We start from the raw sequence: 57671 nt of genomic DNA, 5'->3' as shown, positions 1-57671 counted from the left end.
TCATTTTTTTCTTCGTTTATGAATTTAAGTTCTTCGAGTTTGTTTTTTATTTCCTCGTCAACTATTTTTATATCTTCAACTTTATTTTTCAAATCTTTATTCATTTGGTTTAGTTGGGTGTTAAATTCTATTGTTTTATCGAATTTTTCGTCAATTTGTTTTTCGATTTTTTGAAGAACCTCTTGCTTGTCCTTGTATTCCTGTGTTGATAAATGTTTTTTTGTACTATCAAGTTCTCCTCGTTGGAGATGAAAACCATGTTGAGATAAATACTTTGGGAGTTCATCTTGGATTTTTTTCAACTCCTCACGATTAAAAATTGATTTGGATGATAACTTTCCTTGCTTCATTGGTACAATTCCCATATGCATGTGGGGTGTGTTTTCGTCTAGGTGAACACTAGCATAGGCAATATTTTCTAAACCATAGTTTTCAGCGAAATAATTTTTAGAAGTTTCAAAAAATCTTCTTGTCTCCTCGGGAGTAAGTTTAGCAAAAAAATCTTTATCAGATGTTATAATCCATTCATCGCAGAGAACGGCATCTTTTCGAATAGCTCGTTTAGAAATTTTGTTCTCGTCTATGTAGTTTTTAATTTGCTTTTCGTACGACAGAGAGCGGTCTCTATCTGTCAATTCATAGTTTAAATGTGAGCGTTCAATATCAATATCCTTGTTACTGTGTTGCTTAAAAATACGTTCATTGTGTCTGTAAGCTCCACCTAAATTACCTGATTTGTACTTCGTCATTCTGGCTACAACGTAACTCATAATTCGTCCTTTCTCGGCTCAAAGGGTCGCCGAGCGTGTGGCTAAAAATTGCCACACATAAGCAAGCCCTTATGCGGTGTTCTTTACTGAGAACGGCACTACTTCCAAGTAAAGTATAACGCACTATACTTTGCCTCCGGAAAGTGTGCGGTCTCCGACGGTTTTGCTCTCTCGAAAGAGAGCAATCGGACTGTCGAAACAGTCCGATGAAAAGAGAAGTTCGAGCCACAAACTTCTCTTTTTGTTTCGCTCCGAAGAGCGAAAGGCATTCCGAAGAATGCCTAACGACCCCCATAATAAGCAAGTTGTTTTTCTAATACTGGTCGTTCATGTTTTAATAAATCTTTCATCAACTGCAGATAGTCAGTATCAGATGTTTGATAGGTTTCTAAAATCTTTTTATATTTGGCTCTTGTATTTCTATGTAATTTTTGCCAAACATTTTTATTGCGTGTATATGAAACTAAATATATCTGAGTTTCAACTGGCAAATTATCAAACACAAAAGGTTTAAAGATAACAGAGTCAATGACCTCAAATATTTCTTCGACAGAGCGACTACGGAGCTGAAATTCTAAGCGCCACCAATGCTGAAATTGCTTAGCAAATTCCTTGTCTTCCTCAGCCCCATTTTCTAATTGTTCAACTTTTTTGTTATAGAGTCTAATTTGTTTTTCTGACCTTGAAGCTCCTAGATATTTTGTTTCAAGTTTACCATTTTTATCTCTCCATTCTTTTGTTGCCGTAGGTCGTCCCTTCTTTTCTAAAATGAATTCACTACAATCAACTTCAAATATATCAAAAGCTAAATCGACTCGAGAGATTGCAATATCTTCAAGATATGGTATAATCGTACTAAGAATTTCGGTATCGACAGATCGGAGTTTGTTAGGATTAAACTCCATTCGGAAAGGGCGAGCATTGAAGGCTTGTCCTTTTAATTTGTCGTAGTCTAGAAGGAGTCTGACGTGACTTCCGTCCCGAGTGATTGCTTTAAACATATCAGTCATAGCAGTCTGGACGATAATGGCTGTATGATTTTCTATCAAACTTTTGAGAGCAAGGAGTTTGATAGGTTTGATATAAGCTGTAATAGTGATGTTGTCCAAGCTAACTTTTAATTCCAAATAAACCTCCTTTCTTTTAGAGGTCGCCTGTCGGCGCCTCTTTTTTGTCTGCGTAAAGACCTCCGTAAAATGACATTCTTGGGGGAGCAACCCCAAGCCGACTTCGTCGGACCATTTTCATTTTGCTACGGTCAAACTTGCCAAAAAACGGGTGTAGTAAATGCACATCAGATGTGCACATAGCGGGCTGTTAGAGGAGCCCGCGTTATAAATTTTGAGGAAGCTCAAAAATTTAGTCTCAAAATCTCATTTTCAAAATATTTTCATAGTCGTTTTCATAACTGTTTTAGGACTAGAAATTTTGTAAATCTGAAACAGATTTTTGAAAAAGGTCAACTCTTTCAATCAAAAATATCTCTAGGATTTTCTCGATGATATCTTCAGGGGGGATCTGCTTGTTTTTCTTGTATTTAAAAAATCGGTCTTTAGCTTTTTTCATTTCTCCTAAATCGTCAGACACATCAGCAAACAGTAACTCATTCAGTTCAAACCAACGTAGTTCAGACTGTTTACGGACAACCTCGAAGTTTCTCCAAAAACGGCTACCCTCATCTAGCTGTTCAAATTTCCTAAATAAATTCTCTCTTTCTACTTTACGGTATTCTTTTGGCAAGAGTGACCCAACATATTCCGGAGACATGTTCGAATAGATGGCTTCTTTTGTTACAACAATTGGGAGTTTTAAGGAACTATCAACGTCTTCCAAAATCTTTCTAACAAATTGACTAAGTGTAATTTGTGTATTCAACTTATACTTCAACATCTTAGTACTTAATAGTTCAAATATATCAGTTGACCTAAAAAGCCATTCCATAAGCGTTTTATTATCTATATCTTTACTTGAGAATACTTGATAGTCAAGCTGATAGCTATCCAATCGTGACTGGATAACTTGATTAAGTGCAGCGTCTTTTCCAAAGTAAATCTTTATCATACTTACACCTCGTTAATATAAGTCCTGTATGGTAAGTTGTGGTTATAATAGCTTACATTCCATTGTCGTTCTCGTTCAATTAAGTTGACAGATTCCAAGCGTTGTAAAACGGCTATCATAGTCGTTCTGGAGCAGGAAAATTTTTTGGCTAGATCCTCAATTCTATATGCTAGGTAAATACTTCCTTCATCATCTATCCAACCTTTCTCTATTGCCTCTTCTTGTTTGTTTCTTAGCACAGAATAGACAATAACATCAAGAGGTGTCAAATCTCTATAGAAATCGTCTTGAAATAATACTCTAGGTATTAAGTAATAATCTTTTTCATAATCAATCATATATCTCACCTCTCATATTGTTGTAACCATTTTCTGACTTGGTGTTTATCGTAGAGTGTGACCCCATCAACAACAATATGAGGCATTCCTGCCTTTTGCCATTTAACAATAGTTGTATTTGATACATCAAGCCAACGGCAGAGACCAGCCATGCGTATCATTGGTTTGTAAAGTTCTTGTTCCGTAAAAGCTTTTTCAATAGCTTCTTGAACCATACCATCGTAGCGTGCAAGTAATTGCTTTTCTGTAATCTTAGGAAGATTGATAGTGAATTGTTCTTGCATAGTTTTACCTCTTTCTTTATTTTGTAAGCTCCGACATACTCGTTTTTGAGTACATCTGTATTATATACTCTAAAACGAGTAAAGTCAAGTTGTTTTTTCTCTTATTTGAGTAAATATGTTAGAATAGTAGTGGAGGTAGAAAATGGATAACAATGATTTACTTTTTAGGAAACCACCTAACAGACTGGAAAAACTTATGGAAAATCATGGGGTTACTTTGAAAGAGGTTAGTGAAAATACGGGTATACCCATAACTACACTTTCTGGATATAAAAAAAATCAGCGTGCTCCTAAAAAAAATAATGCAGAGATACTTGCTGAGTATTTCGGTGTCTCGGTTGCTTATTTGATGGGGCTTGATGATGTTCCTAGTAGAGATAGTGACATTCTTCATAGCCCTAAAGAGGATTTAGAAGAGACAATAAAATTGATGTTTGATTTAGGGAGAGAGGAAGGATTTTCAGAAGAGTTCTTGATAGAATTGACAGACAGGGTATTTAAATCACATCCTAGCCAAAAGTGGATTGAGTATACGAAAGCCATCGAGCCAATAAAATTAGAGATAGCCGAGTGGCAAGAAAAAGAGACCGAGTTACAAGAGCAATTAGAGACGGTGCAGTCTCACATAAACAGATTGAAGAATCAAATTAGGAAGATAGAAAGACAATATTATCCAGATTTTTAATCGATTTCCCAAAAATAAGAGTAAATAGCTCTCTAATTTCTTTATTTTGTAAGCTCCGAAACCTTAAAAAATAAAGGAGAAATTAGAATGTCTATTATTAAATATAAGGCTAAAAAGTCTAAATCAGGGTATCTTTATAAGGTCAGAATCTACAGGGTGATTGATGGCAAACGTAAAGACTTCTTTAAAGGCGGTTTTAAGAGCCGTAGAGAAGCTAGACAGTATGAAGCTATGATTTACCACAAAAAAGCGTCAGGAGACCTCTCAGAACTTCTGAGAGTCTCTGAGAGACGTTTTGATGAAGTTTTTGAGGAATGGTTCAAAACTTATCAAAACACAGTAGAGAGGACGACAAGCGTCCGTACAGATGATTTGTTTAGAATTCATATCTTGCCAGTTCTTGGAAAGGTGAAAATTTCCAAAATTACTCCTTGGCAATGTCAGGACTTTATTACCGAAAAAGGTCAGACTTTTAGGAATATCAAACAGGTCAAATCTTACACTAGTCAAGTGTTTGATTTTGCTTTGAAAATGAAATTGATTACAGACAACCCAATGAAACAAGTGATACTCCCAAAAAGAGAGCGGAAGAAGTCAGATAACTTCTTTAGCGTTGAGGAGTTGCATGAGTTTTTAGACATTATTAAAGCAGAAGAGCCTTATAAAAACTATGCCTTATTTCGTTTGTTAGCTTATAGTGGCTTAAGGAAAGGGGAGCTGTATTCTTTGAGGTGGTCCGATATTGATTTTGATAATCAATTACTTTCTATCAACAAAAACTTAGGTAGAATCAAGGGGAAAGCCGTTGAGAAAAGCACCAAAAACAAGTTTTCAATACGGCAAATTCCTTTAGATACTGAGACAGTCTCGATTTTGAAAGAGTGGAAACAAAAGAGCAGAAAAGAAAAGGGGCAACTGTCAGTTACCCCATTGATTGATAGTGATTATATGTTTACGTTTGTTGGCCGAGATGGAAAGATAGAGCCTTTATATCAGGACTATATCAATAGTGTGCTAAAGCGCATTATAAGGAAACATGACTTGAAGAAGATAACTCCTCATGGCTTCAGACATACTCATGCAACCTTGATGATTGAAGTAGGGGTTGACCCTGTCAATGCGGCCAAAAGGTTAGGGCATGCAAGTAGTCAGATGACCTTGGATACTTATAGCCATTCTACAGTAGCAGGAGAGAAGAAAGCTATCACAAAATTTGTAGATTATCTGGATAGTGCAAAAGGTTAGTTTTCCAAGACGGTACCAAAAACGGTACTAAAAATAAAAAAAGCCAATTCCAATTTCTTGGAAAAGGCTTTGTATCAACGTTTTTAAGCAATAAATGCGGTTGATTATTTGAGACCGTATTTTTTGTTGAAACGATCCACGCGTCCATCTGCTTGAGTGAACTTTTGACGTCCAGTGTAGAATGGGTGTGAGTCTGATGAAATTTCCACACGGATCAATGGGTAAGTTTCGCCTTCGAACTCAACTGTTTCGTTAGAGCGTTTTGTTGAACCGCTAAGGAATTGGTAACCAGTAGTTGTGTCCATGAAGACAACTGGGCGATATTCTGGATGGATATCTTTTTTCATTTTGCAATATTTCCTTTCTGCCATGGTCTCTTTGCGAGCCATAGATTGTTACCATACTAGTCTATCAGATTCTGAAAAGTTTGGCAAGTATTTTATCAGTTTTTAAGCAAGTTTTTTAACTTTTGGTAGATGATTTCGTTTTCTTCTAAACTATAGGAATTAGCACCACTTGCTAGAGGGTGACCTCCACCATCATGTTCCTTGGCAATTTCATTGATAGGATGGATTTTACTGCGTAAGCGAACTCGGTAGTGGCCATCAGCCTGCTCCACAAAAATTCCCCAGAGACTTACACTGTCAATACGTCCAGGTGCACCGACAATGGCTGCAGTTTCAGCATCGGTGACATTGAATCGTTTTAAGATTTTCTGACTCAGGATAACGCGAGCTGCGCCATTTTCATCCACTTCCAGATGGTCGTAGATGTAGCCTTGAAGTTTTGCAATTTTGTAGCTCATAGTGTCCATTTTGCGAGTGAGAGCTGCAAAGTCAAAGTTATGTTCTCTCAAATAAGCAGCAAGGCGAAGAGTCCGTGCAGTGGTAGAAGGGTAGAGGAAGCGACCTGTATCACCAACAATTCCTGCAAAGAGCAACTCAGCAGCGCAATCTGACAAGGCCAGCTGGGTTGTTTCTGCAAATAGGGTAATCATCTCGCTAGCGCTGCTTGAACTAGTATCTACCCAAGATAAGTCGCCATATACATCATCATTTGGATGGTGGTCAATCTTAATGAGAAAATCACCTTGACTATAGCGCTTATCATCGATACGAGCGGTATTAGCCGTATCACAGACGATGACAAGTGCCCCTTGGTAGGCACTATCTTCAACAAGATCCATCTCAGCCATCCAAGTTAGAGTTGGTTCATCAAAACCAACAGCTTTGATGGTTTTTTCAGGGAAATGATATTCTAGCAAGGCTTTCAATCCCACCTGACTTCCCAAGGCATCAGGGTCTGGTTTCATATGACGGTGAATGATAATCGTGTCGTATTCTTTGATTTTTTCTAAAATTTGATGGCAAATTTCCATAAATAACCTCAATTCTTTCTCATTTCATTGTAGCACAAGAATTTTTATTTTTAAAATGAAAAAGATGTGATATAATGGAGAAAGATAAATTGAGGAGGACGATATGGCATTAGCAAAAATTGTATTTGCCAGTATGACCGGTAATACCGAAGAAATTGCAGATATTGTAGCAGACAAATTACGTGACTTGGGCTTGGATGTCGATGTTGATGAATGTACAACTGTTGACGCTTCAGACTTCTTGGAAGCAGACATCGCTATCGTTGCGACCTATACTTATGGTGATGGTGAATTGCCAGATGAGATGATGGACTTCTACGAAGACCTAGCAGATCTCAATTTGAATGGTAAAATCTACGGAGTGGTTGGTTCAGGTGACACCTTCTACGATGAATTCTGTAAGGCTGTTGATGACTTTGATCGTGTTTTTGTGTCAACAGGAGCAGAAAAAGGTTCAGAGTGTGTTAAAGTAGATCTTTCTGCTGAGGAAGAAGACATTGAACGCTTAGAACAATTCGCAGAAGAATTGGCTGCTAAAGTAGGATAAGCATAAACGTGCACTGATGGAATCAATCAGTGCATTTTTTTATCGTGAGTTGGGATTTTACTAGCCTATTTGGTGGCTTTTTGATACAATAATTCAAATAAAGGAGGAGATTGTATGGATTTAGATATTATTCGTCAAGAAATTGATCAAATCGATCAAGAGCTTGTAGCCTTGCTGGAAAAACGGATGGTTTGTGTCGGTCAGATTGTAAAATATAAGGAGCAAGAGGGACTCCCTGTGCTCGACCAGGGAAGGGAAAGAGCAGTTCTTGAAAAAGTCGGCTCTCTTGTGATGGATGAGCAGTATCGCTCGACCATTCAAGCCCAATTTCAAGATATGATGAAACACTCTAGAACTTACCAAGAGGAGGTCAGGGCGCGTGATTAGTCTATCCATCAAGGAAAAAGCAAAACAGTATATGGTACTGACAGGGATGGCCCTCTTCATCGGTCTATTGGTCGGTACCATCGATATGATTTTTGGCCAAGGCCTTCTCCTAATCGGAGATGTTCGAAGCCAGCACTGGCCCTTGATTCTTTTCCTGGCTTTAGCAGGGCTTGTCATCGTTTATCTCTATAAACGTTTTGGTGGCAAGGCATCAAAAGGGATGGGCCTAGTTTTTGATGTTGGGCACGCGCGTGAGGAGGAAATCCCCGTGGTCTTGGTGCCTTTGATCATGCTGACGACCTGGATGAGCCACCTCTTTGGTGGTTCGGTTGGTCGGGAAGGCGTAGCTGTCCAGATTGGAGCAACCCTTTCGCATCGTTTTGCCCGTCATATCAAGATAGCCGATGCTTCACGTATTTTTCTTATGACCGGGATGGCAGCAGGTTTTGCGGGGCTCTTTCAGACGCCACTAGCTGCCACCTTCTTTGCCCTTGAAGTTTTGACCGTTGGGGAATTGCAGCTGATTGCCCTCTATCCAGCTCTCATCGCCTCGATCGTGGCGAGCTTCACCTCTCATGCTCTTGGCCTGGAGAAATTTGCTGTGCCACTCAAGGAAACGTTGAGCTGGACACCAGAGACCTTGATCAAAGTTGCCCTTCTTGGCTTGGCTTTTGGCCTCGCTGGGAAGCTCTTTGCAGTTAGTCTTTCTTGGTTGAAAAAAACAGTCGCTCAAGTCTTGCCTAATCCGTATATCCGGATTGCTGTCATTGGGGCTGGTCTCAGCTTAGTCCTCTTGACTCTCCAGCTGACCAAAGTCGGCACTTATAGTGGACTTGGAACCAATCTGATTGATCTAGCCTTTCATCAGGGGACTGCGCAGTCTTATGACTGGATCCTCAAACTTCTCTTTACGGTGGTAACCATCTCTGCTGGATACCAAGGAGGAGAAGTGACACCGCTCTTTGCGATCGGAGCTACGCTTGGCGTCTTTCTCGCATCTATACTGGGTCTTCCAGTCTTGGTCGTTGCAGCTATCGGTTATGCCAGTGTCTTTGGTAGTGCGACTACGACCTTGCTCGCACCGATCTTGATCGGAGGAGAAGTCTTTGGCTATGCCAATCTTCCTTTCTTTGTGATTGCCTGTGCCATAGCCTATTGCCTGCCAAAAGAGTGGAGCATTTATTCCGGTCAAAAAGTTGCAAAAAAGTAGAGAAAAGAGCTTTACAAAACTGAAATTATCTGATATGATAGTTTTTGTGTGTAATGGACGCACAAAAATACAGTTTATCCGCTGAGGAAGTTTCCTCAAGATTGACAAAGATAGGAGAATAAAATGAATCCATTAATCCAAAGCTTGACTGAAGGTCAACTTCGTACAGATATCCCATCATTCCGTCCTGGTGACACTGTTCGTGTACACGCGAAAGTTGTCGAAGGTAACCGTGAACGTATCCAGATTTTTGAAGGTGTTGTTATCGCACGTAAAGGTGCGGGCATCTCTGAAAACTACACAGTTCGTAAAATCTCTAACGGTGTAGGTGTTGAGCGTATCTTCCCAATTCACACTCCACGTGTTGAAAAAATCGAAGTTGTACGTTACGGTAAAGTACGTCGTGCGAAATTGTACTACTTGCGTGCTCTTCAAGGTAAAGCAGCTCGTATCAAAGAAATCCGTCGTTAATTCGACTAAAAAACTCTGCTCATTTAGCAGAGTTTTTATCTAGCTCCCTTAGTTCAATGGATATAACAACTCCCTCCTAAGGAGTAGTTGCTGGTTCGATTCCGGCAGGGGGCATTTTTAGTAAATTAAGAAAAATAAAGAATATTCAAAGTGTTTATTTATAGGCAATCATCACAATTTGGTTTTTTAAAATAGGTTAGTGTTTTTTATTTGACTAATTCATAATCAAAATTTTACAAAAAATTATATTTTGATCAATGATTACAGAATAAAGTGGATCTGCATAGTAACTTTGACATCTATTAGTTTAAAAATAAGGACTTCCTTTATTGGAATGTCCTTATTTTTATTATGGAATTGACAAATGAGGTTAAGGTTCAGATCTATGAACTCAGAAAGTAAGTACAAAGCTTTAAACAGCTTTCAAAAAGATTTGGTGTGGATTTTTCGGGCTAAGGTATGTGACAAAAAGAATTGATTGTTATGAAATAGAGAGCCTAAAAAATGGGGAAAATCGTTATTGTTTCCCTGAATTTGATATGTTGTAAAAGATTATTTCTGGTCTGTTAAATATATCAATAACAAAATTTAAACATGATAGTCTAATATCTAATTCATTTAAAGTGAATACGTTTATCAATCGTTTGAGTAAGAAAATCTCAAAAGAAGAAGGGATAGGTTTTCAAAAATAACCTATCTAGTCATTGTTTATATATAATTTGTATCTTTTGTTTTGTTAATTTGTATTTAAAATTTAATCGTGTTACAATTGAAATTGAAATCAAATAGAAAAGGAAAATGCAAACGTGGGCACACTTTTAGCAACAAGATTAAAAAATAGACGAAAAGAATTAAAAATGTCTCAGCGAGAATTGGCTGAGGGGATATGTAAACAGGGACAGATTAGTCGATTAGAGAATGGAGAATTTACTCCAGGAGCAGACTTTTTATATGCTCTGTCTAAGAAGTTAAAAGTTAGTATAGATTATTTTTTTAATGAGCAAATTGAAGAGGAGATTGACGAGCTATCAGAGTTTAAGAAGTTAGCTCAGACATTTATCACAAATCGAAATTATGAGTCTTTGAAATATATATATGAACTAGAGAGTGTAAAAGTACATCGCTTGTCTCTAGTAGATAAGTTTTATATGGAGTGGATAAAATCTCTTATAGATTTTTATTTCTATGGGCAAAAAGAGGAGGCTGTGGCAAGATTGGAGAAGGTACTGTCTCAGTTAAGTGTACCTGACTTGACCTACCTTCAAGTTTCAAATACTCTATTTAATTTTTATTATGATATTGAAGATTTAGAGAGTTTTAATGAAATTCGTGAAAAGTTAGAGTATCAAGTAAATCAACTCAATTTAAACACAATTGAAGAATTAAACCTTTCTATTAAGTTTAATTACAATGTTTGTCGCTACCTATGGTTGCAGAATAATACTGAAGAAGCTATTACTAAAATAACAGATACGATAAAGCAATGTAAAACGTATAGAACAACATATCTTTTGGCTGATTTGTATTTATTGATGGGAAATGTCAGTAAGAATTTTTCTTCTAAAGTTGCAGTAAAAGAGTACTTTGAAACGGCTTATTTCCTATATAAGCTTGAGGGAAATATGTCAACGGCTCTTAAAATCGAGCATTACATTGCAGATATAACAGAATAGTAAAGACGATGTTCAATTAAGCATCGTTTTTTAAATTCAAAATAATACAAATATGTATTTAATAAAAATAAATAAAAAATATTATCAAAAATCTTGACAATATTATATTGAAGTGCTAAAATGAGTGCAAGAAAATATTAGGCTTTGTGTCTATAAAACATCACCAGAAACTTACTATAGACTGAGTGAATGTAAAGAGACTTCATCCTTTGAAGAATTGAGAGGTAAAATTAATGAATGAATTAGAAGTTAGATTTGAACTCAACGATGAGAGAGATTATAATAATGCTATTTCATATTTAGAAAAATCTTATAAATTTAAGAGTGAAAATAAGCAAGTTGATGAATATTTTAAAATAAAAGGAAGAGAATTTGAAAATGATGAGGTAGGTAGCTTTATCTACAGAATTCGTCAAGAAGCTGATAATAAAGCATGTGTTTTCACAAGAAAAGATACGATAAAACAAGGAATGTGGAGTGAAAGTGAAATAGAGTTGGAATCTGAAAAATTAGAATTTGTAAGGAATATCTTGCAAGATGGTTTTTCAAATATTTTCACAATAAGTAAATATAGAAAGACTTATCATGACGCATTAGAAAATAAAACGATTAATCTAGATAAGATTGATGGTCTTGGATTTTATCTTGAAATAGAGATTTTAGGAGATTTTTCAAAAGAAGATTATAATAATTTTTACGAGAAAATGTGCGGAGAGTTCTCATTTTTAAATTCAAAAATAGAAACAAAGGGCTATGTCCAATTAATGAGAGAAAAAAATGGACGTAATTGAAATTATCAAATAGTCTTGTTGGGATTGTTTACTCAATTGCTGGATTTGGAAGTTTGATAGCAGTAACCTTTCTTTCTACTTTTTTGAATAAGAAGGCTGCCTTTATCTTGATGAATATATCAATGGCAACCATCCCACTTGTCATTATGGCGAGTGGAATAGTAGAAAATTAGATATTTTTTGGAATTTGTTATTCAATCTTGAGTGGATTAATTACAATAGCTTCTGTTTCGATTACAACAATACAGCAACAAGAAAGTACAGTGTATAATATTGGAAAGATACTTTCTAGTTCTTTTGTAAAAGCTACCATTTTTGCACCTTTTGGAGGGATATTGGCCGCTTATTTTAATTGGCTTTTAAACCCGAGATTAAGTCTAGTTATTTTGGGATTACTAAGTAGTTTATTGGTTATTCTTATAAAGAGTTATGAAACAAAGCTAATTAAGAAAAGCACTGCAATATTTATAAAGGAAGATTAGTGGATTAATTATCATTAGAAAAAATAATATTAATTCGTAGTAAAATAAAAAATTGAAAAAGGTTTTACATAATGTACTACCTTTTTCAGATTTAATAATTATTAAGGGGATAGAACTAGAGACCAAAAATACTGAATCTTAAACTACACCCCAAAAGTAAGATTTTTTCTGTCTAACTTTTGAGGTCAGTACAGTATCTCTAACTTCTGGAGTGCTTTTTCTATATTCATATTATTTTACAGTACCCATGTACGGATGGCATGGGCAACGCCAGATTCATCATTAGATTTAGTGATGTATTTGGCGATTTTTTTGATTTCTGGATTTCCATTTTCCATGACAACAGGGTTACCAACGACTTCCAGCATTGCACGGTCATTTTCTTCGTCACCGATAGCCATGGTTTGATCTTTGGTCAATCCGAGTTTTTCAGCTAGGTGAGTGATGGCTGAACCTTTGTCCACATTCTTTTTAAGGAGTTCGAGGTAGAAAGGAGCAGATTTGTTGATGGAGTAGCGTTCGTAAAATTCTGCTGGGATTTTTTCAATCGCAGCATCGAGGATTTCTGGTTCATCGATGAACATACACTTGACGATTTCCTTGTCAGCCATTTCTTCAGGTGTGCGGTAGAAGATAGGCATGCTGACGAGGGTTGATTCGTGCACTGTATATTTTCCGATATTGCGATTGGCAGTATAGATACCGTCCTTTGTAATAGCGTGCATGTGGACATCGAGCTTGCGACTGAGGAATTCCATATCCAGATAGTCCTCATAGGTCAAGGATTTACTGATAATCTCATGGCCTGTAGCAGTCTCTTGGACAAGGGCACCGTTGAAGGTCACAACATAGTCACCCTCGTCTCTCAACTGCAAGTCGTCCAGAAGTTTGGCAACACCTGCGATAGGGCGGCCAGTTGCAATGACGACTTTGACACCAGCTTGTTTGGCATCTTGGATGGCAGAAAAGACTTCAGGTGTGATTTCTTTCTGACTGTTGACTAGTGTTCCGTCGATATCAACGGCAATTAGTTTAATACTCATAAATTTCCTCTTCTAGTTTTTATTTGGGGTAAAATGGTCGTTCTCAATCAAGTGTAAAAATTGCTGGGTGATACTTGCGAAGATGCTGTTTTGATCCAACATTTCTTTTGGGAAATAGAAACGATTATCTCCGTGGCGACTGCCAGCAAGGGATTGGACGATAGGAGACAGGCTAGAGAGTTCGGCCAGTTCTCCATTTTTCTGTAAAATCTCAATCTGTGTCCGTGGGTTTTCAGATTCGGGACGATAGATATCATAAGGGAGGTCAAAGTTCTTATGAATGGCTGTGTAGTAGTCGGGATCAAAGCCAATGTCCTCAACCAATTTTCTCATGCTAGCGAGTTGGTCTTGATCTTCTTGTGAAAAGGTAATGGATTTAAAGACCTTGCGGTTGACAAAGCGTTGCGACAGGTCTGCGAGTATCTTATCAGGACTGGTCATCCAGAGCTGGAAGTAGGTATTCATCACACCATCATCCAGAGCCAGATAATCAGACAAGGTCACATTTTTTTCAAAGAAAGGCAGGAGGTGAGGAGAAGTTCGGGCAAAGAAGTCCTTGTCCTCAGGATAGAGTTCCTTGGCGCGCTTGAGGAGATTCTGTAGGAGAACTTCCATAGCGCGTGTTGCTGGGTGGAAATAAACCTGCATGTACATCTGGTAACGACTGAGGACGTAGTCTTCGATAGCATGCATGCCATTGCGCTGAAAGGCGATACCATTTGCGACAGGACGAATGACTCGGAGGATGCGAGTCAGGTCAAATTCCCCATAGGATGCTCCTGTAAAATAGGAGTCGCGCAAGAGATAGTCCATGCGGTCTGCATCAATCTGACTAGAAATGAGCTGCACGACCTGCTTGTTAGGATAGGTATGGTCGATGACACTGGCAACTTTTTCTGGGAAATCTGGCGCCACTTGTAGTAGGACTTGGTGAATCTCTGTCTCAGGACTTTGGATAATCTCCTGAGTAATGGCTTCGTGGTCTGTATCAAAGAGATGTTCAAAAGTATGGGAGTAGGCACCATGTCCAAGGTCATGTAGGAGAGCAGCGGTCATGGTTAAGAGAGACTCAGAAGGATTCCATTCGTCTGGATATTTTTCTTCAAAAATCTCCGTGATACGTCGTGCAATCTCATAGACTCCAAGACAATGGGAGAAGCGACTGTGTTCTCCACCGTGGAAGGTATAACTGGAAGTCCCCAGTTGTTTGATACGGCGCAAGCGTTGAAATTCTTTTGTATTGATCAAGTCATAGATGATTTGATTATTGACATGGATGTAGTTGTGAACTGGGTCACGGAATACTTTTTCGTTCATATGACCATTATAGCAAAAAGCTAGAGTTTTTGGTAAAATAGTAGGACAAGAGACAAGAAAGAGGACCTGATGTGAAGATTCGGATGCGAAATACGATTCAGTTTGATGAGCAGTTGGAAGTGATTGACCAGCTTTATGATGTAGAAGTGCATGAGAAGGGCGATTATCGCTATCTGCTTTTCTACAATGAGGAAAAGGAAAAAGTAGTGATTAAATTCCATGGTCAAGAACTGGTGATGAGCCGTTTTTCCAATCCGAAAACCATTATGCGTTTTCTAAAGGATAGTGATAGTTTGGCCTATATTCCTACTCCAATGGGCATGCAGGAGTTTATCATCCAAACGAGCCGTTATGAAGTTGATGGGCAAAAGATTGAGCTAGCCTATCAACTACAAAATCAAGAGGGACATCCCTTTGCCAGCTATCAATTGGAAATTACTTGGGGCTAGGCTCATGTCTTTTTCAAATTTTTCAAATTTACCTGGCTATCTTCTCGGATTAGCCTGCTAATGTGGTAGATTAGGCTATTTTTTGGTATAATAAAAGTTATGGAAATCGAAAAAACCAATCGTATGAATGCGCTCTTTGAATTTTATGCGGCGCTTTTGACAGATAAGCAAATGAATTATATAGAGCTCTACTACGCTGATGATTACAGCCTTGCTGAGATTGCTGAAGAGTTCGGTGTCAGTCGTCAGGCTGTCTACGACAATATCAAGCGGACAGAAAAGATTCTGGAAGATTATGAGATGAAATTGCACATGTACTCTGACTACATTGTCCGTAGTCAAATTTTTGATCAGATTTTGGAGCGCTATCCCAAGGATGACTTTCTGCAGGAGCAGATAGAAATTTTAACAAGCATTGATAATAGAGAATAAGAGGAAGAAAAATGGCATTTGAAAGTTTAACAGAACGTTTGCAGAACGTCTTTAAAAATCTACGTAAAAAAGGAAAAATCTCTGAATCTGATGTCCAAGAGGCAACCAAAGAAATTCGCTTGGCCTTGCTTGAGGCCGACGTTGCCTTACCTGTTGTAAAGGACTTTATCAAGAAAGTTCGTGAGCGTGCAGTCGGGCATGAGGTCATTGATACCCTTAATCCTGCTCAACAGATTATTAAAATTGTAGATGAGGAACTGACAACCGTTTTAGGTTCTGATACAGCAGAAATTATCAAGTCACCTAAGATTCCGACGATTATCATGATGGTCGGTTTGCAGGGGGCTGGTAAAACAACCTTTGCCGGTAAATTAGCTAACAAACTTAAGAAAGAAGAAAATGCCCGTCCTTTGATGATTGCGGCGGATATTTACCGTCCTGCGGCTATTGACCAGCTGAAGACACTGGGGCAACAGATTGATGTGCCTGTCTTCGCGCTTGGGACAGAGGTTCCAGCTGTTGAGATTGTACGTCAAGGTTTGGAGCAAGCGCATGCCAACCACAACGATTATGTTTTGATTGATACGGCAGGTCGTTTGCAGATTGATGAGCTTTTGATGAATGAGCTTCGTGAGGTAAAAGCCTTGGCTCAACCAAATGAAATTTTGCTCGTCGTTGATGCCATGATTGGTCAAGAAGCGGCCAATGTTGCGCGTGAGTTTAATGCTCAGTTAGAAGTAACTGGGGTTATCCTTACCAAAATTGATGGGGACACTCGTGGTGGTGCGGCTCTATCTGTTCGTCACATTACTGGAAAACCAATCAAGTTCACTGGTACAGGTGAAAAGATTACGGATATTGAAACCTTCCACCCAGATCGCATGTCAAGTCGTATTCTTGGTATGGGGGATATGCTCACTTTGATTGAGAAAGCTTCTCAAGAATACGATGAGCAAAAAGCCCTTGAAATGGCTGAGAAGATGCGTGAAAACACCTTTGATTTTAATGATTTCATCGATCAATTGGATCAGGTACAAAACATGGGGCCAATGGAAGACTTGCTCAAGATGATTCCAGGCATGGCTAACAATCCAGCCCTTCAAAACATGAAGGTGGATGAGCGTCAGATTGCGCGCAAACGTGCTATTGTGTCTTCCATGACACCTGAAGAACGTGAAAATCCAGATTTGTTAAATCCAAGCCGTCGCCGTCGTATCGCTGCTGGTTCTGGAAATACGTTTGTCGAAGTCAATAAATTCATCAAGGACTTTAACCAGGCTAAACAGCTCATGCAGGGTGTTATGTCTGGCGACATGAACAAGATGATGAAACAAATGGGAATCAATCCAAACAACCTCCCTAAAAATATGCCAAATATGGGAGGAATGGATATGTCTGCCCTTGAAGGAATGATGGGACAAGGCGGTATGCCTGACCTGTCAGCTCTCGGAGGAGCAGGAATGCCAGATATGAGCCAGATGTTTGGTGGTGGACTCAAAGGTAAAATCGGTGAATTTGCCATGAAACAGTCTATGAAACGTATGGCTAACAAAATGAAAAAAGCGAAGAAGAAACGTAAGTAAGATAAGGGATTGATGCAAATCTCATTTGATGAGAAAATGAAGTAAAAATTTCTATGATAAAACGTATAGTATCAAGGTTTTAGAATACCTGATATTATACGTTTTTTGATTTTAACAATTTACAGATATTTGTATTATAGTGTACGAAAAAAATCCACTCAGTTGTCTGAGCGGATTTGGTGTTTAGATTCTTAGTCTTTATTTTCGTATGGCAAGATTAAGTTCAAGATGATTCCTGTCATGGCTGATAGGGCAGTTCCTGAAAGGGTAACTGGACCGAGTTTAAGGATAGCTCCTCCAAGTCCAAGGACCAACATAGCACTTGCGATGATTAGGTTACGCATTTGAGCAAAATCAACACGTTCTTTAATCAAGACTTTCAAACCGTTGCTGGCGATAACTCCATAGAGAAGGATTGACATACCACCAAGTACAGCGTTTGGAATGGTTGAAATCAAAGCAGTGAATTTACCAAGGAAGCTAAGGGCAATCGCGATGAAGGCAGCGTTACGGATAACTGAGACAGAAGCGATACGAGTCATACCGATAACCCCTGTATTTTCTCCGTAAGTTGTATTGGCTGGTCCACCAAGGAAGGCAGAAACTGAAGTTGCGATACCGTCACCAAGAAGAGTACGGTGAAGGCCTGGTTCTTTCAAGAATTGACGGCCACAGATTTGACCCAAAACAGTATGGTCTCCGATGTGTTCAGAAATTGTTACGATAGCGATTGGCAAGATGGCGATGGTTTCTGGCCCAAAGTAAAGATTGTATTCTTTAAAGGCACCACCTGTGCTAAATGGCAAGTAGAAACCAGGAATTTCAAACCAGTTAGCTTTTAGAACTGGTGTAAAGTCAACCAAACCAAGGGTTAGTGCGAAGAGGTAACCACCGATAATGGCAAAGAGGAATGGAATGATTCGTAGGAAGCCTTTTCCTTTTGTATTGATAAAGGCAGCAATCAAGAAAGTAACAACGGCTACAAGAGCATTTTTCCAATTTCCATCTGCTACAAGACCTGCATTGGTAACAGCTGAGCCTGCAAGTCCAAGACCGATAACGATGATCATAGGTCCGATGATGATTGGTGGCAAGAGTTTATCAATCCATTTTGTACCTGCAAAACGAACACCAGCAGCCACAAGGACATAGACCAAACCAGTCAAGATAACCCCTGTTTGGGCAGCAGATACATCACCACCCATTTCTTTCATAGCCAGTGACATTGCTGTGATAAAGGCAAATGAAGAACCTAGATAAACTGGAACTTTAAAACCAGTTGAAATCATGTAGATGAGTGTCCCAACACCTGAAGCAAAAAGGGCAACAGATACAGGCATTCCCAAAATCAATGGTACCAAGATGGTCGCACCAAACATGGCGAAAACGTGTTGGAAACTAAGGAGAATTCCTTTTCCAGCCGAAGGACGTTGGTCAACGTCTAGTAACAAATCAACAGTTGATTCTTGTTTCATATAAACCTCACTTTTGGGCATCAAAAAAGAGCCCATTATTTTACAGCAATAGGCCCTCAGAGTAAGACTTCTCTAAAATCTAGACTTTAAAGAGTTTCAAGTATTTCTGCGTCTTCGTCACCTCACGGGATGACATTAAAAACCTTTGCTTGTGATAGTATAGCAGAAAAAAATGATTTTGTAAATCATTTTTTCCCGAGCCTAGAAATAAAAGAGCGAGGTTGATTTTGTAAATCATTTTTTCCCGAGCCTAAAAATAAAAGAGCGAGGCTGACTTTGTAAATATTTTTTTACTAAAAAGATTAAAGCGGGCGTTTATTTGGCATGCCAGCCTTTCTTGGATATTTATTTGGCGTTTCTTTTTTCTTTTCCACCACTGTGATGTAGCGCGGATCTCCATTTGGTAGGGCGTAGTTGAGATTGTCTTCGACTTTACTGAAGAGGAGGTTGAGGGCATTCTTAGCTTCTAATAACTCCTCAGGCGCATTGCTGGCCTTGAGTGCCAATAGTTTCCCGCCAACTTTAAGGTAGGGAATAGTCAATTCAGACAAGACCTGCATACGGGCTACAGCACGAGCTGTTACAAAATCATATTGAGCACGGAAGTTTTTGTCTTGGGCCAAGTCTTCTGCACGTCCATGGTAGAAATGAACATCGTCCAAATCCAGTTCTTGAGCCAAAAGTTGGAGGAAGTTGATGCGCTTGTTGAGAGAATCAATGATGGTCACATCTAACTGAGGATAGAGGATTTTCATAGGAAGACTAGGAAATCCTGCCCCAGCTCCAATATCAAGAAGTTTGATAGTTTCATTGGGAATCAAACCTTGCAGAATAGGCGCAATCGAATCGTAAAAATGTTTGAGATAAACTTCATCCTTGTCCGTAATAGCTGTTAAATTAATCTTTTCATTCCACTCGACCAAGAGTTCAAAATAACGTTCAAATTGTTCTTTCTGCTGGTCCGAAAGTGGAAGATTTTGCTCGGCAAGCAAGTTGTAAAATGTTTCTGGTTTCATAGTTATTTCCTTCTTTAGTATCATCTTATTTTACCACAATCATTAAAAATTTGATATACTGGTACTAATCTAAAAGCAGAAAGGACTTATATAATGACTTGGATTATTCTTGGAGTTTTAGCTCTTATTGTTATTTTTGTGATTGTTAGCTATAACGGTTTGGTTAAGAATCGTATGCAAACAAAGGAGGCTTGGAGTCAGATTGATGTTCAGTTGAAACGTCGAAATGATCTCTTGCCAAACTTGATTGAGACTGTAAAAGGTTATGCCAAATATGAAGGTTCTACCCTTGAAAAGGTGGCAGAACTGCGTAACCAAGTGGCGGCAGCGACTTCACCAGCAGAAGCTATGAAAGCTAGTGATGCCCTCACTCGTCAGGTTTCAGGTATTTTTGCAGTTGCAGAAAGCTATCCAGATTTGAAAGCTAGTGCAAACTTTGTTAAATTGCAAGAGGAATTGACAAACACAGAAAATAAAATCTCTTACTCTCGTCAACTTTATAACAGTGTTGTCAGCAACTACAATGTAAAATTAGAAACTTTCCCAAGCAATATTATCGCTGGAATGTTTGGATTTAAAGCAGCAGATTTCCTTCAAACACCAGAAGAGGAAAAGGTAGTTCCTAAAGTTGATTTTAGCGGTTTAGGTGACTAAGATGTTGTTTGATCAAATTGCAAGCAATAAACGAAAAACCTGGATTTTGTTGCTGGTATTTTTCCTACTCTTAGCTCTTGTTGGTTATGCGGTTGGTTACCTCTTTATGCGATCTGGGCTTGGTGGTTTGGTTATCGCTCTGATTATCGGCTTTATCTATGCCTTGTCCATGATTTTTCAATCGACAGAGATTGTCATGTCCATGAATGGAGCGCGTGAGGTGGATGAACAAACGGCACCAGACCTCTACCATGTAGTAGAAGATATGGCTATGGTCGCTCAGATTCCTATGCCCCGTGTTTTCATCATTGATGATCCAGCCTTAAACGCCTTTGCTACAGGTTCTAACCCTCAAAACGCGGCGGTTGCTGCGACTTCAGGTCTCCTAGCTATCATGAATCGTGAGGAGCTAGAAGCTGTTATGGGTCATGAAGTCAGTCATATCCGTAACTACGATATTAGAATTTCGACTATTGCCGTTGCCCTTGCCAGTGCTATCACCATGCTTTCTAGTATGGCAGGTCGTATGATGTGGTGGGGTGGAGCAGGTCGCAGACGAAGTGACGATGACCGAGATGGAAATGGTCTTGAAATCATTATGCTAGTGGTTTCCCTACTTGCAATTGTGCTGGCACCTCTCGCTGCAACCTTGGTGCAACTAGCTATTTCTCGTCAGAGGGAATTCCTAGCTGATGCTTCCAGTGTCGAGTTGACTCGCAATCCACAAGGGATGATAAATGCTCTACGTAAGTTGGATAATAGTAAACCGATGAGTCGTCCTGTCGATGATGCCAGCAGTGCACTTTATATCAATGATCCCAAGAAAGGGGGAGGGTTCCAAAAACTCTTTTATACCCACCCACCTATCTCAGAACGGATTGAACGTTTGAAACATATGTAAAATGAAGGCTGGGAAAAAGCCTTTAAAATCTGAAAAACGCATAATATCAGGTGTGCAAATCTTGATATTATGCGTTTTATTATGGGAAGATTTACTTTCTCTTCTCCTAAAATTGTGTTTTTGCCCCACCTATCTGCTATGTTGCAAATTTATAAATCTTCTAAATTAACTAGCTCCAGACCGTGTTCTGTTAAGCGGTAGATGCTTGAACAGACCTCTTTTAAGAAACGACGGTCATGCGAAACAGTGATGATACCGCCTGGATAGGTTGCAAAGAGTTTTCTGATTTGGGGTTGAGAAGTTGGAGAAAAGTTTCGTGTGGGCTCATCCAGCAGGAGAAAGTTTGGTTTGCGCAAGACTAAATCCAAAAGCAGGAGTTTGCCTTGTTGTCCGCCAGATAAGGAGCGAATTTGATGCTGCATTTCTGGATAACTGAAATTGAGACTGGCTAAGTGAGATTGGATTTTCTGTAGTTCCTCTTTTTCCCCAGTTTTGCTGAGATAGGCTATTGGGGATAAATCCAATTGCAGTTTCTTGTGGTAATCTTGTGGCATAAAACCAAGCGAAATTTCTCTTTTGGCGCTAAGCAGTTGTTGAAACTTGGCTAACAGAGTTGATTTTCCAACACCATTTGGGCCGATGATACCGATTTTTTCTTGGCCATGGACAGTTAGTTGTAGTTTTTGAACCAAAACTCGGTCGCCAATGACCCAATTTTCCTTTTCCAGTTGGATTAAGACTTTAGAAGCAGGTAATGGCTGTATATCTGAGAAGAAAAGTCTGATTTCTTCCTCTTCAAGCGGTTTTTGGGTCATGGACTGAGCTGTCTTTTCAAAGCGTTTTTCTTGAGATAGAACATTTTTCATCTTTTTAGCCAATAGGCGACCGGCAGTACTATCTTTAGTAGCTCGAAGCGCAGTTTCTACATTTTGCTTGACTCGCCGATGTTTTTCCATGGTTTTATCATAGGCTCTTTGGTCGTTAGCAGCTTGCTGGCTTTGTCTGGCAAAATTAGCCTTTCTCTGCTCACTATAGCGATCATAGTCTAAATGCTCTACTAGCGTTTCCGCTTCTTTACGGTGCTTGACCAGTCGCAAGTGAACAATAGTATCTGCCGTTTCAGAAAGAAAGTCTTCATCATGGGAGATGAAAATAACGGTTTGTCTAATCTTACGAATTTGACCTTTTAGCCAATCAACCGTCTCAAGGTCTAGGTCATTTGAAGGTTCATCTAAAAATAGAATTTCAAAGGGTTTGGCTAACTCATGGATAAGCTGAATTTTCAAAGCTTCGCCCCCTGATAGACTGCCAATCTCTTGGTTACTAGCAAAACGATTGCTATCAAAATGCAACTCCTCAGCCAAACGATAGAGGACACTGTAGTCTAAATCAATATAATCTAAAAAGAAGTAGTCGTGTAAAGTTTTCTTTTTCAGGTTCTCAGGGATTTTTTGAGGAATGTAGGCTATTGATTGATAATCAGATTGAATGTCTCCCCTGATAGTGAAATCAGGTAAAGTTTCTCTCATTAAAGTTTTAAGTAAGGTTGATTTACCATTTCCTTCTTCGCCAATAATAGCAACCTTTTCCCAGTCTTGGATGGTCATGGTTAGATCAGAGACAAGGTCTCGTAAATCTTTGTTTTGTGTGATGGTCAGATGATTGATTTTTATCATATGATTGCCCTTTCTATAATGTCTATAGTGCATAACAAAAAGCTCTACTTTATCTAGTAGAGCCCAAAGTCACTGTCAAAACTCTATTATCCTCGTTGAAAAACTCGTCAAACTAGCTTGGAGTTGCCTAACCCAACCCAAGAGGAGCATAGCTTTCTAGTTTTTTGATTTTCAATGGGGACAAGATACTAGAAAATCTAGTATGAAAAGAGCCACAAAAAGAGACAAAAACAAGATCTACTAAATAAAGGTTCTTTATTTGATAGACTTAGTTGTTCATGTCTCCCTTACCTCCGAGTATTAGTATCTTTATCGTATAACTTTCAGGAAATTTTGTCAACAGAAAACTGGAAATTCTATGCTCTAAAATCCGTGTGGTAAGCATTAGTAATGAGTTCTTTGTCTTCCATGTGAGCATTCTCCTTGCTCTGATGTAGTATAGCACTAAAAAATAAAAACAGCATAGTAAATATGTTGAAAATCGAATTTTAATTACAAAGTTTGGTGTGCTGATTTGTAGCCTTTTCATGGTATAATCAAGAGAGTAAATCTTTATGGAGGAAGTATGAAATTAAATATTCAAGAAATTCGTAAGCAGTCTGAAGGCTTGCATTTTGAACAAACGTTAGACCTAGCCGCAGACCTGCGTGCACGTAATCAAGAAATTTTAGATGTAAAAGATATCCTTGCAGTTGGAAAAGTACAATACGAAGACCGTATGTATTTCTTAGATTATCAACTATCTTATACTATTGTTCTTGCTTCAAGTCGCAGTATGGAACCAGTTGAGCTAGTTGAATCTTATCCAGTAACGGAAGTTTTCATGGAAGGCGCAACCAACCAGCTAGATCAGGAAGTTTTAGATGATGATTTGGTCTTGCCTATCGAAAATGGAGAACTAGACCTTGCTGAGAGCGTGTCAGACAATATTCTGCTAAACATTCCTATCAAGGTTTTGACGGCTGAAGAAGAGGCTGGTCAAGGATTTGTTTCAGGAAATGACTGGCAAATCATGACAGAGGAAGAATACCAAGCTCAACAAGCAGTTAAGAAAGAAGAAAACAGTCCTTTTGCTGGCTTACAAGGACTATTTGATGGAGACGAATAATGGTTTTGTCAAAAAAACGAGCACGAAAAGTGCTGGAAGAAATCATTGCTCTGTTTCCAGATGCCAAGCCCAGTCTTGATTTTACCAATCATTTTGAACTCTTGGTTGCGGTCATGTTGTCAGCTCAGACAACGGATGCAGCAGTAAATAAAGCCACACCAGGTCTCTTTGCTGCCTTTCCAACGCCACAAGCCATGTCTGTTGCGACAGAGAGTGAGATTGCCTCACACATTTCTCGCCTGGGACTGTATCGAAATAAGGCTAAATTCCTTAAAAAATGTGCTCAACAGTTACTAGACGATTTTGATGGTCAAGTCCCTCAAACACGTGAGGAATTAGAGAGTTTGGCTGGTGTTGGTCGCAAGACAGCCAATGTTGTCATGAGTGTGGGCTTTGGGATTCCAGCTTTTGCAGTGGATACTCATGTGGAGCGTATTTGCAAACACCACGATATCGTCAAAAAATCAGCGACACCACTTGAGGTGGAAAAGCGGGTCATGGATATCTTGCCACCGGAGCAGTGGTTAGCTGCCCATCAGGCCATGATTTATTTTGGAAGAGCTATTTGTCATCCTAAAAATCCAGAGTGTGACCAGTACCCACAGTTATATGACTTTAGCAATTTATAAGATGGGGAATTAAAAGTTTTTGCTTGATTTTAAGCATGCTTTGTGCTATAGTATTTGATAACTAAATATTCCTTTAAACCTGTCCCGTGAGGCAGGCAAGGAGAACGATTAAGTAGAAGGTCGAAGTCTATACTGTTTACAGTAGGGCTCGCTTGGCTATACATTTCAAGTCTCCTTGTTTAAGGAGACTTTTCTTTTTGGAGGTTTGTCATGAAGACAAAAGAAGTTGTAGACGAATTGACCGTCAAACGAGCGATTACGCGTATTACTTATGAGATTATCGAACGCAACAAAGATTTGAATAAGATTGTCTTGGCTGGTATTAAAACTCGTGGTGTCTTTATCGCCCACCGAATCCAAGAACGTTTGGAACAGCTAGAAAATCTTTCAGTTCCTGTTGTGGAATTGGATACTAAACCTTTCCGTGATGATGTTAAAAGTGGAGAAGATACTTCTTTGGTTTCTGTCGATGTGACAGACCGTGAAGTTATCTTGGTGGATGATGTGCTCTATACAGGTCGTACCATCCGTGCTGCTATTGATAATATTGTCGGTCATGGTCGTCCTGCGCGTGTGAGTTTAGCAGTTCTAGTTGATCGTGGACATAGAGAATTGCCTATTCGTCCAGATTACGTTGGGAAAAATATCCCAACCAGTCGTTCTGAAGAAATCATCGTGGAGATGGCAGAACTTGATGGCCAAGACAGAGTTCTGATTACTGAAGAAGCTTAGAAAGCTAAAGGAGTAGCCATGTCAGAAAATCAACAAGCATTGAACCATGTGGTGTCCATGGAAGACCTCACTGTCGATCAAGTGATGAAATTGATCAAGCGAGGAATTGAGTTTAAAAACGGAGCTCAGCTTCCTTATGAAGACCATCCGATTGTTTCCAATCTCTTCTTTGAGGATTCTACACGGACGCATAAGTCCTTTGAAGTGGCAGAGATTAAATTGGGATTGGAACGACTTGACTTTGATGTGAAGACTAGTTCGGTTAATAAGGGTGAGACACTTTATGATACCATTTTGACTCTGTCTGCTTTAGGAGTGGATGTCTGTGTGATTCGCCACCCAGAGGTCGACTATTACAGAGAATTGATTGCAAGTCCCACGATTACGACTTCCATCATCAATGGTGGAGACGGTTCGGGACAACATCCTAGCCAGAGCTTGCTTGATTTGATGACCATTTATGAGGAATTTGGTCATTTTGAGGGTCTCAAGGTTGCGATTGCAGGTGACTTGGACCATTCACGCGTTGCCAAATCCAATATGCAGATTTTGAAACGCTTAGGTGCAGAACTTTATTTTGCTGGACCTGAGGAATGGAGAAGTCAAGAGTTTGCAGACTATGGACAGTTTGTAACCATTGATGAAATCATTGATCAGGTGGATGTCATGATGTTTCTCCGTGTGCAACATGAACGCCATGATAGTGGAGCTGTCTTTTCCAAAGAAGACTACCATGCCCAACATGGCTTAACACAAGAACGTTACGAGCGCTTGAAAGAAACAGCAATCCTTATGCATCCGGCCCCAGTCAACCGTGATGTAGAAATCGCAGACCACTTGGTTGAAGCACCAAAATCACGGATTGTCGAACAAATGACCAATGGTGTCTTTGTTCGAATGGCAATCTTAGAATCCGTACTGGCGAGTAGAAACGCCAACTAAAACACAAGACGTTAAAAGACGCCAGTGAGCGTCCACGAGAGGTGAGAATATGACAAAAAGACTTCTAGTATTAGAAGATGGCACAGTTTTTGAAGGTAAGGCCTTCGGAGCAGACATTGATGTAACAGGCGAAATCGTCTTTAATACAGGGATGACCGGCTACCAAGAATCCATTACAGACCAGTCTTATAATGGACAAATCTTGACCTTTACTTATCCTTTGGTGGGAAATTATGGAATTAATCGTGATGATTACGAATCCATCATTCCAACTTGTAAAGGAGTCGTTGTTTTTGAAGAAGCGCGTAGAGCTAGCAACTGGCGCAACCAAATGACCTTGGATGAATTTTTGAAAGCTAAAAAAATTCCTGGTATCTCAGGGATTGATACACGTGCTCTTACCAAGATTATTCGTAAGCATGGTACTATGCGTGCAACCTTGACCCATATTGGGGACAGCATGGACCATGTAACTGACCAGCTCCAAGCAACAGTATTGCCGACAGATAATATCAAACAGGTTTCTACTAAAACATCCTATCCAGCTCCAGGAGTTGGTTTAAGCGTGGTGCTAGTGGACTTTGGTCTCAAGCACTCAATCCTACGTGAACTTTCGAAGCGAAACTGTAATGTGACCGTGGTTCCATATACAACAACGGCTGAAGAAATACTCCATCTCAATCCTGACGGAGTGATGTTGTCAAATGGTCCTGGGAACCCAGAAGATGTTCCTGCTGCACTCGATATGATTCGTGGTGTGCAAGGAAAGATTCCAATCTTCGGTATCTGTATGGGTCACCAACTCTTTGCCATGGCTAATGGTGCAAAGACTTATAAAATGAAGTTTGGTCACCGTGGCTTTAACCATGCGGTACGTGAAATTGCAACAGGACGTGTAGACTTTACCAGTCAAAACCATGGTTATGCAGTTAGCCGTGAGGATTTGCCAGAGCATTTGATCATTACTCACGAAGAAATCAATGACAAGTCAGTTGAAGGTGTGCGTCACAGATACCAACCTGCTTTCTCTGTTCAATACCATCCAGATGCAGCCCCTGGTCCACACGACGCAAGCTACCTATTTGACGAGTTTATCGAGATGATGGAAGCTTTTAAACAATCAAACTAAGAACGAGTAAAAGCTCTTCGGAGAATTTATGTAACTGAACACTGACGGAAAGCTCGGAATTTTAGGAAACCAACTTGGATTGTCAATCCTTCCTTGGTTTCCTAAAATTCAATCGCTTTCTATTCGTCCTTTATATCTTATTTAATGTCGCCCTGTGAGGCGACGAATAGAAAGGCAGGTCGTTTCTTTTAGTCGCTGTCAGGCGAACTAAAAACTCCCTGCACTAGATTTTTTACCGAAAAGTATCGTTTCGCTAAAAAATCGTCGGAGAATTTATTTAATGTCGCTCTGTGAGGCGACGAATAGAAAGGAGAAGATACATTGTTCGCGGAAGTGAACACGCCCTAAGAACTATGTGAAAAAGATAAACATCGTCTTGACGCTGAAGGCGTCTGCACCGAGTTTCCTATTTTCACTGTGTTCTTTACGGGCTTTGTATCATAAACTATGCCTAAACGTACTGATATTCAAAAAATTATGGTGATTGGTTCTGGTCCGATTATTATTGGTCAGGCTGCTGAGTTTGACTACGCTGGGACCCAGGCTTGCTTGTCGTTGAAAGAGGAAGGTTATGAGGTTGTTTTGGTTAACTCAAATCCTGCAACTATCATGACGGATAAGGAAATTGCGGACAAGGTTTATATTGAACCGATTACACTTGAGTTTGTGACACGTATTCTTCGTAAGGAACGTCCAGATGCCTTGCTACCAACCCTTGGTGGTCAGACAGGTCTCAACATGGCCATGGAATTATCTAAAAATGGTATTCTTGATGAGCTTGGTGTTGAGCTTCTGGGAACTAAATTATCTGCCATTGACCAAGCGGAGGACCGTGACCTCTTTAAACAATTGATGGAGGAACTTGAGCAACCAATTCCTGAATCTGAAATTGTTAATACAGTTGAAGAAGCTGTTGCCTTTGCAGCAACAATTGGCTACCCAGTCATCGTTCGTCCAGCCTTTACACTTGGTGGTACTGGTGGTGGTATGTGTGCTAATGAGGAAGAATTGCGTGAAATCGCTGAAAATGGATTGAAATTGTCACCTGTTACCCAATGTTTGATTGAGCGTTCAATCGCAGGTTTCAAGGAAATTGAGTACGAAGTGATGCGTGATTCAGCTGACAATGCTTTGGTTGTTTGTAACATGGAAAACTTTGACCCAGTTGGGATTCACACAGGGGATTCCATTGTATTTGCCCCTGCCCAAACCATGTCAGACTATGAAAACCAAATGCTTCGTGACGCAAGCTTGAGCATTATTCGTGCCCTTAAGATTGAAGGTGGATGTAATGTTCAGCTGGCCCTTGACCCACACAGTTTTAAGTACTATGTTATCGAAGTAAACCCTCGTGTATCGCGTTCTTCAGCCCTGGCATCTAAGGCGACAGGGTATCCGATTGCAAAATTGGCTGCTAAGATTGCAGTAGGTTTGACCTTGGATGAGGTTATTAACCCAGTTACAGGTTCAACCTATGCCATGTTTGAGCCTGCCCTTGACTACGTGGTTGCCAAGATTCCTCGTTTCCCATTTGACAAGTTTGAAAAAGGTGAGCGCCGTCTTGGTACCCAGATGAAGGCGACTGGAGAAGTCATGGCAATCGGTCGCAACATCGAAGAGTCACTTCTTAAAGCTTGTCGTTCACTTGAAATTGGTGTTCATCACAATGAAATGCCTGAACTTGCAGCAGTTTCTGATGATTACTTGATTGAAAAAGTAGTCAAAGCCCAGGATGACCGTCTCTTCTATGTATCAGAAGCAATTCGTCGTGGCTACACACCAGAAGAAATTGCTGAATTGACTAAGATTGATATCTTCTATCTGGATAAACTCTTGCATATCTTTGAAATTGAACAGAAGTTGGGAGCTCATCCACAAGATCTAGACGTTTTGAAAACTGCCAAACTCAATGGATTTTCAGACCGTAAGATTGCTGAACTTTGGGAAACGACTGCAGACCAAGTTCGCCAGCTTCGCTTGGAAAACAAGATTGTCCCAGTCTACAAGATGGTAGATACTTGTGCGGCAGAATTTGACTCTGAAACACCATACTTCTATTCAACCTATGGTTGGGAAAATGAGTCTATCAAGTCTGATAAGGAATCCGTTCTAGTTCTAGGTTCTGGTCCAATTCGTATCGGTCAAGGGGTCGAGTTTGACTACGCAACTGTTCATTCAGTTAAGGCTATTCAGGCAGCTGGCTATGAAGCTATTATCATGAATTCAAACCCAGAGACCGTTTCAACCGACTTCTCTGTATCAGATAAACTTTACTTTGAGCCATTGACATTCGAAGATGTTATGAACGTCATTGACTTGGAGCAACCAAAAGGGGTTATTGTTCAGTTTGGTGGTCAAACAGCCATCAACCTAGCTGAACCACTGGCAAAAGCAGGTGTGACCATCCTTGGAACACAGGTTGCTGACTTGGATCGGGCTGAAGACCGTGACCTCTTTGAGCAAGCTCTCAAAGACTTAGATATTCCACAGCCACCTGGTCAAACGGCTACCAATGAAGAAGAAGCTGTGCTTGCAGCTCGCAAGATTGGTTTCCCAGTTCTCGTTCGCCCGTCTTATGTTTTAGGTGGACGTGCCATGGAAATCGTGGAAAATGAGGAAGACCTTCGGTCTTACATGCGTACCGCTGTTAAAGCTAGTCCAGATCACCCAGTTCTTGTCGATTCTTACATTGTTGGTCAGGAGTGCGAAGTTGATGCCATTTCAGACGGTGAAAATGTCCTTATCCCTGGTATCATGGAACATATCGAACGTGCCGGTGTCCACTCAGGTGACTCAATGGCCGTTTACCCACCACAAACCTTGTCGCAAAAGGTTCAGGAAACCATTGCAGACTACACAAAACGCCTAGCAATCGGTCTTAACTGCCTTGGAATGATGAACATCCAGTTTGTTATCAAGGATGAAAAAGTCTATGTTATTGAGGTCAATCCACGTGCCAGCCGTACCGTTCCATTCCTTTCTAAGGTGACCAATATTCCTATGGCTCAAGTAGCGACTAAGCTCATTCTTGGTCAAAGTTTATCAGAACTTGGCTACCAAGATGGACTTTACCCTGAAAGCACTCGCGTTCATATCAAGGCACCTGTCTTCTCCTTTACCAAACTAGCTAAGGTAGACAGCTTACTTGGTCCTGAAATGAAGTCAACAGGGGAAGTTATGGGTTCTGATACGACTTTGGAAAAAGCTCTCTATAAAGTCTTTGAAGCTTCTTACCTCCACTTGCCAACTTTTGGTAACGTTGTATTTACCATCGCTGATGATGCCAAAGAAGAAGCCTTGAACTTGGCTCGTCGTTTCCAAAATATTGGCTATGGAATCCTCGCGACAGAAGGGACAGCAGCCTTCTTTGCTAGTAATGGCCTGCAAGCTCAACCAGTTGGTAAGATAGGTGATGACGATCAGGATATCCCAAGCTTTGTTCGCAAAGGAAGAATTCAAGCTATCATTAACACAGTAGGAACCAAACGAACTGCTGACGAAGATGGTGAGCAAATCCGCCGTTCAGCCATTGAACACGGAGTGCCCCTCTTTACAGCCCTAGATACAGCCAATGCCATGCTCAAAGTGCTGGAAAGCCGTAGTTTTGTCACAGAAGCAATCTAGTTGAGAAAAATTTTTCACGGTTTTAAAGCCAGCGTCAGAAAACGCTGGCTTTTGCGATACTGATTTTGCTTGTTTTAACTATCATGCTTTCTTTAAGAATCATTTCAAAATTTGATATAATAAGAATAAATTGGAAATAGGAAATTATTTTCATTATATTTTCAAAATCCCATTAATAAACTAGGTAAAGACAAGATTAGAAAGTGAATATTCCTATGTCTTCTTACAAGAAGGTCTCTCTTTCTGAGATCAATCAATCTATTGAAACTCCGAATAACAATCATTTTGGCAAAAACTAAAAGCATTTTTGGGGTCTGGAGCTCTTGTGGCAGTTAGTTATTTTTTATTTTAAATACTTGTCCCGAGCCCATTCGTATTTATATCATAAAGTCAGCTAATAAGAAATGAAGGGCAGTAATACTCTTCGAAAATCAAATTCAAACCACGTCAGCGTCGCCTTACCGTACTCAAGTACAGCTTACGGCTAGCTTCCTAGTTTGCTTTTTGATTTTCATTGAGTATAAGTCAAGTAATCACTTTGAAGTTTCAAATCTTAATTTTAAGTTTTCTTTAAGGAAAGTATATTATTCTGAAGAACTCTAAAATTTCACAGCCATTTATTGGTAATGACTACAGAATTCCTAGTCATTACTAGAAATGGACTAGTTTCTTTGAATAAGAGAACTGCTTAACCCTCCTATTCTAGAACGGGAGGGCCGGTATTTCTTTCATGATAGGACTAGATTGTGGTATAATAGAGAGAATAAGTTTTTTTAGTAAGACAAAGGAGAAAATAGATGATTTATGCAGGAATTCTTGCTGGTGGAACTGGCACACGCATGGGAATCAGTAACTTGCCAAAACAATTTTTAGAGCTAGGTGATCGACCTATTTTGATTCATACAATTGAAAAATTTGTCTTGGAACCAAGTATTGAAAAAATTGTAGTTGGGGTTCATGGAGACTGGGTTTCTCATGCAGAAGATCTTGTAGATAAATATCTTCCTCTTCATAAGGAACGTATCATCATTACAAAGGGTGGTGCTGACCGTAATACGAGTATTGAGAAAATCATTGAAGCCATTGATGCTTATCGTCCGCTTACTCCAGAGGATATCGTTGTTACCCACGATTCTGTTCGTCCATTTATTACACTTCGCATGATTCAAGACAATATTAAACTTGCCCAAAATCATGACGCAGTGGACACAGTGGTAGAAGCGGTTGATACTATCGTTGAAAGTACCAATGGTCAATTTATTACAGATATTCCAAATCGTGCTCACCTTTATCAAGGACAAACACCTCAAACATTCCGTTGCAAGGACTTCATGGACCTTTATGGCTCTCTCTCTGCTGAAGAGAAGGAAATCTTGACAGATGCATGTAAAATCTTTGTCATTAAAGGAAAAGATGTGGCCTTGGCGAAGGGTGAATACTCAAATCTGAAGATTACAACCGTAACAGATTTGAAGATTGCAAAAAGTATGATTGAGAAAGACTAGTGATATGATTAATCAAATTTATCAACTGACAAAGCCCAAGTTTATCAATGTCAAATACCAGGAAGAGGCTATTGACCAAGAAAATCATATCCTCATCCGTCCTAATTATATGGCGGTCTGTCATGCGGATCAGCGTTACTACCAGGGAAAACGTGATCCCAAGATTTTGAATAAAAAGCTTCCAATGGCAATGATTCACGAGTCATGTGGAACCGTTATTTCTGACCCGACGGGAACCTATGAGGTTGGTCAAAAAGTTGTCATGATTCCTAATCAGCCTCCTATGCAGAGCGATGAAGAATTCTATGAAAACTACATGACAGGAACCCATTTCTTGTCTAGTGGCTTTGATGGCTTTATGAGAGAATTTGTTTCTCTTCCTAAAGATCGTGTGGTGGCTTATGATGCTATCGAAGATACGGTTGCAGCCATTACAGAGTTTGTCAGTGTCGGCATGCACGCTATGAATCGTCTATTGACTCTTGCTCATAGCAAGCGGGACCGAATCGCCGTTATCGGAGATGGAAGTTTAGCTTTTGTGGTTGCCAATATTATCAACTATACTTTGCCAGAAGCAGAGATTGTGGTTATTGGTCGTCATTGGGAAAAGTTGGAACTCTTCTCTTTTGCCAAAGAATGCTATATTACGGATAATATTCCTGAAGATTTGGCCTTTGACCATGCTTTTGAGTGTTGTGGTGGTAATGGTACTGGACCGGCTATAAATGACCTGATTCGCTACATTCGTCCTCAGGGAACGATTCTCATGATGGGCGTTAGCGAGTATAAAGTCAATCTCAATACACGCGATGCCTTAGAAAAAGGCTTGCTCTTGGTTGGTTCCTCTCGTTCTGGTCGCATTGATTTTGAAAATGCCATCCAAATGATGGAAGTCAAGAAATTCGCCAATCGTCTTAAAAATATCCTTTATCTAGAAGAACCTGTAAGAGAAATTAAAGATATTCACCGTGTCTTTGCGACCGATTTAAACACAGCCTTTAAAACTGTGTTTAAGTGGGAAGTATAAGTGCTGGAGGTTAATTGTGGAGAAAATCATTAAAGAGAAAATTTCTTCCCTACTTAGTCAAGAAGAGGAAGTCCTCAGTGTTGAACAACTGGGGGGAATGACCAATCAAAACTATTTGGTCAAAACAACAAATAAGCAATACATTGTTAAATTCTTTGGTAAAGGGACAGAAAAACTGATCAATCGTCAAGATGAAAAGTACAATCTTGAACTACTAAAGGATTTAGACTTAGATGTAAAAAATTATCTTTTTGATATTGAAGCTGGTATCAAAGTAAATGAGTATATCGAATCTGCTATCACACTTGATGCGACTTCAATTAAGACCAAATTTGATAAAATTGTTCCAATATTGCAAACTATTCATGCTTCTGGTAAGGAATTAAGAGGAGAATTTGCTCCTTTTGAAGAAATCAAAAAATACGAATCCTTGATTGAAGAAAAAATCCCTTATGCCAACTATCAAGCTGTTCGAGAAGAAGTCTTCTCTTTAGAGAAAAGACTGGCTGACTTAGGTGTTGACAGAAAATCTTGTCATATCGATTTGGTGCCTGAAAACTTTATCGAATCACCTCAAGGACGACTTTATTTGATTGACTGGGAATATTCATCAATGAATGATCCAATGTGGGATTTGGCTGCTCTCTTCTTAGAGTCCGAATTCACTCCCCAAGAGGAAGATGCTTTCTTATCTCACTATGAGAGTGAGCAAACACCTGTCTCTCGTGAAAAGATTGCCATCTATAAAATTTTGCAAGATGCTATTTGGAGTCTATGGACAGTCTACAAAGAAGAGCAAGGTGCAGACTTTGGTGACTATGGTGTGAGTCGTTACCAAAGAGCTGTTAAAGGTCTAGCTAATTATGGAGGTTCAGATGAAAAATAAAAATGGAGTTTCTTTTGGTTTACTCTCAGGTATTTTCTGGGGGTTAGGTCTAACGATTAGTGCTTATATCTTTTCGATTTTTACAGATTTGTCGCCCTTTGTGGTGGCCGCTGCTCACGATTTCTTGAGTATCTTTATCTTACTAGCTTTTCTCTTGGTAAAAGAAGGAAAAGTTCGTCTCTCAATTTTCTTAAATATTCGCAATGTTAGTGTTATCATCGGAGCCTTGCTAGCAGGCCCTATCGGTATGCAGGCCAATCTTTATGCGGTTAAGTATATCGGAAGTTCCTTAGCTTCATCTGTATCGGCTATTTACCCTGCGATTTCAGTTTTATTGGCTTTCTTCTTTTTGAAGCACAAGATTTCGAAAAATACTGTGTTTGGGATCGTCTTGATTATTGGAGGGATTATTGCTCAGACCTATAAGGTTGAACAGGTTAATTCTTTCTACATTGGGATTCTTTGTGCTTTGGTTTGTGCCATTGCATGGGGAAGTGAGAGTGTTCTTAGCTCTTTTGCTATGGAAAGTGAATTGAGTGAAATCGAAGCCCTCTTAATCCGTCAAGTAACTTCATTCTTGTCCTATCTTGTGATTGTGCTCTTCTCTCATCAGTCATTTGCAGAAGTGGCCAATGGACAATTGCTAGGTCTCATGATTGTCTTTGCTGCCTTTGATATGATTTCCTACTTGGCTTATTATATCGCTATCAATCGCTTGCAACCAGCCAAGGCTACAGGCTTGAACGTGAGTTATGTAGTTTGGACTGTCTTGTTTGCAGTTGTTTTCTTAGGTGCACCGCTAGATATGCTGACAATTATTACGTCACTTGTCGTCATTGCTGGAGTTTATATTATTATTAAAGAATAAAGGAGATTCGTGTGAAAGCCATTATTTTAGCAGCGGGATTGGGAACTCGCTTGCGTCCTATGACTGAAAATACCCCTAAAGCCTTGGTTCAAGTTAATCAAAAACCTTTGATTGAATACCAGATTGAGTTTCTCAAAGAAAAAGGGATCCATGACATCATCATCATCGTTGGTTACCTTAAAGAACAATTCGATTACTTGAAAGAAAAATACGGAGTTCGCCTCGTTTTCAATGATAAATACGCTGATTACAATAACTTTTACTCTCTCTATCTTGTAAAAGAAGAATTAGCTAACAGCTATGTTATTGATGCCGATAATTATCTCTTTAAAAATATGTTCCGCAATGATTTGACTCGTTCGACTTATTTTAGTGTTTATCGTGAAGATTGTACCAACGAATGGTTCTTAGTCTATGGAGATGACTACAAGGTTCAAGACATCATTGTTGATAGCAAGGCAGGTCGCATCCTTAGTGGTGTATCCTTCTGGGATGCTCCAACAGCAGAAAAGATTGTCAGCTTTATCGACAAGGCTTATGCGAGTGGTGAATTTGTTGATCTCTATTGGGACAATATGGTTAAGGACAATATCAAAGAGCTAGATGTCTATGTTGAAGAATTAGAAGGCAATAGCATCTATGAGATAGATAGTGTCCAAGACTATCATAAATTAGAAGAAATTCTTAAAAACGAAAATTAAAGATTCCAACATCTGGCTGAAATAGTCGGATGTTTTTTTGATTTTTTACGAATAAATAGATGAGTAGAAAAAGAAATGGAGTTATTTATGAAAATCACAAACTATGAAATCTATAAGTTAAAAAAATCAGGTTTGAGCAATCAACAGATTTTGAATGTCCTAGAATATGGTGAAAATGTCGATCAAGAACTGTTGTTAGGTGATATTGCAGATATATCAGGTTGCCGAAATCCAGCTGTTTTTATGGAACGTTATTTTCAGATAGATGATGCGCATTTGGAGAAGGAATTTCAAAAATTTCCATCTTTCTCTATTTTAGACGACTGTTATCCTTGGGATTTGAGTGAAATATACGACGCGCCTGTACTTTTATTTTACAAGGGAAATCTTGACATCTTGAAATTTCCTAAGGTAGCGGTCGTGGGCAGTCGTGCTTGTAGCAAACAGGGAGCTAAGTCAGTTGAAAAAGTCATTCAGGGCTTGGAAAATGAACTGGTTATCGTCAGTGGATTAGCCAAGGGCATTGACACAGCAGCTCATATGGCAGCTCTTCAGAATGGCGGAAAAACCATTGCAGTGATTGGAACAGGACTGGATGTGTTTTATCCTAAAGCCAATAAACGCTTGCAAGACTACATCGGCAATGATCATCTGATTCTCAGTGAGTATGGACCTGGTGAACAACCGCTGAAATTTCATTTTCCTGCCCGTAATCGCATCATCGCTGGACTTTGTCGTGGCGTGATTGTAGCAGAGGCCAAGATGCGCTCAGGTAGTCTTATTACCTGTGAGCGAGCAATGGAAGAAGGACGCGATGTCTTTGCTATACCTGGAAGTATTTTAGATGGACTATCAGACGGTTGCCATCATTTGATTCAAGAAGGAGCAAAATTAGTCACCAGCGGGCGCGATGTGCTTGCAGAATTTGAATTTTAAAAATGGCCTAAGCTAGAATTCTGAGAAAAAATCAATTTCAAGATAAAATGAAGTAAATATCCCCACAATAAAACACCTGATATTATGCGTTTTTTCTAAGTGAATAAGTAGAGTGGAGGACTTTTCCCAGAGGAAGGAAAGCAATTTAGTGTAATTGAGAAAGGAGAAATGATTGTGCTTGATGTTGGCTAGGTTATTTTCAATGATTCCTACCGTCTCAAATCTTGTCAGTAAGGAAAAATAAAGCCTTCAAAAGTAAAGATTACAAGGCTTGTTTAAGAAAGAATTCAAAGACCTTGACAGATAAAAATAAAATGGTTATTATAAAAAATGGTCTGAAATTGATGATGATACTCTTGGAAAATCTTTTTAAATCAGCTCAGCTTTGCCTTGCTGTGTTTTGAGCAAGCTACGGTGAGATTTTGAGTTTGATTTTCATTTACTAGAAATGAAGTTGATGAGAGACATCAGTAGACATTTGCGTCAGGATATGATGGAAAATGATAAAAAGACCTCATGAGATTGGCATGTCAGACTACTAAAGCATTGAGTTTGTTAGGATTTTATACTCAATGAAAATCAAAGAGCAAACTAGGAAGCTGACGTGGTTTGAAGAGATTTTAGAAGAATATTAGCGACCAGTTAGCTAGGAAAGGAAGATATTTGTGACAAATAATAAACTGTATTCGTTGGTAGAATTTAGAAATAAAATATACGAAGAATTAGAACTATCCAGAAGTGATTTAGCGATTTTGCTATGTGCCATGCTTATCGCCTCTATCGGATTAAATATGGATTCGACTCCCGTGATTATTGGAGCCATGTTAATCTCTCCTTTGATGAGCCCCATTTTGGGAGTAGGACTCTCTCTAGCTATATTTGATTTTAAATTGTTAAGAAAATCTTTTAAAATCTTATCTATTCAAATTCTTGCCAGTTTAATCGCTTCAACACTTTATTTTTATCTTTCTCCCATTTCGTATGCTAGTTCGGAGATTGTTGCTAGAACCTCTCCGACTATTTGGGATGTTCTCATTGCTTTTGTAGGAGGGGTAGCAGGTATTATTGGTGCTAGGAAAAAAGAGACCAATAATATTGTTCCTGGTGTCGCTATTGCAACTGCTTTGATGCCTCCTCTTTGTACAGTAGGTTATGCTATTGCTTCTGCTAATCTAAAATTTATCATAGGCTCCTCTTACCTATTCCTCATCAATTGTAGCTTTATTGTCATTGCGACTTATATAGGTGTCAGGTTGATGATGGTTAAGAAGCACTATTTTAGAGATAATGAAGAAGACTCTAAAATGCGCAGGATTTTGCTTCTAGTTGCTGTTTTGCTGATGATTCCGAGTTTCATCTCTGCAACGACTTTAGTCAGAGAAACGTTGAAAAAAGAGTCCCTTAATAAATTTATATCAGAGCAGTTTCAGGGGCATAATATTTTGAAAAAAACCTATTCTAAAAAGACTCATACCCTAAAGCTAACCATTTCAGGAAATTATTTGACAGAAGAAGAGCTTGATATGATTTCAAGTAAGAGGGGGGACTATGGTTTAAGTGATGTTTCTGTTCAAGTTTCACAACTGTCTGATTCAGAACAACTTAGTAAGGAAGAACTGGTAGAATATTTCTTCCAGTATATCAAGGATAAGGAAGCAAAAGAAAAGGAAAAAGCCAATAAATTTGATACAGAGTCTGAGGAACAATAATTTCTTGAGAATAGCTGGTTTTTCTCGTTAGTCTTCTATGTATATCAAAGGAAGACTGAGGTCTTAAGCATAAAACTTTTCTTCTATTATAGTAGCTAAGTCTTGACAGGGTTCAAAAAATGGTTTACACTTTATAAAGTTTATTACTTTGAAAAGGTGTGATACTGTGGCTACGGCAACAAAAAAGAAAAAATCAACAGTTAAAAAAAATCTAGTCATCGTGGAGTCGCCTGCTAAGGCGAAAACGATTGAAAAATATCTTGGCAGAAACTACAAGGTTTTAGCCAGTGTCGGCCATATCCGTGATTTGAAGAAATCCAGTATGTCCGTCGATATTGAAAATAATTATGAACCGCAATATATCAATATCCGAGGAAAAGGTCCTCTTATCAATGACTTGAAAAAAGAAGCCAAAAAAGCTAATAAAGTCTTTCTGGCGAGTGACCCGGACCGTGAAGGAGAAGCGATTTCTTGGCATTTGGCTCATATTCTCAACTTGGATGAAAATGATGCCAACCGTGTGGTCTTCAATGAAATCACCAAAGATGCAGTCAAAAATGCTTTTAAAGAACCACGCAAGATTGATATGGATTTGGTCGATGCTCAACAGGCTCGTCGTGTCCTAGACCGCTTGGTAGGCTATTCGATTTCGCCTATTTTGTGGAAGAAGGTCAAGAAGGGCTTGTCAGCAGGTCGCGTACAGTCCATTGCCCTTAAACTCATCATTGATCGTGAGAATGAAATTAACGCCTTCCAGCCTGAAGAATACTGGACAATTGATGGTATTTTTAAAAAGGGAACCAAGCAATTTCAGGCTTCCTTCTATGGAGTGGATGGTAAAAAGCTGAAACTGACTAGCAATGATGAGGTTAAGGAAGTCTTGTCTCGTCTGACCAGTAAAGATTTTTCAGTGGATCAGGTAGATAAGAAAGAGCGCAAGCGCAATGCTCCATTACCTTATACCACTTCATCTATGCAGATGGATGCGGCCAATAAAATCAATTTCCGTACTCGAAAGACCATGATGGTTGCTCAACAGCTCTATGAAGGGATCAATATCGGTTCTGGTGTTCAAGGTTTGATTACCTATATGCGTACCGATTCGACTCGTATCAGTCCTGTAGCGCAAAATGAAGCAGCAAGTTTCATTACGGACCGTTTTGGTAGCACGTATTCTAAGCACGGTAGCAAGGTAAAAAATGCTTCAGGAGCTCAGGATGCCCACGAGGCGATTCGTCCGTCTAGTGTCTTTAATACACCTGAAAGCATCGCTAAGTATTTGGATAAGGATCAGCTTAAGCTTTATACCCTTATCTGGAATCGTTTTGTGGCTAGCCAGATGACAGCTGCTGTCTTTGATACCATGGCTGTTAAATTATCTCAAAATGAGGTCCAATTTGCTGCTAATGGTAGTCAGGTTAAGTTTGATGGTTATCTTGCCATTTATAATGATTCTGATAAGAATAAGATGTTACCAGATATGGCTGTTGGAGATGTGGTTAAGCAGGTGAATAGCAAACCAGAGCAACATTTCACTCAACCGCCTGCTCGTTATTCTGAAGCGACATTGATTAAGACCTTGGAGGAAAATGGGGTTGGACGTCCGTCAACCTACGCACCGACCATTGAAACTATTCAGAAACGTTATTATGTTCGCCTTGCAGCCAAACGCTTTGAACCGACAGAGTTGGGAGAAATTGTTAACAAGCTCATCGTTGAATATTTCCCAGATATCGTAAACGTGACCTTCACAGCTGAAATGGAAGGAAAACTGGATGATGTCGAAGTCGGAAAAGAGCAGTGGCAACGTGTTATAGATGCCTTTTACAAACCATTCTCTAAAGAAGTCGCCAAGGCTGAAGAAGAAATGGAAAAAATCCAGATCAAGGATGAACCAGCTGGATTTGACTGTGAAGTGTGTGGCAGTCCAATGGTCATTAAACTTGGTCGTTTTGGTAAGTTCTACGCTTGTAGCAATTTCCCAGATTGCCGTCATACCCAAGCAATCGTGAAAGAAATCGGCGTAGAGTGTCCAAGCTGTCATCAGGGACAAATCATTGAGCGTAAAACAAAACGTAACCGCCTTTTCTATGGTTGCAATCGCTATCCAGACTGTGAATTTACCTCTTGGGATAAGCCTGTTGGTCGTGACTGTCCAAAATGTGGCAACTTCCTCATGGAGAAAAAAGTCCGTGGTGGTGGCAAGCAGGTTGTTTGTAGCAAGGGTGATTACGAAGAAGAAAAGATTAAATAAGAGGAGAGCCCTGAAAGTTAATTTCAGGCTCTTTTTGGTTGGAGCTTGACAAAATTCATCATTTTATGCGAAACTAGAAGAAGATTATTTTATACTCAATGAAAATCAAAGAGCAAACTAGGAAACTAACCGCAGGTTGCTCAAAGCACTGCTTTGAGGTTGCAGATAAGACTGACGAAGTCAGGAACCATACCTACGTCAAGGCGACGTTGACGCAGTTTGAAGAGATTTTCGAAGAGTATTAACTAGGAGAAGTTATGCGTATTATTTATCTTATTATTGGTTTTTTATCACTAGCCTTGGCTATTGTTGGGGTTGTTTTACCTTTGTTGCCGACAACGCCTTTCCTTTTGTTGTCTATTGCTTGTTTCTCCAGAAGTTCCAAGCGCTTCGAAGATTGGTTGTATCATACCAAGCTCTATCAAGCATATGTAGCTGATTTTCGCGAGACTAGATCTATTGCGCGTGAACGTAAGAAAAAAATCATCGTTTCTATCTACATCTTGATGGGAATTTCTATTTATTTTGCCCCTCTTTTACCGGTCAAAATCGGTCTAGGAGCCTTGACCATCTTTATTACCTATTATCTCTTCAAGGTCATTCCAGACAAAGAATAGTTAAAATAGTAGTTATTTCCCTTGATAAAAATGAAAGCAAATTCACAACAATATGATATAATAAATTCAAAGTAATACTCAAGGAGAATTAAATGATTTACGAATTTTGTGCTGAAAATGTGACCTTGCTTGAAAAAGCGATGGAGGATGGAGCTCGTCGAATTGAACTTTGTGACAATCTAGCAGTTGGTGGGACAACTCCCAGCTATGGAGTAACCAAGGCAGCGGTTGAATTGGCAGCTAACTACGATACGACCATCATGACCATGATTCGTCCACGTGGTGGCGACTTTGTCTATAATGAACTAGAAATTGCAATTATGTTAGAAGACATTCGGTTGGCTACTCAGGCTGGAAGTCAAGGAGTTGTATTTGGAGCCTTAACTGCTGATAAGAAGTTGGATAAACCTAATCTTGAAAAGTTAATTACTGCATCAAAAGGAATGGAAATTGTCTTTCACATGGCCTTTGATGAATTGAGTGATGAAGACCAGTTGGAAGCTATTGACTGGCTTAGCCAAGCCGGTGTCACCCGTATCCTAACTCGTGCTGGTGTGTCTGGTGACTCCTTAGAAAAACGTTTTGCTCACTATCACAGAATTTTGGAGCATGCTAAAGGTAAGATTGAAATTCTACCAGGTGGGGGGATTGACCTTGACAACCGTCAAACCTTTATCGACCAGCTGGGTGTAGCACAATTGCATGGTACTAAGGTTGTCTTTTAAAAAATAGAAAGGAACTGCTAGCTTTGGGTAGCAGTTTTCACTTATGTTTGAAATTTTTAAATCCTATCAGTTTAATCAAGAAAAGGCTCGTGCCTATGGTTTTGTAGAAAATAGTGGAGTCTGGACCTATAGTTGCCAGATTTTGCAGGGTGACTTTGTCATGACTGTGTCCATCACTGCTGATAATGTGAGTTTTCAAGTCTTTGACCAGGAAACCGGTGACCTCTATCCACAAGTCCATATGGAAAGCTTTAAAGGAAGTTTTGTTGCAAGTGTCCGTGAAGCTTGTCTGGAGATTCTTTACCAGATTCGGAAGGCTTGTTTTGAGGTACAGGATTTTATCTGTCCTCAGACTAAGCGAATCATGGCTCAGGTTCAGGAAAAGTATGCTAACCAGTTGGAGTATCTGTGGGAGAAATCGCCTGATACGGCAGTGTTAAGACATGAAGGCAATCAAAAGTGGTATGCTGTTTTGATGAGAATCTCTTGGGATAAGCTGGAAAAGGGGAGAGAAGGATTAGTGGAAGCAGTCAACCTCAAACATGATCAAGTAGCTGACTTGCTTTTAAAAAAGGGCATTTATCCAGCCTTTCATATGAACAAACGCTACTGGATTAGTGTGGCTTTTGATGATACGTTTTCAGATGAAGAGGTGCTAGAATTGATAGAGAAAAGTTGGAGCTTAACCTCTAAAAAATGAAATATTTCAAGGGTTTTCAAGAACTTTCAATTAGCTAAATATTCTATACTGAAGAAATTTTCAGAAAATATTGGATTTTTTCTTGACAAGTAGTTTTGTCTATGCTAAAATACTAAACAAGATATCAAACGAAGGAGAAAGTCAAACATGAAAACAGCTAAGTTTAATCAATTTGCTTTGTTGTTGAGGTACTCGGGCTAGTGCAAAAAGCATTAGTCCTGTTTGGCTTACCAAGCGGGAGTGAATCAACATCTCGCTTGGACTTCTAAGCGAGATGTTTTTTTAAAAACCACATTTGGAAAAGGGGAAATCTTATGCGTAAAGTTGAATTTTTTGATACAAGTCTTCGTGATGGGGAACAAACACCTGGTGTTAACTTCTCAATAAAGGAAAAAGTTTCCATTGCAAGACAGCTGGAGAAATGGGGAATTTCTGTAATTGAAGCTGGTTTTCCGGCTGCTAGTCCAGATTCATTTATAGCCGTTCAAGAAATTGCTAAAGCCATGAAAAAAACAGCAGTGACAGGATTAGCTCGTTCTGTAAAATCTGATATTGATGCTTGTTATGAGGCACTTAAGGATGCCAAGTATCCACAGATTCATGTCTTTATCGCTACCAGTCCGATTCACCGCAAGTACAAGCTCAATAAGAGCAAGGAAGAGATTCTAGAAGCTATTAAGGAGCATGTCTCTTATGCACGTTCTAAGTTTGAAGTGGTCGAATTCTCTCCAGAGGATGCGACTAGAACAGAGTTGGATTTCCTATTACAAGTCGTTCAAACAGCGGTTGATGCTGGTGCGTCTTATATCAATATCCCTGACACGGTTGGATTCACCACGCCAGAAGAGTTTGCACGCATCTTTGATCACTTGACTGAAAATATTAAATCAGATCATAAAGTTGTCTTTGGTGTCCACTGTCATGATGATCTCGGTATGGCAACTGCAAATACTTTGACAGCAATTAAACACGGTGCTGGACGTGTCCAGGGAACTATTAATGGTATCGGTGAACGCGCAGGTAATGTTGCTCTTGAAGAAGTAGCTGTTGCTTTGAAGATTCGTGAAGATTTCTTCCAAGCAACTAGTGATATTGTTTTGGATGAAACAATGAATACGTCAGAAATGGTTTCTCGCTTCTCTGGTATTCCAGTTCCTAAAAACAAGGCTGTGGTTGGTGGCAATGCCTTTTCTCACGAGTCTGGTATTCACCAAGACGGAGTCCTTAAAAATCCTCTTACTTATGAGATTATCACCCCTGAATTGGTCGGTGTCAAGAGTAACAGCCTCCCACTTGGTAAATTGTCAGGTCGCCATGCCTTTGTTGAAAAACTAAGAGAACTGGCCCTAGATTTTACAGAAGAGGACATCAAACCACTCTTTGCTAAGTTCAAGGCGCTGGCAGATAAGAAACAAGAAATCACAGATGCAGATATTCGTGCGCTGGTCGCTGGAACTATGGTTGAAAATCCAGAAGGCTTCCATTTTGATGATTTACAACTGCAAACTCATGCTAATAATGATATCGAAGCGCTCGTAAGCCTAGCCAATATGGATGGTGAGAAAGTCGAATTTAATGCGACAGGGCAAGGTTCTGTTGAAGCAATCTTTAACGCTATCGACAAATTCTTTAATCAATCTGTCCGCTTGGTATCCTATACTATTGACGCGGTAACGGATGGAATTGATGCCCAGGCTCGGGTCTTGGTCACTGTTGAAAACAGAGATACAGAAACCATCTTTAACGCTGCAGGTCTTGATTTCGATGTGTTGAAGGCTTCTGCTATTGCCTATACCAATGCTAATACCTTTGTTCAAAAAGAGAATGCTGGTGAGATGGGGCGTAGCGTTTCCTACCGCGATATGCCTAGTGTGTAAAGGAGAATGCTATGACAAAGAAAATAGTAGCTCTAGCAGGGGACGGAATTGGTCCAGAAATCATGGAGGCTGGTTTAGATGTTCTGGAAGCTCTAGCTGAAAAAACAGGTTTTGACTATGAGATTGATAGACGACCCTTCGGAGGTACAGGTATTGATGCTGCAGGGCATCCCTTACCTGATGAAACCCTCAAGGCAAGTAGGGAATCAGATGCTATCCTCTTAGCGGCTATCGGTAGTCCTCAGTATGATGGGGCAGCGGTTCGCCCTGAACAAGGCTTACTGGCTCTCCGTAAGGAACTCAATCTTTACGCCAATATTCGCCCGGTAAAAATCTTTGATAGTCTCAAGCATTTGTCACCACTCAAACCAGAACGAATTGCTGGTGTAGACTTTGTAGTTGTGCGGGAGTTGACAGGCGGGATTTATTTTGGGGATCATATCCTTGAAGAGCGCAAAGCGCGTGATATTAACGACTATAGCTATGAGGAAGTAGAGCGGATTATTCGCAAGGCCTTTGAAATTGCAAGAAATCGCAGAAAAATCGTTACTAGTATCGATAAGCAAAATGTTCTAGCGACATCAAAACTCTGGAGAAAAGTGGCTGAGGAAGTCGCGCATGATTTTCCAGATGTGACCTTGGAACACCAGTTAGTGGACTCAGCTTCCATGCTTATGATTACCAATCCTGCCAAGTTTGATGTCATCGTGACGGAGAATCTTTTCGGAGATATTCTATCGGATGAATCAAGCGTTCTATCTGGTACACTTGGCGTCATGCCATCAGCCAGTCATTCTGAAAATGGACCAAGTCTCTATGAACCTATTCACGGTTCAGCACCTGATATTGCTGGTCAAGGAATTGCCAATCCTATCTCCATGATTTTATCAGTGGCCATGATGTTGAGAGATAGTTTTGGACGTTATGAGGATGCAGAGCGTATCGAGCGTGCTGTTGAGGCAAGTTTGGCAGCTGGTATTTTAACAAGAGATATAGGTGGACAGGCTTCTACCAGGGAAATGACAGAAGCGATTATTGCAAGGTTATGAAGTTAGACGAAAAAATTACTCTAGCCCTCTTGATTTGGAATGTCATGATTTTCTTGATTTATGGTATTGACAAATCTAAGGCAAGGAGAAGAGTTTGGCGCATCCCTGAGAAAATCTTACTTATTTTAGCCTTTACTTGTGGTGGTTTTGGTGCCTGGCTAGCAGGAATCATCTTTCACCACAAGACTCGAAAATGGTACTTTAAAATAGTTTGGTTTCTTGGGATGGTGACCACACTAGTAGCCTTATATTTTATTTGGAGGTAATGGATGACAGGAAAATCGATTTTTGATAAATTATGGGATCGTCATGTTATCACAGGAGAAGAGGGGCAGCCCCAACTCATGTATGTGGACCAGCACTATATCCACGAGGTGACCAGTCCTCAGGCTTTTCAAGGATTACGAGACGCAGGTCGCAGATTGAGACGACCAGACTTGACATTTGGAACATTTGACCACAACGTCCCGACGGTCAATATCTACGATATTCGAGATGTCATTTCCAAGGCACAAATTGATAAGCTGGCTGAAAATGTTGAGGAGTTTGGAATTGAACATGCGGCCCACGGTTCTGAAAAGCAAGGAATCGTTCATATGGTTGGTCCAGAGACAGGACGGACCCAACCAGGAAAATTCATCGTCTGTGGAGACAGTCACACAGCAACTCACGGTGCTTTCGGAGCTATCGCCTTTGGGATTGGGACCAGTGAGGTTGAGCATGTCTTCGCTACTCAGACACTCTGGCAGGTCAAACCTAAGAAAATGCTGGTAGAATTCACTGGTGTTCCTCAAAAAGGAGTTTATTCCAAGGATTTCATTCTAGCCTTGATTGCAAAGTACGGCGTTGCTTGTGGTGTTGGTTATGTCGTGGAATATCGTGGACAAGCTATTGATGCACTGAGCATGGAAGAGCGAATGACCATCTGCAATATGTCCATCGAGTTTGGTTCTAAGATGGGAATCATGAATCCGGACCAAACCACCTATGATTATCTCAAGGGACGGGAATGTGTTCCAGCGGACTTCGAAGAGGCTGTGGCGGATTGGAAAACAATTGTCAGTGATGAGGATGCCGTTTATGATAAGGTTATTCAGATGGATGTCTCAGACTTGGCTCCTATGGTAACCTGGGGAACCAATCCTGCTATGGGGGTTGACTTTGACAGTAGCTTCCCAGAAATTAAGGATATGAATGATGAGCGAGCCTACAATTATATGGATTTGGAACCAGGTCAAAAGCCAGCAGATATTGAATTAGGCTATATCTTTATCGGTTCTTGTACCAATGCTCGTCTCAGCGACTTGCAGCTGGCTGCGCGATTTGTCAAAGGAAAGAAAATTGCTCCCAACTTAACAGCTATCGTAGTTCCAGGCTCTCGTCCTGTCAAACGAGCTGCTGAGAAGTTGGGTTTGGATAAGGTTTTCATAGATGCTGGCTTTGAGTGGAGAAACCCAGGTTGTTCTATGTGCCTAGGAATGAATCCTGACAAGGTACCTGATGGTGTCCACTGCGCCTCAACCAGCAATCGTAACTTTGAAGACAGACAAGGCTTTGGCGCTAAGACCCATCTCTGTAGTCCAGCTATGGCAGCTGCGGCAGCTATTGCAGGGCGCTTCGTAGATGTTCGGCAAATGCCAGAAGCCCAGTAAGGAGAGGATATGGAGAAATTTACAGTTTATACGGGAACGACCGTTCCTCTTATGAATGATAACATCGACACCGACCAAATCCTACCCAAGCAGTTTCTCAAGTTAATTGATAAAAAAGGCTTTGGTAAGTACCTTATGTATGCTTGGCGTTATCTGGATGATCTCTATACTGAGGACCCAGACTTTGTCTTTAACCGACCTGAATATCGCAAAGCCAGTATTCTCATTTCAGGGGATAACTTCGGCGCAGGGTCTTCGAGGGAACACGCTGCTTGGGCTCTAGCGGACTATGGTTTTAAGGTCGTGATTGCGGGGTCTTTCGGTGATATTCATTACAATAATGAACTCAATAATGGTATGTTGCCTATTGTTCAGCCCAGAGAGGTTAGAGAGAAACTAGCTCAGCTACAACCAAGTGACCAGGTAACTGTGGACTTGGAACAACAAAAAATCATCTCACCAGTTGGAGAATTCACGTTTGAAATTGATAGCGAATGGAAACACAAACTCTTAAATGGTTTGGATGATATTGGTATTACCTTGCAGTATGAAGATTTGATTGCTGCTTATGAAAAACAACGACCAGCCTACTGGCAGGATTAGAAGAAAAATAGAAAAGGAAATAGAACTATGACAAAACACATTCAATGGAACGGAACACTTTCACAAGAAGGCTATGATATTTTAAAAGGTGAGGGTGGATGTATCGTTTGCCCTACTAAAGTTGGTTACATCATCATGACTAGTGACAAGGCAGGTCTTGAACGTAAGTTTGAAGCTAAAGAACGTAACCGTAACAAACCAGGTGTTGTTCTCTGCGGTAGCATGGATGAGCTTCGTGCTTTAGCACAACTTAACCCAGAAATTGAAGCCTTTTACCAAAAACATTGGGATGAAGATATTCTTCTTGGTTGTATCCTTCCTTGGAAACCAGAAGCCTTTGAAAAACTCAAAGCATACGGTGATGGCCGTGAAGAACTGATGACTGACGTGCGTGGTACTAGCTGTTTTGTTATCAAGTTTGGGAAAGCTGGTGAACAATTGGCTGCCAAACTTTGGGAAGAAGGCAAGATGGTTTATGCCTCATCAGCTAACCCATCTGGAAAAGGAAACCGTGGTAAGGTAGAAGGAATTGGAGAACGTATCGAAGGCGCAGTTGACCTTGTTATCGAGGCAGACGACTATGTGGCATCTATCCAGCCTGACAAAACGATTGAAACGCGCTACGAGCAAGGCGTGATGGTGTCTATGGTCGATAAGGACGGCAAACTCATCCCAGAACAAGGAGGAGCACGTTCAACTTCACCAGCTCCAGTTGTAATCCGCAAAGGGCTTGACATTGATAAGATTATGATGCACCTGTCAGACACCTTTAACTCATGGGACTACCGTCAGGGAGAGTATTATTAGAATGTAGAATAACTGGGGAGAAAATAATCTCTCCTTTCTTTTGTTATTCACAAAAGTAAAATCCGAACATTATATTTCTATTTATAAAATTATTTGACAAAAGCTGTACTTTGCTTTATAATATATTAAGGAAACGTCGGAAAAGGCGTAGTGATGCGAGAGCATAGGTAGGTCATTACAAAAGAAACGAGACATCGATATGTTAAATGAATTTCCAATTTTTGATTACGAAGATATTCAATTGATTCCAAATAAATGTGTCATTAAAAGCCGTGCAGAAGCAGATACAAGTGTCACTCTAGGAAATCACACCTTTAAACTACCTGTTGTGCCAGCTAATATGCAGACGATTTTGGATGAAAATGTAGCAGAGCAACTGGCTAAAGGTGGTTACTTCTACATTATGCATCGTTTTGATGAAGCAGGACGCATTCCTTTTATTAAACGCATGCATGATCAAGGGCTTATTGCTTCTATATCTGTTGGTGTTAAGGACTATGAGTATGATTTCGTTAGCCAGCTTAAGGCTGATGCTCCTGAGTACATCACGATTGACATTGCCCATGGTCATGCGGATAGCGTGATTTCTATGATTCAACATATCAAGAAAGAATTGCCAGATACTTTTGTCATTGCTGGTAACGTGGGAACACCAGAAGCTGTGCGAGAATTAGAAAATGCTGGTGCGGATGCGACTAAGGTCGGAATCGGTCCTGGTAAGGTTTGTATCACCAAGGTCAAGACTGGTTTTGGTACAGGTGGTTGGCAGTTGGCTGCTCTCCGTTGGTGTGCCAAGGCTGCGCGTAAACCAATCATTGCAGATGGAGGAATTCGTACTCACGGTGATATTGCCAAGTCTATCCGCTTCGGTGCTAGCATGGTCATGATTGGTTCCCTCTTTGCAGGACACATCGAAAGTCCAGGGAAAACGATTGAAGTCGATGGTGAACAGTTCAAAGAATATTACGGTTCAGCCTCACAATATCAAAAAGGTGCTTACAAAAATGTGGAAGGCAAACGTATCTTGCTTCCTGCTAAAGGTCATCTGCAAGACACTTTAACTGAGATGGAGCAAGACCTTCAAAGTGCTATTTCTTATGCAGGTGGACGTCAGGTTGCTGACCTTAAACATGTTGATTATGTGATCGTGAAAAACTCTATTTGGAATGGGGATGCTTCCCACTAAGACGGCCTATCTCACTAGAAAAAAACTTGTTATTAGAGCAAATTTTTGTTATAATAAAACAAGTTTCCACCCTTAGTGTAATGGATATCACGTAAGATTCCGGTTCTTGAGATGGGGGTTCGATTCCCTCAGGGTGGATGTAAACATCCTAAAAAGCCTTTAATAGGGCTTTTTTCTTTACACAGCCCTAAATTGGCCCTTAAAACTAAAAATCTCTTTTAAAAGAATGCCCAAATCCTCTCCAGTCCCGTTTTAAAGTGACTCAGGGGGCTTTTTTTGATATAATAAAAAGGACTGTTATCAGTTAGAAAGAGGTTGGTATGAAAGAATTACAAACTGTACTAAAGAACCATTTTGCAATCGAATTTGCAGACAAAAAGTTACTGGAAACTGCCTTTACTCATACGAGTTATGCCAATGAGCACCGCCTCTTAAAAATTTCACACAATGAGCGCTTGGAATTTTTAGGAGACGCTGTTCTACAGTTATTGATTTCAGAATATCTGTATAAAAAATATCCTAAAAAGCCTGAGGGTGATTTGTCTAAACTCCGTGCCATGATTGTTCGCGAGGAGAGTTTGGCTGGTTTTGCGCGTGATTGCCAGTTTGATCAGTTTATCAAGCTGGGTAAGGGGGAAGAAAAGTCTGGTGGTCGCAATCGTGACACCATTCTTGGTGATGCCTTTGAAGCCTTTCTCGGTGCCCTCCTTTTGGACAAGGATGTGGCCAAGGTCAAGGAATTTATCTATCAAGTCATGATTCCTAAGGTTGAAGCAGGAGAGTTTGAGATGATTACAGACTACAAAACCCATCTCCAAGAGTTACTTCAGGTCAATGGGGATGTGGCTATTCGTTATCAGGTGATTTCTGAAACGGGACCTGCCCATGATAAGGTCTTTGATGTAGAAGTTCTTGTTGAAGGCAAGAGCATTGGTCAAGGTCAAGGTCGTTCTAAGAAATTAGCAGAGCAGGAAGCTGCCAAAAATGCCGTTGAGAAAGGGCTGGATTCATGTATTTAAAGGAAATCGAAATTCAGGGATTCAAGTCTTTTGCTGATAAGACCAAGGTCGTCTTTGACCAAGGTGTGACGGCAGTTGTTGGACCCAATGGATCTGGAAAGTCAAATATTACAGAAAGTCTGCGTTGGGCCTTGGGGGAGTCAAGTGTTAAGAGTCTCCGTGGCGGCAAGATGCCGGATGTCATCTTTGCTGGAACAGAAAGTCGCAAACCGCTCAATTATGCTTCTGTAGTTGTGACTCTGGATAATCATGACGGATTTATCAAGGATGCAGGTCAAGAAATCAGGGTAGAACGCCATATCTATCGTAGCGGAGATAGCGAATACAAGATTGACGGCAAGAAAGTCCGTCTGCGTGATATTCATGACCTCTTCTTGGATACTGGATTGGGACGAGATTCCTTCTCCATCATTTCCCAAGGGAAGGTTGAGGAGATTTTCAACTCCAAGCCTGAAGAACGCAGAGCTATTTTTGAAGAAGCTGCGGGAGTTTTAAAATACAAGACTCGCAGAAAAGAAACTGAGAGTAAACTACAACAAACCCAGGATAATCTAGACCGCTTAGAGGACATTATCTACGAGTTGGATAATCAAATCAAGCCTCTTGAGAAGCAAGCTGAGAATGCTCGCAAATTTTTAGACTTGGAAGGTCAACGTAAGGCCATTTATTTAGATGTTTTGGTTGCTCAAATCAAGGAAAATAAGGTTGAACTAGAGTCGACAGAAGAAGAGTTGGCTCAGGTTCAGGAACTATTGACGAGCTATTACCAAAAGCGTGAAAAATTAGAAGAAGAAAACCAAACTCTTAAAAAGCAACGCCAAGATTTACAAGCTGAAATGGCCAAAGACCAAGGCAGTTTGATGGATTTGACCAGTCTGATTAGTGATTTAGAGAGAAAATTAGCCCTATCGAAATTAGAATCTGAGCAAGTAGCCCTGAATCAACAGGAAGCACAAGCTCGTTTGGCTGCTTTGGAGGATAAGAGAAATTCACTCAGCAAAGAAAAATCTGATAAAGAAAGCTCTTTAACTCTGTTAGAGGAAAATCTAGTCCAAAATAATCAAAAACTCAATCGTTTAGAAGCTGAATTGCTAGCTTTTTCAGATGATCCTGATCAAATGATTGAGCTCTTACGCGAACGCTTTGTAGCTCTTTTACAAGAAGAAGCAGACGTCTCAAACCAGCTGACCCGTATCGAAAACGAGTTGGAAAATAGTCGTCAGCTTTCTCAAAAACAAGCAGATCAACTACAAAAACTCAAAGAACAACTGGCTACAGCTAAAGAGAAGGTTAGTCAGCAAAAAGACGAGCTTGAAACTGCCAAGGAGCAGGTTCAGAAATTATTGGCCGACTATCAAGCTATTTCCAAGGAGCAAGAGGAACAGAAAGCTTCCTATCAAGCTCAACAAAGTCAACTATTTGATCGTCTGGACGGTCTTAAAAACAAGCAGGCTAGAGCCCAAAGTTTGGAAAATATCCTGAGAAATCATAGTAACTTTTATGCAGGTGTCAAGAGTGTTCTTCAAGAAAAAGACCGCCTTGGTGGGATTATTGGGGCAGTCAGTGAGCACCTGACCTTTGATGTGCATTATCAAACTGCTTTAGAGATTGCGCTAGGAGCCAGCAGTCAGCATATCATCGTAGAAGATGAACATGCGGCAACCAAGGCTATTGATTTTCTCAAACGAAACAGAGCCGGTCGTGCAACCTTCCTTCCTTTGACAACTATTAAGGCGCGTACGATTTCTAGTCAGAACCAAGATACTATCGCATCAAGTCCAGGCTTCCTTGGTATGGCTGATGAGTTGGTGTCATTTGATAAGAGACTGGAGGCTATTTTCAAGAATTTGCTAGCCACGACAGCGATTTTTGATACAGTAGAACATGCGCGTGAAGCTGCTCGACAAGTTCGTTATCAGGTTCGTATGGTGACATTGGATGGGACAGAACTTCGTACAGGTGGTTCCTATGCAGGTGGTACCAATCGCCAGAACAACAGCATCTTCATCAAGCCAGAACTGAAGCAATTGCAAAAAGAAATTGCTGAAGAGGAAGCAAGTCTTCGTTCAGAAGAAGTGGCTTTGAAGACCTTGCAAGACCAGATGGCTAGATTGACCGAATCATTAGAAGCTATCAAATCTCAAGGAGAGCAGGCACGTATTCAGGAGCAAGGCTTGTCCCTCGCTTATCAGCAGACCAGTCAGCAAGTTGAAGAACTAGAAACTCTTTGGAAACTCCAAGAAGAGGAATTAGATCGTCTTTCTGAGGGAGATTGGCAAACGGATAAGGAAAAATGTCAAGCACGCCTTGCTACTATTGCCAGTGACAAGCAAAATCTGGAAGCTGAGATTGAAGAGATTAAGTCTAACAAAAACGCCATCCAAGAACGCTATCAAAACTTGCAGGAAGAGCTAGCGCAAGCTCGTTTGCTTAAGACAGAACTGCAAGGGCAAAAACGTTATGAAGTAGCTGATATTGAACGCTTAGGCAAGGAATTGGATAATCTGAATATCGAACAAGAGGAAATCCAGCGCCTTCTTCAAGAAAAGGTTGACAATCTTGAGAAGGTTGATACAGAATTGCTCAGTCAACAGGCTGAAGAAGCCAAAAATCAGAAAACAAATCTCCAACAAGGTTTGATTCGCAAGCAGTTTGAGTTGGATGATATTGAAGGTCAGCTGGATGATATTGCTAGTCATTTGGATCAGGCTCGCCAGCAGAATGAGGAGTGGATTCGCAAGCAAACACGTGCTGAAGCCAAGAAAGAAAAGGTCAGCGAGCGCTTGCGCCATCTACAAAGTCAATTAACAAACCAGTACCAGATTAGCTATACTGAAGCACTAGAAAAGGCACATGAGTTGGAAAATCTCAATCTGGCAGAGCAAGAGGTGCAGGATTTAGAGAAGGCTATTCGCTCACTGGGGCCTGTCAATTTGGAAGCTATTGACCAGTACGAAGAAGTCCACAATCGTCTGGATTTCCTAAATAGCCAGAGAGATGATATTTTGTCAGCGAAAAATCTGCTTCTTGAGACCATTACAGAGATGAATGATGAGGTTAAGGAACGCTTTAAATCAACCTTTGAAGCTATTCGTGAGTCCTTTAAAGTGACCTTCAAACAGATGTTTGGCGGAGGTCAGGCAGACTTGATATTGACTGAGGGAGACTTGCTGACAGCTGGGGTTGAGATTTCTGTTCAACCGCCAGGTAAGAAAATTCAGTCTCTAAACCTTATGAGTGGTGGTGAAAAAGCTCTATCGGCTCTTGCCTTGCTTTTCTCCATTATTCGTGTCAAGACCATTCCATTTGTCATCTTGGATGAGGTGGAAGCTGCGCTGGATGAAGCCAATGTAAAACGTTTTGGGGATTACCTCAACCGCTTTGATAAGGACAGCCAGTTTATCGTCGTAACCCACCGTAAGGGAACCATGGCAGCGGCTGATTCTATCTATGGAGTTACTATGCAAGAATCAGGTGTCTCAAAAATTGTTTCGGTTAAGTTAAAAGATTTAGAAAGTATTGAAGGATGACAATTAAACTAGTAGCAACAGAAATCGGAATAAGTAAATTGATACAATAGCATATAAAGAAAGCCTTGAAATTTAGCTGATTTCAGGGCTTTTTAACTGTCTATTGCTATCAGGGTAAAATCATTAGAGATGTTGTGAGTTTATGGAGACACCCTTGATTTGTAAAATGTTAAATAGTAGAGAATCATTTCATCTATTCTTTGTTTACCAGTTTATCGAAATGGCTAGTATAGTGTAATTTTAACTTGTCTTCTCCTAAAATATCAAGGACTTGTATGGCCTGTTTCATTTTTTCAATTCCGCTATCTGAATGACGCTTAAATTCAAAGTAACCAGTTGCATAGAGAAAAACTGTCTGTTCATAAAAGTTTAATTCATTATCTAATAATGCTTTTATTTCGGTGATTAGATAAGTACAGTTTGAAAATTCTTCCTTATCTACGCTCAGAATTAGACAATTGATGGCCAATTGAGTGACAATTCGCTTATTTGTTTTATTCAATGAAGAGTAGATGTAATTGTTCAACATTTCCTTTGTTAACAGGAAGTAGGAGTTGTAGTTTATTGTTCGTACACAGTTACCTAATAAAGTGATTTCATAGTAACCCCATTTTTCAACTTTAAAGAGATAATCTGTCAATTGAAGTAATTCTTTATTTGATGGAATAATACTGGAATCCATTGTATGTAGAATGGATTTTATCATTGTTTTCTCGAAAGAATTTAAAGTGTAATGTGATGAGTCAGAAAGTAGAGCAGCTATATTTTTGATGTTTTGTGATGAATATTGCTTACGAATATATTGAACCAAATTAGCGAATAATTCAGTATTAGTATAATCTTCATTATGTAAAACAAGAAACTCATCTAAAGTAATGTGTAATTTGTCTAAAATATTGATAAGTCGAATACAAGATATCTCTGATTCCCCACGTTCGAATCTAGATATTTGAGATTTTGAAAGATGTTCATCTGCTACAGAGCATAGACTAATTTGTTTTCCTTTACGAACTTTTCTAAGTGTGATGCCAAGTTTTGATTTCATAATTTCCCATTTTCCCAACAAAAATTAAATCCGTTTTTATTTATTGTACAATAAATAAAATCAGTTATCAATTTTAGCTACTCGAAAAGAAACTAGAGGAACAGTTTTTGCGGGAATTAGACTTGTTGAATTTTATGGTCTGACTAAGAATTCTTTGAATACCCAAATGCCAGTTTTCGCGTTTGCAGTAGAATAGGAGATAAAAATGGAAAAATTAGTTATATCTAATGTTATTAAAACATACAAAGACACAGTTGCTTTAAGGGATGTAAATCTAGAATTGGAAAAAGGTAAGAGGTATTTTTTACTTGGAAAAAACGGATCAGGAAAATCTACTTTAATTGATTGTATTGCAGGGCATATAAGCTATAAGGGCAGTATTACTTATAATAAAAAGGTTCAATTTTATAGAGAAATAGCTTATCAACCTCAGCATTTTAATATACTAGAAAATTTGAAAGTGTCAGAAGTAATCAATTTTTTTAAATCTTCGGTCTCGTCGTATCGGTTTGATCAGGAGCTCTATAATTTTCTTGAGATTGCTAATATTTTAAAGAAAAAGGTGAAATCTTTATCAGGTGGACAGCGTAAATCCCTATCAATATTCATTTCATTAGTAATGAATAAGAAAATTGTAATTTTGGATGAACCATTTTCAGAGTTGGATTTTGAAAAGAAAAAAGAACTCAATCAGTACTTATCCCAAAATTATCTTGATAAATTATTCATTGTTATTAGTCATGAATTAGAGGATATGCAGTTATTCACGAGTGATTTGATAATTTTAGATAATGGTAATGTCAAGTGTTGTGGAGACTATAATAATCTGTTCTCTAACTATAAAGTAAATACCATAGAAGATTTATATTTGGCAGTTACTGGGAAGACAATATATGAAAAGAGGATTTAAATATTGAAAAAAATATTACGGATGATTAAGTTTAGTTTTTTAGAAAATATGAGAAATTATGGAATCATTATCAGTTCAATTATTCCATCTACTATATTTTTAATTATTGGTCTAGCAATTAAAAATATATTAAATAACACAGATATTATAAGTTTGTTACTCTATGGGCAATTTTTACCTATGAGTTTGATGCTACTCGTTTTATCATTCTCTTTCACTTTAAACATTAGTAGTTTTACAGAAAAAAGACAAACAAATTTTTTTAATTTTTTATCACATACTGATGTTAGTAATCTAGAATTTTATATTGGTACTTTTGTAGCTATGCTCTTGTTGTTTAATGTATTCCAATTACCTCTTTTACTTTTGTTCTTATCAATAGTGAAAAATATGTATACTCACATTATCCATCTTAGTATTGCTTCAAATATTATTTTTATAGTGATGTATCCATTAGGAATATTAATTTCCTTATTTATTAAGAGTATGTCTAAAGTTAATGCAATCATGACACCTGTAAATTTGATATTGATGTTTTCAATCTCAATGCCAACTTTATTCGCTAGTTTATTAGGAAAAGAAGTCACGATATTTTACACGTATCTTTTTTGGAATCCTCTAATAATTTTGAATGATTTTATTTTATTTGAAATGAATATAAGTGAAAAAATGTGGTTATCCAAAGAACTCTCTCTCTTTTTATTGTTTATCTTGTTTTTTGTATTCACTTTAGCGGTTTATTGTTTGGAAAAAAGAAGAATTCAGGAAATTTGAAAATATCCCCTATTAAAAATACGTGAATTGTAATTGAGAGCGGTGATAATCTTATGCAACAGTTAATGTATTTTTAAATTATAAAGAGAGGAGAAATAGAATAATATAGTTAATTGAAACAAGAACAAGACAAAAGAGCCTCAAAAAAAGTATTGCAACTTGGTAATACCTTTTTGAGGTGCTTTTTGATATGAGCCCATGTTTTCTCAATAGGATTGTACTCAGGTGAGTAGGGAGGAAGAGGTAAAAGTTTATGCCC

The 57671-nt window shown here is 39.5% G+C and carries 57 protein-coding genes, 2 tRNA genes and 1 pseudogene (1 of these 60 running past the window's edge); 46 read left to right on the top strand and 14 right to left on the bottom strand.

Annotated features, from left to right (window positions below; genetic code table 11):
* The 5 genes from mobV to PCY12_RS08345 form a co-directional block, all read right to left on the bottom strand.
* Positions 1 to 770, bottom strand: the 5' portion of a protein-coding gene (gene mobV, locus PCY12_RS08365) for a MobV family relaxase (protein ID WP_301352449.1). The gene continues 700 nt to the left of window position 1, outside the view; only the first 770 of its 1470 coding nucleotides appear in the window; the start codon lies at positions 768 to 770; its stop codon lies beyond the left edge, outside the window.
* 281 nt (positions 771 to 1051) lie between these two features.
* Entirely contained in the window at positions 1052 to 1897 is an 846-nt protein-coding gene (locus PCY12_RS08360; protein WP_301352447.1) for a replication initiation protein, read from the bottom strand.
* 292 nt (positions 1898 to 2189) lie between these two features.
* On the bottom strand, positions 2190 to 2831 hold the full coding sequence (locus PCY12_RS08355) for a hypothetical protein (protein ID WP_301352445.1): 642 nt from the start codon (positions 2829 to 2831) through the stop codon (positions 2190 to 2192).
* Positions 2832 to 2833: 2 nt separating this feature from the next.
* A complete protein-coding gene (locus PCY12_RS08350) occupies positions 2834 to 3166 on the bottom strand; it encodes a replication initiator protein A (RefSeq protein WP_301352450.1) in 333 nt (110 codons plus the stop codon).
* 8 nt (positions 3167 to 3174) lie between these two features.
* Positions 3175 to 3453, bottom strand: coding sequence for a hypothetical protein (locus tag PCY12_RS08345; RefSeq protein WP_050261429.1), 279 nt, complete (start codon positions 3451 to 3453; stop codon positions 3175 to 3177).
* Positions 3454 to 3595: 142 nt separating this feature from the next.
* On the opposite strand from PCY12_RS08345, the gene PCY12_RS08340 reads away from it, so the two are divergent.
* Positions 3596 to 4138, top strand: coding sequence for a helix-turn-helix transcriptional regulator (locus PCY12_RS08340; RefSeq protein WP_301352443.1), 543 nt, complete (start codon positions 3596 to 3598; stop codon positions 4136 to 4138).
* 87 nt (positions 4139 to 4225) lie between these two features.
* Positions 4226 to 5383, top strand: coding sequence for a site-specific integrase (locus PCY12_RS08335; RefSeq protein ID WP_301352441.1), 1158 nt, complete (start codon positions 4226 to 4228; stop codon positions 5381 to 5383).
* A gap of 104 nt (positions 5384 to 5487) precedes the next feature.
* On the opposite strand, the gene PCY12_RS08330 is transcribed toward PCY12_RS08335, so the two are convergent.
* Both PCY12_RS08330 and PCY12_RS08325 read right to left on the bottom strand, forming a co-directional pair.
* A complete protein-coding gene (locus tag PCY12_RS08330) occupies positions 5488 to 5730 on the bottom strand; it encodes a type B 50S ribosomal protein L31 (RefSeq protein WP_000710764.1) in 243 nt (80 codons plus the stop codon).
* A gap of 95 nt (positions 5731 to 5825) precedes the next feature.
* Positions 5826 to 6761, bottom strand: coding sequence for a bifunctional oligoribonuclease/PAP phosphatase NrnA (locus PCY12_RS08325; RefSeq protein ID WP_301352439.1), 936 nt, complete (start codon positions 6759 to 6761; stop codon positions 5826 to 5828).
* 103 nt (positions 6762 to 6864) lie between these two features.
* Here PCY12_RS08325 and PCY12_RS08320 point away from each other — a divergent pair, with 103 nt between their 5' ends.
* The 8 genes from PCY12_RS08320 to PCY12_RS08285 all read left to right on the top strand — a co-directional run bounded on the left by PCY12_RS08320 (position 6865) and on the right by PCY12_RS08285 (position 12013).
* Positions 6865 to 7308 (top strand): flavodoxin, encoded by a 444-nt coding sequence (locus tag PCY12_RS08320; protein WP_001162128.1) that lies wholly within the window; start codon positions 6865 to 6867, stop codon positions 7306 to 7308.
* A 114-nt stretch (positions 7309 to 7422) separates the two neighbouring features.
* Complete coding sequence (locus PCY12_RS08315) at positions 7423 to 7695, top strand: chorismate mutase (protein WP_061438890.1); 273 nt, start codon at positions 7423 to 7425, stop codon at positions 7693 to 7695.
* A complete protein-coding gene (locus PCY12_RS08310) occupies positions 7688 to 8905 on the top strand; it encodes a chloride channel protein (protein ID WP_134990122.1) in 1218 nt (405 codons plus the stop codon). The genes PCY12_RS08315 and PCY12_RS08310 overlap by 8 nt, the downstream gene beginning before the upstream one ends.
* A 123-nt stretch (positions 8906 to 9028) precedes the next feature.
* The gene (gene rplS, locus PCY12_RS08305) at positions 9029 to 9376 is read left to right on the top strand and encodes a 50S ribosomal protein L19 (protein ID WP_001068669.1); all 348 of its coding nucleotides are present in this window, start codon (positions 9029 to 9031) and stop codon (positions 9374 to 9376) included.
* A 42-nt stretch (positions 9377 to 9418) separates the two neighbouring features.
* Positions 9419 to 9490: transfer RNA gene (locus PCY12_RS08300), tRNA-Arg, on the top strand.
* A gap of 692 nt (positions 9491 to 10182) precedes the next feature.
* Positions 10183 to 11049: a helix-turn-helix transcriptional regulator gene (locus tag PCY12_RS08295; RefSeq protein ID WP_301352437.1), complete on the top strand. Its 867-nt coding sequence runs from the start codon at positions 10183 to 10185 to the stop codon at positions 11047 to 11049.
* Between the two features lie 233 nt (positions 11050 to 11282).
* Entirely contained in the window at positions 11283 to 11840 is a 558-nt protein-coding gene (locus PCY12_RS08290) for a CYTH domain-containing protein (protein ID WP_301352435.1), read from the top strand.
* On the top strand, positions 11837 to 12013 hold the full coding sequence (locus PCY12_RS08285; RefSeq protein ID WP_301352434.1) for a hypothetical protein: 177 nt from the start codon (positions 11837 to 11839) through the stop codon (positions 12011 to 12013). Before PCY12_RS08290 ends, PCY12_RS08285 begins: the two co-directional genes overlap by 4 nt.
* Before the next feature lie 545 nt (positions 12014 to 12558).
* Here PCY12_RS08285 and yidA read toward each other — a convergent pair.
* Together yidA and PCY12_RS08275 are read right to left on the bottom strand one after the other, a co-directional pair.
* Complete coding sequence (yidA, locus tag PCY12_RS08280) at positions 12559 to 13365, bottom strand: sugar-phosphatase (RefSeq protein ID WP_301352432.1); 807 nt, start codon at positions 13363 to 13365, stop codon at positions 12559 to 12561.
* Between the two features lie 12 nt (positions 13366 to 13377).
* A complete protein-coding gene (locus PCY12_RS08275; protein ID WP_301352430.1) occupies positions 13378 to 14682 on the bottom strand; it encodes an HD domain-containing protein in 1305 nt (434 codons plus the stop codon).
* A gap of 71 nt (positions 14683 to 14753) precedes the next feature.
* Between PCY12_RS08275 and PCY12_RS08270 the strand changes: the two genes are divergently transcribed.
* The 3 genes from PCY12_RS08270 (at position 14754) to ffh (ending at position 17146) form a co-directional block, all read left to right on the top strand.
* Positions 14754 to 15131 (top strand): DUF1934 domain-containing protein, encoded by a 378-nt coding sequence (locus PCY12_RS08270; protein WP_301352428.1) that lies wholly within the window; start codon positions 14754 to 14756, stop codon positions 15129 to 15131.
* 99 nt (positions 15132 to 15230) lie between these two features.
* Positions 15231 to 15563, top strand: a complete 333-nt coding sequence (locus PCY12_RS08265; RefSeq protein ID WP_000402066.1) for a putative DNA-binding protein — start codon at positions 15231 to 15233, stop codon at positions 15561 to 15563.
* 11 nt (positions 15564 to 15574) lie between these two features.
* Positions 15575 to 17146, top strand: a complete 1572-nt coding sequence (ffh, locus tag PCY12_RS08260; protein WP_301352426.1) for a signal recognition particle protein — start codon at positions 15575 to 15577, stop codon at positions 17144 to 17146.
* 191 nt (positions 17147 to 17337) lie between these two features.
* On the opposite strand, the gene PCY12_RS08255 is transcribed toward ffh, so the two are convergent.
* Positions 17338 to 18621, bottom strand: a complete 1284-nt coding sequence (locus tag PCY12_RS08255; RefSeq protein ID WP_060628761.1) for a solute carrier family 23 protein — start codon at positions 18619 to 18621, stop codon at positions 17338 to 17340.
* Positions 18622 to 18923: 302 nt separating this feature from the next.
* Positions 18924 to 19637 (bottom strand): 16S rRNA (guanine(527)-N(7))-methyltransferase RsmG, encoded by a 714-nt coding sequence (gene rsmG / locus PCY12_RS08250; protein ID WP_301352425.1) that lies wholly within the window; start codon positions 19635 to 19637, stop codon positions 18924 to 18926.
* 93 nt (positions 19638 to 19730) lie between these two features.
* Here rsmG and PCY12_RS08245 point away from each other — a divergent pair, with 93 nt between their 5' ends.
* Both PCY12_RS08245 and htpX read left to right on the top strand, forming a co-directional pair.
* Complete coding sequence (locus tag PCY12_RS08245; RefSeq protein WP_000219834.1) at positions 19731 to 20291, top strand: LemA family protein; 561 nt, start codon at positions 19731 to 19733, stop codon at positions 20289 to 20291.
* Between the two features lies 1 nt (position 20292).
* Positions 20293 to 21192: a zinc metalloprotease HtpX gene (htpX, locus tag PCY12_RS08240; protein ID WP_033687100.1), complete on the top strand. Its 900-nt coding sequence runs from the start codon at positions 20293 to 20295 to the stop codon at positions 21190 to 21192.
* Positions 21193 to 21341: 149 nt separating this feature from the next.
* Here htpX and PCY12_RS08235 read toward each other — a convergent pair whose 3' ends face one another.
* On the bottom strand, positions 21342 to 22901 hold the full coding sequence (locus PCY12_RS08235; protein ID WP_301352423.1) for an ATP-binding cassette domain-containing protein: 1560 nt from the start codon (positions 22899 to 22901) through the stop codon (positions 21342 to 21344).
* 532 nt (positions 22902 to 23433) lie between these two features.
* On the opposite strand from PCY12_RS08235, the gene PCY12_RS08230 reads away from it, so the two are divergent.
* The 29 genes and pseudogenes from PCY12_RS08230 to smc all read left to right on the top strand — a co-directional run bounded on the left by PCY12_RS08230 (position 23434) and on the right by smc (position 54683).
* Complete coding sequence (locus tag PCY12_RS08230) at positions 23434 to 23976, top strand: DUF177 domain-containing protein (protein WP_000773212.1); 543 nt, start codon at positions 23434 to 23436, stop codon at positions 23974 to 23976.
* A complete protein-coding gene (nth, locus tag PCY12_RS08225) occupies positions 23976 to 24605 on the top strand; it encodes an endonuclease III (RefSeq protein ID WP_000244443.1) in 630 nt (209 codons plus the stop codon). The genes PCY12_RS08230 and nth overlap by 1 nt, the downstream gene beginning before the upstream one ends.
* A gap of 210 nt (positions 24606 to 24815) precedes the next feature.
* Positions 24816 to 25337 carry a bifunctional pyr operon transcriptional regulator/uracil phosphoribosyltransferase PyrR gene (gene pyrR / locus PCY12_RS08220; protein ID WP_000850023.1) on the top strand — a complete coding sequence of 174 codons (522 nt, stop codon included), beginning with the start codon at positions 24816 to 24818 and terminating at the stop codon, positions 25335 to 25337.
* An 18-nt stretch (positions 25338 to 25355) separates the two neighbouring features.
* Positions 25356 to 26279 carry an aspartate carbamoyltransferase catalytic subunit gene (locus PCY12_RS08215; protein ID WP_301352422.1) on the top strand — a complete coding sequence of 308 codons (924 nt, stop codon included), beginning with the start codon at positions 25356 to 25358 and terminating at the stop codon, positions 26277 to 26279.
* Between the two features lie 49 nt (positions 26280 to 26328).
* Entirely contained in the window at positions 26329 to 27408 is a 1080-nt protein-coding gene (locus tag PCY12_RS08210) for a carbamoyl phosphate synthase small subunit (protein WP_301352420.1), read from the top strand.
* 447 nt (positions 27409 to 27855) lie between these two features.
* On the top strand, positions 27856 to 31032 hold the full coding sequence (carB, locus tag PCY12_RS08205; protein WP_301352418.1) for a carbamoyl-phosphate synthase large subunit: 3177 nt from the start codon (positions 27856 to 27858) through the stop codon (positions 31030 to 31032).
* A gap of 215 nt (positions 31033 to 31247) precedes the next feature.
* Positions 31248 to 31372 (top strand): annotated as a pseudogene (locus PCY12_RS08200) (divalent metal cation transporter); the annotation flags it as partial.
* A 457-nt stretch (positions 31373 to 31829) separates the two neighbouring features.
* Entirely contained in the window at positions 31830 to 32537 is a 708-nt protein-coding gene (locus PCY12_RS08195) for a 2-C-methyl-D-erythritol 4-phosphate cytidylyltransferase (RefSeq protein WP_000638493.1), read from the top strand.
* Positions 32538 to 32541: 4 nt separating this feature from the next.
* A complete protein-coding gene (locus PCY12_RS08190; protein WP_050389974.1) occupies positions 32542 to 33564 on the top strand; it encodes a ribitol-5-phosphate dehydrogenase in 1023 nt (340 codons plus the stop codon).
* A 16-nt stretch (positions 33565 to 33580) separates the two neighbouring features.
* A complete protein-coding gene (locus PCY12_RS08185) occupies positions 33581 to 34450 on the top strand; it encodes a phosphotransferase family protein (RefSeq protein ID WP_301352416.1) in 870 nt (289 codons plus the stop codon).
* A complete protein-coding gene (locus PCY12_RS08180; protein ID WP_004269680.1) occupies positions 34440 to 35318 on the top strand; it encodes a DMT family transporter in 879 nt (292 codons plus the stop codon). Before PCY12_RS08185 ends, PCY12_RS08180 begins: the two co-directional genes overlap by 11 nt.
* An 11-nt stretch (positions 35319 to 35329) precedes the next feature.
* A complete protein-coding gene (locus tag PCY12_RS08175) occupies positions 35330 to 36019 on the top strand; it encodes a CTP--phosphocholine cytidylyltransferase (protein WP_020902399.1) in 690 nt (229 codons plus the stop codon).
* 87 nt (positions 36020 to 36106) lie between these two features.
* The gene (gene dprA / locus PCY12_RS08170; protein WP_301352415.1) at positions 36107 to 36955 is read left to right on the top strand and encodes a DNA-processing protein DprA; all 849 of its coding nucleotides are present in this window, start codon (positions 36107 to 36109) and stop codon (positions 36953 to 36955) included.
* A 665-nt stretch (positions 36956 to 37620) separates the two neighbouring features.
* On the top strand, positions 37621 to 38664 hold the full coding sequence (locus PCY12_RS08165; RefSeq protein ID WP_301352413.1) for a TIGR00341 family protein: 1044 nt from the start codon (positions 37621 to 37623) through the stop codon (positions 38662 to 38664).
* Positions 38665 to 38830: 166 nt separating this feature from the next.
* Positions 38831 to 40918 (top strand): type I DNA topoisomerase, encoded by a 2088-nt coding sequence (gene topA, locus PCY12_RS08160; protein ID WP_301352411.1) that lies wholly within the window; start codon positions 38831 to 38833, stop codon positions 40916 to 40918.
* A gap of 98 nt (positions 40919 to 41016) precedes the next feature.
* Entirely contained in the window at positions 41017 to 41163 is a 147-nt protein-coding gene (locus PCY12_RS08155; protein ID WP_000693519.1) for a hypothetical protein, read from the top strand.
* Between the two features lie 12 nt (positions 41164 to 41175).
* Complete coding sequence (locus PCY12_RS08150; protein ID WP_001220353.1) at positions 41176 to 41535, top strand: YbaN family protein; 360 nt, start codon at positions 41176 to 41178, stop codon at positions 41533 to 41535.
* A 92-nt stretch (positions 41536 to 41627) separates the two neighbouring features.
* Entirely contained in the window at positions 41628 to 42260 is a 633-nt protein-coding gene (locus PCY12_RS08145; RefSeq protein WP_000638767.1) for a copper homeostasis protein CutC, read from the top strand.
* Positions 42261 to 42303: 43 nt separating this feature from the next.
* Positions 42304 to 42960: an MmcQ/YjbR family DNA-binding protein gene (locus PCY12_RS08140; protein ID WP_000461594.1), complete on the top strand. Its 657-nt coding sequence runs from the start codon at positions 42304 to 42306 to the stop codon at positions 42958 to 42960.
* Between the two features lie 314 nt (positions 42961 to 43274).
* Complete coding sequence (locus tag PCY12_RS08135; protein ID WP_173249745.1) at positions 43275 to 44837, top strand: 2-isopropylmalate synthase; 1563 nt, start codon at positions 43275 to 43277, stop codon at positions 44835 to 44837.
* 11 nt (positions 44838 to 44848) lie between these two features.
* Positions 44849 to 45886 (top strand): 3-isopropylmalate dehydrogenase, encoded by a 1038-nt coding sequence (gene leuB, locus PCY12_RS08130; protein WP_301352409.1) that lies wholly within the window; start codon positions 44849 to 44851, stop codon positions 45884 to 45886.
* A complete protein-coding gene (locus PCY12_RS08125) occupies positions 45883 to 46152 on the top strand; it encodes a DUF1294 domain-containing protein (protein ID WP_000762421.1) in 270 nt (89 codons plus the stop codon). The genes leuB and PCY12_RS08125 overlap by 4 nt, the downstream gene beginning before the upstream one ends.
* A gap of 3 nt (positions 46153 to 46155) precedes the next feature.
* Positions 46156 to 47538 (top strand): 3-isopropylmalate dehydratase large subunit, encoded by a 1383-nt coding sequence (gene leuC, locus PCY12_RS08120; RefSeq protein WP_301352407.1) that lies wholly within the window; start codon positions 46156 to 46158, stop codon positions 47536 to 47538.
* A gap of 9 nt (positions 47539 to 47547) precedes the next feature.
* Positions 47548 to 48141, top strand: a complete 594-nt coding sequence (gene leuD / locus PCY12_RS08115) for a 3-isopropylmalate dehydratase small subunit (RefSeq protein WP_023933062.1) — start codon at positions 47548 to 47550, stop codon at positions 48139 to 48141.
* 27 nt (positions 48142 to 48168) lie between these two features.
* Positions 48169 to 48948, top strand: a complete 780-nt coding sequence (locus tag PCY12_RS08110; protein ID WP_000160505.1) for an L-threonylcarbamoyladenylate synthase — start codon at positions 48169 to 48171, stop codon at positions 48946 to 48948.
* Between the two features lie 199 nt (positions 48949 to 49147).
* The gene (locus PCY12_RS08105; protein ID WP_000931164.1) at positions 49148 to 50134 is read left to right on the top strand and encodes a GMP reductase; all 987 of its coding nucleotides are present in this window, start codon (positions 49148 to 49150) and stop codon (positions 50132 to 50134) included.
* A gap of 66 nt (positions 50135 to 50200) precedes the next feature.
* Positions 50201 to 50272, top strand: a tRNA-Arg gene (locus PCY12_RS08100).
* A gap of 182 nt (positions 50273 to 50454) precedes the next feature.
* On the top strand, positions 50455 to 51153 hold the full coding sequence (rnc, locus tag PCY12_RS08095) for a ribonuclease III (protein ID WP_000661480.1): 699 nt from the start codon (positions 50455 to 50457) through the stop codon (positions 51151 to 51153).
* On the top strand, positions 51144 to 54683 hold the full coding sequence (gene smc / locus PCY12_RS08090; protein WP_301352405.1) for a chromosome segregation protein SMC: 3540 nt from the start codon (positions 51144 to 51146) through the stop codon (positions 54681 to 54683). The genes rnc and smc overlap by 10 nt, the downstream gene beginning before the upstream one ends.
* 193 nt (positions 54684 to 54876) lie before the next feature.
* On the opposite strand, the gene PCY12_RS08085 is transcribed toward smc, so the two are convergent.
* Positions 54877 to 55728 (bottom strand): helix-turn-helix domain-containing protein, encoded by an 852-nt coding sequence (locus PCY12_RS08085; RefSeq protein WP_049511724.1) that lies wholly within the window; start codon positions 55726 to 55728, stop codon positions 54877 to 54879.
* Between the two features lie 205 nt (positions 55729 to 55933).
* On the opposite strand from PCY12_RS08085, the gene PCY12_RS08080 reads away from it, so the two are divergent.
* Together PCY12_RS08080 and PCY12_RS08075 are read left to right on the top strand one after the other, a co-directional pair.
* Positions 55934 to 56638 (top strand): ATP-binding cassette domain-containing protein, encoded by a 705-nt coding sequence (locus tag PCY12_RS08080; protein ID WP_049511725.1) that lies wholly within the window; start codon positions 55934 to 55936, stop codon positions 56636 to 56638.
* Positions 56639 to 56641: 3 nt separating this feature from the next.
* Positions 56642 to 57412 (top strand): hypothetical protein, encoded by a 771-nt coding sequence (locus tag PCY12_RS08075; RefSeq protein ID WP_301352403.1) that lies wholly within the window; start codon positions 56642 to 56644, stop codon positions 57410 to 57412.
* 109 nt (positions 57413 to 57521) lie between these two features.
* Here the strand turns inward: PCY12_RS08075 and PCY12_RS08070 are convergent.
* Positions 57522 to 57671: transposase (locus PCY12_RS08070; RefSeq protein ID WP_295498210.1), on the bottom strand; the 150-nt coding region annotated here is incomplete at its 5' end.

The sequence above is a fragment of the Streptococcus sp. SPS1 genome (genome assembly GCF_030439915.1).
In the GTDB taxonomy this organism is placed as follows: Bacteria; Bacillota; Bacilli; order Lactobacillales; family Streptococcaceae; genus Streptococcus.
Note: the sequence above shows the minus strand (reverse complement) of the source record. Positions and strands in the feature narration are given on the sequence as shown.

Coding starts and splice junctions, on each gene's coding strand:
- PCY12_RS08355 (WP_301352445.1), bottom strand. CDS start 2,831: ATGATAAAGATTTACTTTGGAAAAGACGCTGCACTTAATCAAGTTATC.
- PCY12_RS08345 (WP_050261429.1), bottom strand. CDS start 3,453: ATGCAAGAACAATTCACTATCAATCTTCCTAAGATTACAGAAAAGCAA.
- PCY12_RS08340 (WP_301352443.1), top strand. CDS start 3,596: ATGGATAACAATGATTTACTTTTTAGGAAACCACCTAACAGACTGGAA.
- PCY12_RS08335 (WP_301352441.1), top strand. CDS start 4,226: ATGTCTATTATTAAATATAAGGCTAAAAAGTCTAAATCAGGGTATCTT.
- PCY12_RS08330 (WP_000710764.1), bottom strand. CDS start 5,730: ATGAAAAAAGATATCCATCCAGAATATCGCCCAGTTGTCTTCATGGAC.
- PCY12_RS08325 (WP_301352439.1), bottom strand. CDS start 6,761: ATGGAAATTTGCCATCAAATTTTAGAAAAAATCAAAGAATACGACACG.
- PCY12_RS08320 (WP_001162128.1), top strand. CDS start 6,865: ATGGCATTAGCAAAAATTGTATTTGCCAGTATGACCGGTAATACCGAA.
- PCY12_RS08315 (WP_061438890.1), top strand. CDS start 7,423: ATGGATTTAGATATTATTCGTCAAGAAATTGATCAAATCGATCAAGAG.
- rplS (WP_001068669.1), top strand. CDS start 9,029: ATGAATCCATTAATCCAAAGCTTGACTGAAGGTCAACTTCGTACAGAT.
- PCY12_RS08290 (WP_301352435.1), top strand. CDS start 11,283: ATGAATGAATTAGAAGTTAGATTTGAACTCAACGATGAGAGAGATTAT.
- yidA (WP_301352432.1), bottom strand. CDS start 13,365: ATGAGTATTAAACTAATTGCCGTTGATATCGACGGAACACTAGTCAAC.
- PCY12_RS08275 (WP_301352430.1), bottom strand. CDS start 14,682: ATGAACGAAAAAGTATTCCGTGACCCAGTTCACAACTACATCCATGTC.
- PCY12_RS08265 (WP_000402066.1), top strand. CDS start 15,231: ATGGAAATCGAAAAAACCAATCGTATGAATGCGCTCTTTGAATTTTAT.
- ffh (WP_301352426.1), top strand. CDS start 15,575: ATGGCATTTGAAAGTTTAACAGAACGTTTGCAGAACGTCTTTAAAAAT.
- PCY12_RS08255 (WP_060628761.1), bottom strand. CDS start 18,621: ATGAAACAAGAATCAACTGTTGATTTGTTACTAGACGTTGACCAACGT.
- rsmG (WP_301352425.1), bottom strand. CDS start 19,637: ATGAAACCAGAAACATTTTACAACTTGCTTGCCGAGCAAAATCTTCCA.
- PCY12_RS08245 (WP_000219834.1), top strand. CDS start 19,731: ATGACTTGGATTATTCTTGGAGTTTTAGCTCTTATTGTTATTTTTGTG.
- htpX (WP_033687100.1), top strand. CDS start 20,293: ATGTTGTTTGATCAAATTGCAAGCAATAAACGAAAAACCTGGATTTTG.
- PCY12_RS08235 (WP_301352423.1), bottom strand. CDS start 22,901: ATGCACTATAGACATTATAGAAAGGGCAATCATATGATAAAAATCAAT.
- PCY12_RS08230 (WP_000773212.1), top strand. CDS start 23,434: ATGAAATTAAATATTCAAGAAATTCGTAAGCAGTCTGAAGGCTTGCAT.
- nth (WP_000244443.1), top strand. CDS start 23,976: ATGGTTTTGTCAAAAAAACGAGCACGAAAAGTGCTGGAAGAAATCATT.
- pyrR (WP_000850023.1), top strand. CDS start 24,816: ATGAAGACAAAAGAAGTTGTAGACGAATTGACCGTCAAACGAGCGATT.
- PCY12_RS08215 (WP_301352422.1), top strand. CDS start 25,356: ATGTCAGAAAATCAACAAGCATTGAACCATGTGGTGTCCATGGAAGAC.
- PCY12_RS08210 (WP_301352420.1), top strand. CDS start 26,329: ATGACAAAAAGACTTCTAGTATTAGAAGATGGCACAGTTTTTGAAGGT.
- carB (WP_301352418.1), top strand. CDS start 27,856: ATGCCTAAACGTACTGATATTCAAAAAATTATGGTGATTGGTTCTGGT.
- PCY12_RS08195 (WP_000638493.1), top strand. CDS start 31,830: ATGATTTATGCAGGAATTCTTGCTGGTGGAACTGGCACACGCATGGGA.
- PCY12_RS08190 (WP_050389974.1), top strand. CDS start 32,542: ATGATTAATCAAATTTATCAACTGACAAAGCCCAAGTTTATCAATGTC.
- PCY12_RS08180 (WP_004269680.1), top strand. CDS start 34,440: ATGAAAAATAAAAATGGAGTTTCTTTTGGTTTACTCTCAGGTATTTTC.
- dprA (WP_301352415.1), top strand. CDS start 36,107: ATGAAAATCACAAACTATGAAATCTATAAGTTAAAAAAATCAGGTTTG.
- PCY12_RS08155 (WP_000693519.1), top strand. CDS start 41,017: ATGAAAATCAAAGAGCAAACTAGGAAACTAACCGCAGGTTGCTCAAAG.
- PCY12_RS08150 (WP_001220353.1), top strand. CDS start 41,176: ATGCGTATTATTTATCTTATTATTGGTTTTTTATCACTAGCCTTGGCT.
- PCY12_RS08145 (WP_000638767.1), top strand. CDS start 41,628: ATGATTTACGAATTTTGTGCTGAAAATGTGACCTTGCTTGAAAAAGCG.
- PCY12_RS08140 (WP_000461594.1), top strand. CDS start 42,304: ATGTTTGAAATTTTTAAATCCTATCAGTTTAATCAAGAAAAGGCTCGT.
- PCY12_RS08135 (WP_173249745.1), top strand. CDS start 43,275: ATGCGTAAAGTTGAATTTTTTGATACAAGTCTTCGTGATGGGGAACAA.
- leuB (WP_301352409.1), top strand. CDS start 44,849: ATGACAAAGAAAATAGTAGCTCTAGCAGGGGACGGAATTGGTCCAGAA.
- PCY12_RS08125 (WP_000762421.1), top strand. CDS start 45,883: ATGAAGTTAGACGAAAAAATTACTCTAGCCCTCTTGATTTGGAATGTC.
- leuC (WP_301352407.1), top strand. CDS start 46,156: ATGACAGGAAAATCGATTTTTGATAAATTATGGGATCGTCATGTTATC.
- leuD (WP_023933062.1), top strand. CDS start 47,548: ATGGAGAAATTTACAGTTTATACGGGAACGACCGTTCCTCTTATGAAT.
- PCY12_RS08110 (WP_000160505.1), top strand. CDS start 48,169: ATGACAAAACACATTCAATGGAACGGAACACTTTCACAAGAAGGCTAT.
- PCY12_RS08105 (WP_000931164.1), top strand. CDS start 49,148: ATGTTAAATGAATTTCCAATTTTTGATTACGAAGATATTCAATTGATT.
- rnc (WP_000661480.1), top strand. CDS start 50,455: ATGAAAGAATTACAAACTGTACTAAAGAACCATTTTGCAATCGAATTT.
- smc (WP_301352405.1), top strand. CDS start 51,144: ATGTATTTAAAGGAAATCGAAATTCAGGGATTCAAGTCTTTTGCTGAT.
- PCY12_RS08085 (WP_049511724.1), bottom strand. CDS start 55,728: ATGAAATCAAAACTTGGCATCACACTTAGAAAAGTTCGTAAAGGAAAA.
- PCY12_RS08080 (WP_049511725.1), top strand. CDS start 55,934: ATGGAAAAATTAGTTATATCTAATGTTATTAAAACATACAAAGACACA.